This window comes from Actinosynnema sp. NPDC037264 (assembly GCF_055603705.1).
In genome coordinates this window covers 1-56629 of the sequence record NZ_JBVJVK010000022.1, presented here as the reverse complement: position 1 = coordinate 56629, position 56629 = coordinate 1, and the positions used below count along the sequence as shown (strand labels likewise).

The window sequence follows — 56629 nt, the reverse complement described above, 5'->3', positions numbered from 1 at the left end:
TCACTCCACGCCCCCCTCGGCCGGGATGGTGTAGAAGGGGAAGACCAGGTTGCGCCGGTCGTTGGTGGACCGGATGGTGTAGCGCACGTCGATGTAGAGCGTGCCGACCTCGACGGCGTCGAACGCGACCACCACGTCGTCGACCTCGATGCGCGGTTCCCAGCGGTCCAGCGCGGCGCGCACCTCGCGGGCGACGTGGCCCGCCGTGGCGCCGTCGGCCGAGGCGAACACGTGCTCGTGGATGCCGCAGCCGAACTCCGGGCGCATCGGCCGCTCGCCCGGCGCCGTGCCGAGCACGAGCCGGATGGCCTCGGTGATCTCCTGCTCGCGCTCGACCATCCCGATGCCGCCGGTCGGCCCGGTCCGCAGCGGGAAACCCCAGCCGCGCCCGATGAAGCTCTCGCTCATCACCTGCCCCCGATGAGCACGGTCGGCGCGCCGGTGAGGACGTTCGCCTGGCAGGTGGTGCTGTCGCCGACCCGTGCGGCGACGACCCCGCCGATGAGCACCTGGCCGCCGACGCGGGGCTTGACGATGTTCGCGGGCCCCAGGACGGCGTCCTTGGGGATGACGCACACGTGCAGGCTGCCGCCCACGGCGGCGGGCTTGCCCTCGATCAGGACGGTGGCCACCTTGGCGGCCACCGCGGGCGGCGGGGTGCCGACGGCGCCGCCGTGCGACGTCTTGTCACCCAGTCGGGCGGCGGGGAACATGGTGATCTCCTTCGGGTCAGTTGATCCGGACGATCGCGCCCTTGAGCACGGCCTGGGCCCGGCCTTCGACGGAGGCGTCGGCGCCGCTGACGGACACCGAGGTGGTCGCCTCGACGGACACCGTCTTGCCCTTGAGCACCAGGTCGCCGAGCCCGGCGTCGACGGTGATCCCGCGCGCGTCCAGGCTGATCGAGCCGAGCACCCGGCGACCCCGCGGCGTGCTCACCCGGATGTCGATGCTCCCGGTCTTCTCGTCCAGCGTGATGTCCAGCCGCTTGTCACCGGTCTGGAGGCGGACGCCGGCGGCGGTGAGGCCGTCCAGCAGTTCCAGCCGGTTGCCCGTGCGGGACACCAGCGACCGCCGGTTCACCCGGCCGCTCGTGCGGTCCACCAGCGGCACGTCGTGCGGCGAGGGCTGGTCGACGCCGTTGTAGAGCCCGCCGAGCACGTACGGGCGGTCCAGGCTGCCCTGCTCGAAGCCGACCAGCACCTCGTCGTTGACCTCGGGGCTGAACACGCCGCCGCCGCGGACACCGCCCCACTGCACGGTGCGGACCCAGTCGGTGACGTAGTTGTCGTCCAGCCAGGGGAACTTCAGCCGCACCCAGCCCCGCTGGTCGCGGCCGACCTCCTTGATGTCCGTGACGATCCCGGTGGCCAGGCCCGGCATCCGCGGCGAGCGGCCGGGCGCGTTGCCGCCCAGCGCCAACCCGGCCAGCGACCGGTCCGGCGAGCTGCTCACCGTGACGATGCTGCGGTAGCCGTGCTCGGGCTCCAGCACGTGCCGCACCGACGTCGCCGTGTAGTGCCCCCTGAACGCCGGCCCCACGTCGGCCAACGTGATCGGCACGCCCGCGCGCAGGTGCGGATGGCCCTTGGCGACCGCCTCGATCTCCGCGTACCCGGCGCTGATCGACTCGGCGAGCGACCGTGCCGCGGTGTCCGTCTCGGCCTGCGTGCTGTAGGGCGTGTCGGCCACGAGCGTGGTGGTCCTCTTGCCGGCCACGGACTCGCCGAAGCCGGGCAGGACGGTCTTGCTCCGGGTGGCCGGCTCGACCGCCACGAACGCCTTCTTCGTGGCCACGTCCCAGGAGCGCACCTCGACCCTCTCCACCTGGTCGGAGCCGGTCAGCGACGCGCGCAGGGCCAGCAGGTCGCCGTGCCGGAGCACCAACGGGCTGGTGGCGGTGAACGCGGGCGCGGTGGACGCGGGCTTGGGCTTGAGCAGCTCCAACGTGCCCTTGTCGTCCACCTGGACGGTCACGCCGTGCTCGCGGGCGAGCTGCTGGAGGAACTCCCAGTCCGACACGTTCGCCTGGCTGAGCTGCGTGTACCTGACGGGGGAGAGCTCGACGCGGCCGACGGTGAGCCCGGCGTTGCGGGCGACCTGGCGCACCACGGTGGCGGCCGGGACGTTGTGGAACGCCTCCACCCGACGACCCCGGAACAGCCGGTGCGCCTTGCTCATGGCGCGGATGACGGTGAACGAGCCGGTCGAGTCGCCGTCCGTCTCCAGCCCGGTGACCTCGCCGCCGAACAGCTGCACCCGGGCCTTGCTCTCGACCGCCACCACGGACACCGTCAACGGGGTGCCGATCTTGATCTTGCTGGCGGTCAGCAGCTCGTGGTTGCCGTCGCGGTAGGTCAGGACGGCGAGGTCGGGCAGGCCGACGTTCTCGTCGACCACGCAGCTGACCAGCCGCTTGTCCCACGTGCTCGACAGCGAGGCCGCCGTCACGATCGGGTCGGCGGCGAACGAGCGGAACGACTTGCCGGCGGGCGGTGTCATCGGGCCTCCTCCATCGCGGGCACCAGCAGTTCCGCGCCCGGCACGAGCAGCATCGGGTCGTCGATGTCGTTGGCCTCGGCGATGACCCGCCAGGCGGTGGCGTCGCCGTACTCGCGCCAGGCGAGCTGCGGCAGGCTGTCGCCGGCCACGACGCGGTGCGTGCGGCGGGCCTCGCGCGAGCCGGACGTCGGGTTCTGGCCCGGGGTGTCGCTGCCCGCCTCCTCGATCGACAGCGAGCACTTCGCGCGCAGCGGCCGGCCGTCGACGTCGAACAGCGAGTAGTCCACCGACAGGTTCGACAGCACGCCGTCGAACGACGTGGTCTTGGACGTGCCCCACTCGAAGCGGACCCACGGGCTCGCGGGCTTCTTCGTCGCCAGGCTCTTCTTGGTCGGCACGCAGGCGGTGAGCAGCTGCTCCACCCTGGTCTCCACGGAGTTGTCGTGCGTGGCGGTGGCGTCGAGGAGCACGTCGACCGACAGGTTGCGCGGTCCGCTGCCGACGAACTCCGGCATCGACGTCTCGTCCGCCAGGCGGGACGGGTTGCGGCGCCACTCGGTGTTCTTGCTCAGCGCCAACGTGTTCGGGTTGAACTGGAACTTCACCGTGGCCAGCTTGGCGCCCGGCTTCGCGCCGGCCTGCGCGGGCGGCTCCATGATCACGAGCTGGGCGCGGGTGAGGCTCGCTCCCGGTTTGCCTGCCATGTCAGCCTCGTCTCAGGACGCGTCGATGCCTTCGTGGGCGAACTCCAACGTCTCCACCGCGGCCTGGGAGCTCGACGGGTCGAACGACGGGCCCTGCCAGCGGACCGGGACGATGCCCTGCACCTGCCAGCCCGCGATCCGGCTGCCGTCCGGGGTGAGGGCGACGATCTCGCCGTCCTTGCGCTCGACCTTCTTGATGACCTCGTTGAGCCACTTGACGACCTTGGCGGTGTCCGCCGTGACCGGACGGGTCATGGTGATGTTGGACCACGTGATGCGGGTGGGCAGCTGCCAGGCGAAGCCGTTGTTGCCGCCCTCGGCGAACTGCTCCACCTCCATCTGCGCGCCCATGCCGTCGCAGGTGTGGAAGGCGCCGAGGTCGTTGCCCGCTATGGAGAGCCGGAAGAAGACGCTGGTGGCGAAGAGGGTGTCGGACATCGGTACCTCCTGGTTGGTCGGCCCGGGGTGTGGTCAGCGGCGGCGGTCGTGCAGCAGGCCCGCGCGCTCGCGGCCGTGGCGCAGCTCGGCGCGCAGGAGCCTGCCGACCGGTTCGAGCAGGCGGCGGGCCAGGTCGTCGAGGTCGGGGTGGGCCGGTCCCGTCGGTTCGGCGGTGGGCTTCGGGGTCGTGGTGCCTTCGGCGACGCGTTGGACGGGCGCGGGTTTCGTGGTGACGCGGATCGCCGGCGCCGGTTGGACCGGTTTCGGCGGTGTCTGTGGTGCCGGTGGTGTCGGTGGCTTTGGTGCGGTGACGGGTGGGTGGGTGATCCCTTGGTGCGCGGTGTCGGTCGGGTCGGCGGGTGGCGTCGGGCGGACCACGGCCGGCCGGCCGGTTCTGGCGGGTCTCGCACCGGGCAGCACCGGGTCCGGGTGCCTACGCGCGTCCCCCTTGGCCTGCGCGCGTTGGACGTCGGGCCCGGTGCTCCCGCTGCCCGAGGGCCGGCGTGCCGCCGAACCCCCGGAGGTCCACCGGAGTGGGACCGCTCGGGGCAGGTTCGCGGTGCTCGGCGGGAGGTCGGTGGTGGTGGGGGAGATCAGCGGCCGCCGGGCTGGGAGCAGGGGTGTGGTGGTGAGGTGGTGGTGCTGCACGGTCGGGCGGGTCAGCGGCACGACCGGCAGGGGTGCCTGGTCGGGGGATCTCGGTGGCCTGGCCGGGGCGGTGCGGTCGGCTTGGCGGTCCGAGGGCTTGCCGGCAGGTCGGCGGTCCAGGTTGCCGGCGGTCTCGCGGTTCGGGGTGTCGGCGATTGGCCGGTGCGGGGTGGTCGTGGTGGGTGGTGTTGCTCGGCGCTGCACCATCTCGCCGGTTCGCGCTGGTTCGTGGGTCGGCTTGGCGGCGGTGTCGTGCGGTAGGACGGCGTTGGCGGGAATCCGCGCCAGTGGCTCGCCCAGGACCGGTCCGGTTCTTGGTTTGCCTTGGGAGGGCGCCGGTGGTTTGTCGGGCGTCGGTCCGGGTTCCGGCTTGCGCTGGACTACGGCATCGGCGGGGAGGCGGTCGAGCGGTTCGCCCAGGATCGCCGTAGTCCGCGACGCACGCTGTGGCGCGGGCGTGGCGGCGGTCGGTGCGTCCGCCGGTGACGTGGTTGACCTGCGCCACACCGGAGCGGCGGGTTCGCCCGGTTCCGGCGGTGCGATCGGTGGCTCAGCCGTGGGTCGCGGTCCGGGCTGCGGTAGCGATTCGGCGCGTTGCACGGCTTGACCGACCAGCGGCGCCTGTTCGGTCGGCGGGGTGGGTGTCGGCTCGGCGGCCGGGGTTGCGGTGGCGGTGGCGGTGGCGGTCGGCCCGGTCCGGGTCGGTGCCGCATCGGGAACGGCCCGGCGCTGCACCGCCGGTTTGTTCGTCGTTCGGGCGATCGGGATGGGCCGCAGTGGCGTGACGTCCCGACGTGCCACGGTCAGTGGGGTGCCGACCGGGTGCAGGGAGACCGGGCCGGCTGGTGATCGCGGCGCGCTCGTCGGCTCCGGTGCGACTTGGCCGGCTCGGTCTGTCTGGACTGCTTGGCTGACTGGGGCGGCCGGAGTGGCTGGGGCGACTGGTGTGGCCGAGACGACTGGTGTGGCCGGTGATCGCTGCGCGATTGTCGGCTTCTGCGCCACCGGGAGGATGGGCGCGACCGGGATGGCGGAGGCGCGCGGGGTGGCGGAGGCGACCGGGGTGGCCGAGGTGAGCGGGGTGGTTGGCGGCTGCGCGGCTGTTGGATCGAGGGCCGGTTGGGCGGCGGCCGCGGTGGGGGCGACCTGGTCGGCGGGGCGGGAGGTTGGGGCAGGGGTGGCGGGGGAAATCGGGGTGGTGGCTGGTGATCGCTGCGCGATCATCGGCTCCGGGGCGACCGGGGCGACCGGGGCGACCGGGGCGACCGGGGCGACCGGGGTGACCGGGGCGACCCGAGCAACCGGGGCGGGCCGAGCAACCGGGGCGGGCCGAGCAACCGGGTCGACCGGGGCGGGCCGAGCAACCGGAGCGACCGGGGCGGGCCGAGTAGCTGGGGTGACCCGAGCGCCTGGGTTGGTTGGAGTGGCTGGGTTTGGAGTGGCCGTCCGCCGCTGCGTGACGGCCGGCTTCGAGGTGGCCGGCGACCGCTGTGCCACCGTTGGCTTCTGGTCGGGCTGGCCGACCTGTGCGACCTTGCCGACTGGGGCGACCTTGCCGACCTGTCCGACTTTGCCGACCGGGGCGGTAGGGCTGGTGGTCGGGGTGGTGATCGTGCCGGTGGTGCTGGAGCTGTCGGTCGGGGATGGGGATTCTTGCGCAGCAGGGTTGTCGGGCAGGGCGACGGTGAGGTGGTCCGTCCCCGCGTAGCCGCCGGGTGCGCCGGTGGGCCGGGCCAGGCCGTGCATCACACCGACCGGAGCGCCTGGCAGGACCGCGTGGCCGAGGTCGCCGCTGAACGTGTGGTCCTGCCAAGCCGCCAGGCCGCTCCGGAACCGCAGTCCGTCACCCACCGCGATGCCCTTGCGCTGGATCACCCCCTCCATCGGTCGGGTCGCGCGCCAGCCACCGTCCGAATCGGACCCAGGAGCCGGAGCCGCAGCCGCAGCGGGAGCCGCAGCCGGCGTAGGCGCTACGGCCTTGCGGCGGAACCTGTCCCAGAAGCCCATCACGTCACCCCCCTTCGTTCACCCTGGTGTTGATGCGCGCGATCTCGCGGACCCAACGCCTGCGCTCGTGGTGCTCCAGGTCGAGGATCCGGTCTCGTTCCCAGTGGAAGTGGTAGGCCACGTACGCGACCTCCTCGTGCAGCCGGTCGGCCGCGTACGTCACGATTCCCCCAGGCGACCACCGGCCAGGTCGACCTCGAACCCGCTGCCGCACGACGGGCACGTCACCCCGGCGCGGGTGTGCCCCTCGCTGTTGATCCGCCGGTAGAAGTCCTGGAGGAACGCGATGTCCGTGGCGTACATCCGCTCCACCACGCCGACGTTCACCTCGTCCACCGCGCCCAGCTCGGTGATCACCATGCTGAGCAGCAGCACGCTGAGGTAACCCGGGTTCTCCTTGACCCGCAGGTCGATCTGCGGGCGCAGCTCGTCACGGGCCGTCGCCAGCCGCATCCGGCCGTTGCGGTGCACCACGCCGTCGGCGTCCACGTAACCGCGCGGCAGCTCGAACTCGAACTCGGTGCGCAGCGCCGGTTCCCGCGCCACGGCGGGCTGTGCCACCTCAGCGGGCTCCGCCAGCTCGTCCAGCGAGTCGAGCCCGATCACCCGACGCCTCATCAGTCCTCCAGGGTGATGTCCTCGAAGGTGATGGTCACCTTCTCCAACGCGGCGCTGGACTCGCCCGCCTTGAGCGACGGCCCCTCCCAGCGGCTGACCCACCCGTTGACCAGGTTCAGCCGCCGCTCGGTCTCGCCCTTGCTGTTCATGATCTCGATGGTGATGTTCTGGCGCGCCGTCTCGACGTCACCCTTGTTCACCGTCTCCTTGAGCCACTTGGTGAACTCCTTGCTCTTGTCCATCCCCCTGGTGACCGTGATCTCGCCGCCCTTGCGGGCGCCGGGCTGCTTGCGCAGCAACGGCTTGCCCTGCGGGGTCACCTGCGAGATCTCGACCACGTCCTCCTCGATCGTCACCCCGCTGACCTCCTGCAAGGACTCGACCATGTACGCGCCGAGCTGGAGGCCGAAGATGTGGGTGGAGAGTGCGTCGCCGTCTGCCATGACTGGTGCTGCCTTTCGGGGATCCGCGGGCTATTCGCTGACGAGGCTGGTGTTGTCGGAGAACTGGGCGAGGCGGAAGACCACGAACTCGGCGGGCTTGACCGGCGCCACGCCGATCTCGCACACCACCTGGCCGAGGTCGACCGACTCCGGCGGGTTGTTGTCGCGGTCGCACTTGACGTAGAACGCCTCGTCCGGCGTGCGGCCGAACAGCGCGCCCTGACGCCACTGCTCGGTGAGGAACGCGGTGATGTTGCGGCGGATGCCGGCCCACAGCCGGTCGTCGTTGGGCTCGAACACCACCCACTGCGTGCCCAGGAGGATGGACTCCTCCAAGAAGTTGAACAGCCGCCGCACGTTCAGGTAGCGCCACGCCGGGTCGGACGACAGCGTGCGGGCGCCCCAGATGCGGATGCCGCGGCCGGGGAACGTGCGCACGCAGTTCACGCCGACCGGGTTCAGCAGGTCCTGCTCACCCTTGCTGAGCGACACCTCCAGGTCGACCGCGCCGCGGATGACCTCGTTGGCCGGCGCCTTGTGCACGCCGCGCTCGGCGTCGCTGCGCGCCCACACGCCGGCGACGTGGCCGGACGGCGGCACGAACGCGTTGCGGCCGCTCGCCGGGTCGAAGACCTTGATCCACGGGTAGTACACGGTGGCGTAGCGGGAGTCGTGGTTCGCCTCCTCCATCCGCCACTTGTGCACGCGCTGCGGCGACATCCCGGGCGGGGCGTCCAGCACCGCGACCCGGTCGCCCATCTGCTCGCAGTGCGAGACGACCGCCGCCTGCACGGTCTGCACGCCCTCCAGGTCGATCAGGCCGCGCCGGTAGGCGCTCATCAGGTCGGGCACCGCGACCATGGTGACCTCGTCGATGTTCTCCAGGCCGCCGAACCCGGTGCGCGCCGCGGCGTCGCCGACGTACTCCTGCGCGTCGAGCGTCACGGGCCCGGCCGCCTTCGCGGCGGGCAGCGGGACCGACTGCTTGTCCGGCCTGGTCAGCGCCGTGCCGGACTGCTCGGTCACCTCGATCAGCTTCGACCGCTCGGCGACCTGCGTCACCACGTAGTTCTTGAGGTTCCTGCGGGTCGACACGTCGAAGGTCTCCACGACCTTGTCGCCCTGGCGGACCAGCAGCTTGAAGCGGTCCTCCGGCGGGTTCTCGCCGTCGGCGTCGGAGACCTCGACGGAGACGTCCGGGCCGGCGGCGGGCAGGGCGGAGATCCGCAGCCCGCCCAGCGTCACGGGCACCGGCGCGGCGGGCACGTCCTCGCCGTTGCCCGCCGGACCGCCCACCCGCACCACGTACGCCGCGCCACCGCCGTTGGCGAAGTAGCCGTAGACGGCGTGCGGGAGGTAGGCGTCCTCGGTGAAGCCGCCGAAGTCGCGCACGTACTGGTTCCAGTTGGTGACCAGGGTCGGCTGGTGGAAGGGGCCCTGTTCGGCGAAGCCGACGAAGGCGGCCACCGCGGTGCCGACTCCCTCGATCGGGCGGGCACCGGTCTGGACCTCCTCCACGTACACGCCGGGCGAGAGGTACTGCGGCATGGTCGCTCCTTGTCTGCTCTTCCGCTCTGGCACCACAAGCGTCGCCCGCGCACGCGTGCGGCGGCAGGACCGGCGGGCCCCGGTCGAGGGCACTCCCGCTGCACCAACAGGCAATCGGCGGTCCGGCTCCCGCCGCTGCCTCCTGAGGACGCGCTGTTCCGCACGCCGGCCGGACCGTTGCGCCGGTGCGGCCGGCCGGCCGTGGTCCGGGCACGCCGAGGAGCGCCCGCGGCGGGGCGGGCGCTCGTCGGCACACGGGTCGTCAGAGCTGGTCGGTCTCCGCCCACGGGCCGAACTCGCCGGGCAGCACGAGCCTGCCGAGCTTGCGGTACTCCTGCCGCACGGCGGCCAGCACGTCGGTCATCCGCACCGGCCGCTCGGCGGCGGCGGCCAGGTAGGCGGCGGTCACCGCGCACGCCCGGATCGACCCGCCGGCCAGCTCGAACCGCTCGGCGCAGAACGCCAGGTCGAGGTCGTCCGCCCGGGGCAGCCGCGAGCCGAGGCAGCGGTCCCACAGCGCGAGCCGCTGCGTCGAGTCGGGCACCGGGAAGTCGGCGATCACGTCGATCCGCCGGGTGAACGCCTCGTCCAAGTTGGACCGCAGGTTGGTGGTGAGCACCGCGATGCCGTCGAAGGACTCCATCCGCTGCAACAGGTACGCCGACTCCATGTTGGCGTGCTTGTCGTGAGCGTCCTTGACCTCCGAGCGCTTCCCGAACACGGCGTCCGCCTCGTCGAACAGCAGCACGCCGTGCACGCCCGCGGCCTCGGTGAAGATCCGTTCCAGGTTCTTCTCCGTCTCGCCGACGTACTTGTCCACCACCGACGACAGGTCGACCACGTAGAGGTCCATGCCGACCGCGCCGGCCACGACCTCGGCCGACATCGTCTTGCCCGTGCCCGACTCGCCCGCGAACAACGCCACCACCCCGCGGCCACGGCCGCCGCCGGGCCGCATGCGCCACTGGCCGAGGACCCGTTCCCGGTGCCGGGCGCGCAGCACCAGCTCCTCCAGCTGCCGCCGGGTCGGCGCCGGCAGGACCAGGTCGTCCCAGTCGACGCCGGGGGTGATCCGCCTGGCCAACCGCTCCAACCCGGCGCCGTTCTGGGCCCGCACCCCGGCCCGGACGTGCCCCAGGTCGACGGGTCGGTCCTCCAGCAGCGCCAGACGTGCGGCGACGGTGACCGCGCGGTCCACCTCGTCGGCGCCCAGCCGGTACCCGGCCAGGTCGGCGACGAGCGCGGGATCGGCCGCCGTGCCGGTGACGTCGGCCAGCGCCCGCGCCCACCGCCGCGCCCGCCGGTCCGCAGTCGGCGGCGGCACGGGCACCGACACCACCGGGTGCGGCGTCCAGCGCGGGTCCCAGTGCCGCCGGCTGTGCAGGAACAGCGGCACGTCGCCGGCCAGCGCGGTGAGGTCGCGGATCAGCCGGGCGCGTTCGGGCAGCAGCGGTTCCAGCGGGCCGAGCACCAGTCCCGCGCCGCGCAACCGGGCCTCCCGGACGACCTCCGCGAGCGGCGGGTGCGGCCGGTCGACCAACGCCGTGACGTCCAGCACCACGGCGTCACGACCGGCCGCGGCCAGGGCGTCCACCGCGAGCCGGCCCGCGTCGCCGTCGGTGTCGCGCAGGTGGACCGACCGGATGCCGGCGGGCAGCCCGGCGGCGAGCCGTTCGGCCGACGGCTCCGGGTCGACGCCCGCGGGCGCCAGGCGGGCCGTGCCGCCGATCGCCGGGTCGGGCTCGTCGTCGCCGAGCAGGTGGGCGACCACCCGGTCGGGCACGCGCAAGGACCGGGACAACGCGGGCAGCGCGTCGTCGCGCACCTCGACCAGGCCGGCCGCGACCAGCGGCGCGGACGCGGCGAACCGGAACCGCCCCGCGCCGGCCGCGGGCAGCCCGCACAGTTCGAGCGCCAGCCCCACGGTCGCCCGGCGGCGGGTGAGGTCGTCGTTGAGGTAGCCGTAGAGGCGTTCGAACCGGGCGTCCACGTCCGGCGCCAGGGCCACCAGCAGGAACTCGACGTCCACCGGTTCGAGGTCGAACCGCCGCGCGAGGGTCAGCAGCCGGGGGCCCGGCTCGGGCACCAGCGCGGCGAGCACGTCGAGGTCCGGGGCTGCCTCCGGTGGTGGCAGCGGTTCGGGCTGCCCGTCGAGGATGCGCCGGACCGCGTCGGCGGTCAGGTAGAGGCCGCGGTGCGGGTCGTCCGGCGAGGGGTCGTCGGCCAGCCGCAGGGCGACCGCCCGGCGCACCCGCCACTCGACCGCGCCCAGCCTCGCCCACAGGTAGGCCAGGTCCCGCGCCTCGGACGTCGTCGCCGTCGGTGTCGTCACGGTCATCGGTTCGCACCACCCTGTCGATAGCTGCCGGGCGTCACGGCGGTCCGCGCGGGTGAGCGGGCCGTCGTCGTCATCGGATCGGGCCGCCGCGTCGCCGCCGGTCGGCGGGTCGGGCACGAGCGGGCGCGAAACCGCCGTCGCCGGCGACGTCGTCGTAACGCAGCCTGCGGGCGTCCTCCTCGGGGCCGCCGACCAGGACCAGGCCGCCGGCGGCCGGCGGGGCGAGCGGGGTCACGACACCGGCCACCGGCGCGGTCACGACCAGGTTGACGGCCGGTTTGAGCCGCCCGCCGAGCGCCGACCACACGTCCGTCGCCGCCCGGCCCTCCGACACCGGGCCGCCCGACTCCAGCAGCACGCTCAGGTCGAGCTCGGCCAGCGACCCGGTCAGCCACTCCGACGCCAGCCTGCTGTGGCCCGCCAGGCACACCAACGCCCCCGACAGCAGCCGGTGCTCGTCCTGCGGCCGGTTCGTCCACGCCGTCACCAGGTAGGACAGCCGGAACCAGCGGGGCGGCCTGCGGTGCCCGACCAGCTCGCCGCCCTCGAACACCTCCAGGTCGCCCGCGCTGCGCCGGCTCTCGTCCTCGCGGATGTCGTAGAGGAACACGTTGACGGTCGGCGCGTTGCGCCGTGCCGTCCAGTCGGTGGTCGGCGCCTCGAACGCGAGCTCGCCACCGCCGCCGGGCACCCCGCCGGCCTGGAGCAGCCGGCGGATCCCCTCGTCGACCTCGTGGATCACGGCAACCTCCTCGTCGTCACCTGCGCCGCACCTCGTCGGGCGGCCCCACGGAGCCGGGCACGACGAGGAACCCGGTGGTGGCGGGCTCGAAACCGGCTCCGGCGGCGGTGATCGTCCGCCTCCCGGTCTGGTCCTTGGCGAGGATGAGCAACTGCGCGGTGAACCCGCCGTCCGGGCGCGGCACGGTCGGCGTCGCGGCCGCGGTGATGCCGGGCGACCAGGACAGCCGCACCGGCACGCCGGGCGGGAAGTCCACGCCGCGCACCGACGTGACGAAACCGGGTTCACCGATCGGCGGCACGGCCTCGATCCGGGGCCGCAGCACGCGCATCGGCGCGGCGGCCACGTTGTCCGCCGGGTCGGCGTCCGTGCCGGTCGTGCGCAACGTCCCGCGCACGGTGGTCTGGAGCGGCGCGTTCGGCGCGAGCACGACCTGCACCACCTGCGACGCGCCCGGCGGCAGGTCCGGCACCGGGCACCCGGTGTTCGCGCACCCCGGCGGCAGGGCCGCCACCGGCACCTGCGCGGGCAGCGCGAAGTCCAGCCGCAGCCCGGTGGCCAGGGCGCCGCCGCCGTTGCGCACGGTGTAGCTCACCGTCGCCCGTCCGCCCACATAGGACGGATCCGGCTGCACCACCACGGCCAGCGAAGGACCGGCCGGCGGCACGGCGGGCGGCGGCGCGGGCGGCGGCGGTCCGGCCACCGGGTCGCGCACCGGGATCGCCGTCGCCGCGGCGTTGTCGGACGGCAGCACGTCGAGCACGGCGCCCGCCACCGACCAGGTGACGCTCCGCCGTCCGGGCACCACGCCCACCACGTCGGCGACGACGTCCACGGACGCACCGGGCCCCACCACCCCGAGGTCGCACCGCAACCCGGCCACGTCACAGGTGCCGCGCGCGGGGCGCAACGCCGCCAACCGCACGCCGTCCGGGACGGCGACGGTCAACGCGGTGCCGGGGGAGGTGGCCGGACCGCGGTTGACCACGGTCACCGTCACCGGCGTGGTCGTGCCGGTGTCGGCGTCCGGCGTGGTGTCGGGCGCCTGGACGGCCAGGTCGACCGTCTGCTGCCAGGTCGGTTCCTTCTGCCTGCCCGGCAGGTCGGCCGTGATCCGCCGCACCGCGCCCGTGCCGAGGTCGACCACCGCCAGCTCCTCCGGCGACGCCAGGTCACCCACGCGGCGCGCGGTCAGCACCACGCGGTCGCCGTCGGGCGAGAACGACACGTCCCTGGGCTGGAACGGCCCCGAAGGCGGCGCGGTCAACGGCGTGGCGCACGTGTTCGCCCCCGAGGGCAGCACCACGCGGCACCCGTTGTCCGCCAACGACACCAGCAGCACGCCATCGGCCTCGCGGTTGAACGCCAACGCGCGGCCGTCCGGGCTGAACACCGAGCTGTCGTCGGTCACCTCGCAGTCGAACCCGCAGACCGCCGCCGACACGTCCCGCTGCCGGTCCAGCGTCCCGGTCCGGGCGGTCCACACGTGGTTGTCGCGCACCTCGCCGGTGGGGCCGTCGAAGACCCGACCGCGGGTGAACGCCAGCGTCGTGCCGTCGGGTGACCACGCGGGCTGGGTGTCCTCCTGGTCGGCGGCGGACGGCGGTGGCGTCAGCCGCCCCGCCACCGCGCCGGTCGCGGCCTCGACGACCACGATGCGGCTCGCACCGCCCTCGGGCCGCACGCCGCCCGGCGTGCGGCGGGCGAACGCCAGGAACCGGCCGTCCGGCGACCAGACCGCGTCGAACTCCCAGTCCGCCGGCTGCCGGTCCGCGACCGGCAGCCGCCGCGCGTTGCCGCCGTCGGCGTCCACCAGCCACAGCCGCTGCACCCGCCGGCCGTCGACGTCCTCGAACCGGCTCAGCGCGATCGTGCGGCCGTCGGGGGAGTAGGACTGCCGCTGCGTCCACGGGTCGTAGCCCTCGCGCGGGTGGAACAGCAGGTTGGGGTCGTCGGCGATCCCGGGGTCCTCGCGCAGCACCGGCACGCCCAGGTCGCGCGGGTCGGAGCCGTCCGGCCGGACGTCCTGCAGCGTCGCGGTGAAGTAGGTCTCGGCGGTCGTGCGGGCCACGAGCAGGTGCTCGCCGCGCGCGTCCACCAGCCACGTCGGCGAGGTGACCGCGCGGTTCTCCGCCAGCAGCAGGCCGGGCGCGGTCGTGACGGGCAGTCCCGGGCCGGTGTCGACCCGGTACACCTTCTCGACGTTCGGGTCGGCCGGGCACGAGCAGACCTGGTCGGTGCTGAGGAACAGCAGGCCGGCGCCGTCCGGCAGCCAGACGGGCCAGCGGCCACGCCACCCGGCCTGGTCGCCGCCCAGCACCGGCGCGCCGACCCGGCCACCGTCGAGCACGCGCGGCCGCGGGACGCCGCCGACGTCCAGGGTGTAGGCGATGCGGCCGTCCCGCGGGTTCCAGTCCGGCTCGCCCGCGTCGCCGTCCGGCTCGTCGGTGACCCGGGTGACCCGGCCGCCGCCCACCGGGACGCGGTAGATCTCCCGCGCGCCGTCGCGGTCGCCGGAGAACGCGACGCTCGCGCCGTCCGGTGCGAACGTCGGCCACGCCTCGTCGGACGGCGTGTCGGTCAGCCTGCGCAGCCCCGTGCCGTCCACGCCGACCAGCCACAGGTCGCGCGCGCCGTCCTCGCGCGAGTCGAACACCACCGTCCGCAGGTCGGGGGACAGCCGGGGGTGGCCCGCGTCGAGGCCCTCGGTGAGCCTGCGCACCGAACCGTCGGCCGCGCGCAGGTACACCTGCGGCTCCGGCCCGTCGCGCAGGCTGGTGAACACCACCAGCCCGCCGCGCGCCGAGACGTGGTCGTCGTGGTGCGCGGGTCCGGCGCCGAACAGCGGCGCGCTCGGCCGCGGCTGCTCGGGCACGGGACCGGTGACCGCGCCGATGCTGCGGTGCCCGGTGCCCGCGTAGGCGATCCGGCCGGACACGGGGTCGTCCTGGAGCACCGCCGCCGACACCGACGTGGCGACGTCGTGCACCGCGACGACCGCGGCGCTCAGCGCCACCGCCGCGCCGATCGTGGCGAGGGGTCGGGTCGGCAACCAGCTCGACAAGGTTCCACCTCCGTCTGGGGCATGTGCCGGAATCGTCGGCCGGCCCACCGCGCGGCGCGGAGGTCCGGGCGGGCACGGTCGGGGCACGACCCCGGGCCGTTCGGGCAACTCAGATCAGGCCGTGCCGCATGGCGTAGCCGACGGCGTGCGCGCGGTTGCGCAGGTTCAGCCGGGTGGTGACCTCGTGCAGGACGTTCTTCACCGTCCGCTCCGAGAACGACGTCTTGGCGGCGATCTCGGTGGTGTCGAAGCCCTCGGACACCAGCCGCAGCATGTCCGCCTCACGTGCGGTGAGCGTGGACAGCGACGGGCCGTTGGGGTCCAGCACGCTGCGCTGCAACCGGCCCACGTGGTCGAGCAGCGTGCCGAGCAGGTCGCCGGGCAGCACCGCTTCCCCTTTGACCAGCGCGGAAATCGTGCTGACGAGCCGGTCCTGGTGCGCCTCGGCGCGCCGGATCACCGCCGTCACCCCGCAGTCGATGGTGATCTGGAGCGCGTCCTGGTCGAAGTGCCCCACCACCAGGCCTACGCGCGTGGTGGTGGACTGCCTCAACCGGCGAAGCAACCGGGCCGCCTCCTCGTCCACCCGGTCCACGACGACGAGCGACACGGCGGCGCGCGCCTCCTCGTCCGGCCGCACCACCTCGACCTCGGACCGCGGCCGCAGCTGGTGCGTGATGCCGGCCTTCAGCACCGGGTCCTCGGCGTACACGGCCACCGGAATCCTGGTCATGACAACCTCCTGTGGAACGACCGGACCGCGCGGTGTCGGCGACCTCGTCCGGACCATCGTGGGCCGGGCGAGGGCTTCGGGGCACCGGCGCGGGGCCTTCGGTGCACGGGTTTGCCCGCACAGTGCCCTTTTCTCCCTGTCCGGGCCGGTGGCGGCGTCCCTACCGTTCGTCGGGTGACCACAACGACCGAATTCGGTCTCCCCACCGTGGTTGTCACGCCCGGTCAGGAGACCAGCACGACGATGACGGTGCGCAACGACAGCGACATCGTCGAGGCGTACGAGTTCGAGGTGGTGGGCGGGTGCGCCCCCTGGACCACCGTCGAACCGGCACGGCTGTCGCTGTACCCCGGGACCTCGGAGCAGGTCGCCATAGTGCTGCGCCCACCGCGTTCACCCGAGGTGCGCGCGGGAGAGGTGCCGCTCGGCGTGCGGGTGCTGCCCGCCGAACGGCCGGAGTCGGCGGTCGTGACCGAGACGACCGTGATCATCGAACCGTTCGCGGAGCAGCGGGCCCGACTGATCCCCAAGCGCCGTCGCGCGTGGCGCAGCGCGCGCTACCGCGTCGAGGTGCGGAACAACGGCAACACGCCGACCGTCGTGACGCTCTCGTTGCCCGAAGCCGACGACCACCTGAAGGTCGCCGTGTCCACCGCGCCGTCCACTGTGGACCCCGGAGCGAAGGCCGAGCTGGAGCTGCGCGCCCGGGTGGCGAAGCTGCTGTGGTTCGGCAAGCCCGCGGTGTGGCCGGTGCGGCTGGACGCGGTGGCCCTGGCGGCCGACGAGCGGCGCGAGCACGAGCTGGCCGGCGAGCTGGTGCAGCTCCCGATCCTGTCCCGATGGCTGCTGTCGCTGCTGGGCGCCTTGTTGGCGCTGCTGCTGGCGTGGCTGCTGCTGGTGCGCCCGGCGGTGCTCAGCGCCGCCCGGGAAGCGGCCGACGGCCGTGCCCAGGAGATCGCGCAGGCGGGCGAGCCGCAGGCGCCGGCCGAGCAGCCCGGAGGCGCGTCGGAACAACAGCCCGCCGGCGAGCAGGGGCAGGGGCAAGGCCAGGGCCAGGGGCAGGGCCGCGGCACGAGCGGTGGCGGCGAGCAGAGCTCGGGCACCATCGAGATCCGCGCGAACGCGGGTCAGCGCGCGACCGGCACCTACGTCGTGCCCGCGGGCAAGGTCTTCCACATCACCGACATCGTGCTGGCCAACCACCAGGGCGACGAGGGCGTGCTGACGATCGCGTTCGGGGAGCGCACGATCACCGTGATCGCGCTGGAGACGTTCCGCAACCAGGACTACCACTGGGTGACGCCGATCGACATCCCGGAGAACGGCACGGTGACCGCGACGGTCGACTGCGCCCGGCCCGGCACGCCGGCGAGCGGCCGGCAGGCGCCGAACTGCGCCCAGCTGCTCAACGTCAGCGGCGAGCTGGGCGACATCGCCGGCTGACCCCGACCTCGCGTCGTCGCTCCTGTGACCGCCGCGCACCCGTTGTGGTGCGCGGCGAACTCGTGCGTGGCGAGACTCGTGCGCGGTGGGACTTGTGCGTGGTGAGACTTGTGCGGCGCGACTTGTGCGTGGTGATGCTCGTGCGCGGTGGAGCCCGTCCCGCGCGGTTCACCGGGCGCGGCGGTTCCACTCGTCGAGCAGCGCGTCGATCCAGGCGAGCATCAGCTCGACCGTGGTGTGGTCACCGGTCTCCCGGTAGTGGCGGAGGTCCTCCACGGCCGCGCCCAGCTCGAACCGCAGGTCGCACGACGCGATGTCGCTCGGCGTGGGCGTCACGGCTCACGCCGGGGCGCGTTGCGGGCGGCCATCCGGAACGCCTCGATGTACTTCGGCAGCTCGACCAGCGCGCGCTCCCACGAGCCCGCCATGATCTGCTCGGCGAACACCGTGTCGACCACGAGCCGGTCGACCTCCGGGTCGATGTCGTCGCCCGCCGCGCTGCGCAGCCGCCTCGACACCTCGGTCCGGTGCGCCCGCGACCGGACGACCTCCAGGGTCCGCTCCAAGCCGGCGATGACCCGCTCGGCCTCCGCCGGCTCCACCACCAGCCACCCCTTGACCGCCAGGTCGAGGAACAGGTCGCCCGCGAACCTCTCGGGCGTGGAACCGTCCGCCACGCGACCTCCGTCCTCGTGGGACCACATCGCCTCGCACCTCCGCACCGGCACCGGGGCCGGTACCGGTCCTCCGGAACCCCCGTCCGCCCGGCGGCAGGGAGCCGGCTTGAGCCCACCACGTGGCACGGGCGCGCCGGAAGTCCGTCGGGGCAGGTCTGCCCGTCCGTACCCGGGACGTGCCTCGCGATGGTCGACTCGGCGGCCCGCGTGCTGGGCCGAACGGGTGACAGGTGGCGGACTGAACCGACACAGCGCGCGGAGCTCCACCGGGCACGCGTCGACGCGGTCAGCGGGTCGACCCGGCCGTCACTTCCGCAGGATCTCCGCCAACTCCCGGGCCACGGCGTCGGAGATGCGGTCCTGCTCGGTCACCACGCCCCTGACGGCCTCGCGGAACCTCCGGCTGAACTCGGTGTAGCTGCGCGTGACCGGCCGGAGCCCGGCGTTGCGCAACGCGGTCCGCACCTGCACCAAGTGCTCGCCCTCGGCCCGGTCGTACACCGAGTCCCGGGTCGGCGCGAACCCGCCGACCTCGGCGAGGATCTGCTGGCTCTGCGTGCTGGTGAGGAACTGGATCAGGGCCTGCGCGGCCTTCGGCTTGTCGCTGTGCGCCGAGATCGCGAGGTTCTGCCCGCCGAGCACGCTGCTCGCCTCCGACACGCTCGACCGGGGCAGCGGCGCGGTGCGGAAGGTGACGCCCTTGGCGTCCAGCTCGTCCCGCAGGTCGGTCAGCTGCTCGTCGGCGACCGCCCAGTTCCGCATGAACGCCGTGCGCCCGGCGGCGAACTGCTCGACGGCGTGGGACGCGGTGGTGTCCTCGGGTCGCGGGTCGGAGAGGGCGACGCGCGGGGCCGTCGCCATCGCGTTGAGGTTGCGCATGCCCTCGTAGTCGTCCTCGGTGAACTGCACCTGGCTGCCGTCCGGGGTGAGCCTGACGCGGCCGTCCTCGGTCACCACGCGGCCTCCCGCCGCCCAGATGGCCTCCAGCGCCTCGACCATGAGCATCTCGTCCGAGAACTGCGCGGTGGTGGCCGCCTCCAGCCCGCCGAGCGCCTGGGTGGCGAGGACGCCGGAGTGCCCGTCCCAACTGGTCGGCGGGGCGAGGCCCGGGACGCCGGTGCGGTAGTAGAGCAGCCCGACGTCGGTGTTGAGCGGCAGCGCCCACAGCGGTCCGCCCACCTCCTCGCAGGTGCGCCGGACCGGCGCGACGAAGTCGTCCAGGCCGCCGGCGAGCTTCGACCGGTCCAGTTCGCGGAGGTAGCCGTGGTCGATGAACTCCCGCATCCACACCACGTCGAGGAGGTAGACGTCGGCCTTGTGCGCGCCGCCGTCCTCGACGTCGTTGACCATGCGCTCGTGCTGCTCCTCGGTCTCGCCCGCCGCGGTTTCGACGATGACCGGGTTTCGCGGGTGGCTCTCGTTCCACTGCTCGATCACCGTGGTCCGCGGGTCGTGGGGACTCAGGTCCGTCGCCGTCATGAGGACCAGCTCGCCGGCCTCCAGCGGCGGCGGCAGCAGCACGTAGCTGCCCAGGCCGAGGAGGAGGACCGTGACCAGGACGGCCACCGCCTTCCGCGGCCTGCCCAACGCCTTCCGGACGCGGTCCGCCGCGGCGGGGAAGGGCCCCTCCCACTGCCAGAACTCCCGCACCGCGCGCGGCAGGGCGTTGATCAGCACGCTGGACAGCACCAGCATCACCGCGGTCGCGGCGAGGTAGGGGACGCCGTCCGCCCGCCACCACTCGGCGACGTCCGCGACCAGGCGTGCCGACACCGAGGTGACCACGGCGGTCACCAGGACGAACAGGACGATGAGCGGAACTCGGAAACCGGGCCGCCGTTGGTCCGTCGAATCAGTCATTCCGCCCTCCGACCGAGCTCGTGAAAAGGGATAACACCGATTCCAGCACGGTGTCAACGACAGCTGAATCTCGAATGCGACCAAATTTCCGCAATAGTGCGGGAATGATTCCACGGTGGCTGGAAATCGCATTCCCCGCACGACGGCCGGTGAACGCACTTCGGGTCGCCCCTGTCGAGCGGCCGTCCTCCTGCTGCCCTTGCGCCCTCGACCGGTCGGACACCGGTCCGCGGGCGGGCATCGGCGTCCGGCCGGGACACCACTTCGCGGGATCGTCAGCTGATCGGCAGGTCGGCCGGCGACGCCTTGCGGCAAGATCGCGGTACGGTGCCGGGACCGCTCGGCACGCCGGCACCGCGGTGTCGCCGCGCGGTGCGGTGTGCGGCGGTGACGAGCCGCTGTGCACTTAGGACAGCGCGTCCCGGACGAGGGGGTTGCCTTATCCGTCCTGTGTGGACCAAGACCGTCGCGGCCGGCGAACCGGGGGCCACGACGTGAGCTTCGGGGAGTTCCTGGTCGACCGGTGGAACCGACTGCTGGTCGAGGCCCTCCTGCACGTCAGCGCCGTGGTGCAGTGCGCCCTGCTGGCCGCGGTGATCGGCGTCGGCATCGGTGTCGCGGTGTACCGCAGCCCGCTCGGTTCGACCGCCGCGACGGCGTTGACCAGCGCGATCCTCACCATCCCGTCGTTCGCCCTGCTCGGCCTGCTGATCCCGGTGCTGGGGCTGGGCGTGCCGCCGACCGTCGTCGCGCTCGTGCTGTACGGGCTGCTGCCGGTCGTGCGCAACACGATCGTGGGTCTCGGCGGCGTCGACCCGGCCGTGCGCGACGCGGCCCGCGGCGTCGGGATGAGCAGGGTGGGCGTGCTGACCAGGGTCGAGCTGAGGCTGGCCTGGCCCGCGATCCTGACCGGGACGCGGATCGCCACCCAGATGCTGATGGGCATCGCCGCGATCGCCGCCTACGTCCGCGGGCCCGGCCTCGGCGTGGAGATCTTCGCCGGCCTGACCAGGGCGGGCAGCGCGAACGCAACCAACCAGGCGGTGGCGGGCACGCTCGGCATCGTCGTCCTCGCGCTGGTCCTGGACGGGATCTTCGCGCTGATCGGCCGCTACACCGTTTCCAGGGGGATCCGTGGCCAGTGAGATCCGGCTCGTCGACGTGACCAAGCGCTACGCCGGCGTCGAGGCGCCCGCGGTGGAGTCGGTCAGCATGACCATCCCGGCGGGGGAGACCGTGGTGCTCGTCGGCCCGTCCGGGTGCGGCAAGACCACCACGATGCGGATGATCAACAGATTGATCGAGCCGACCTCGGGTCGCATCACCATCGACGGCGCGGACACCCTGTCGTTGAACCCCGACGAGCTGCGCCGCGGCATCGGGTACGCCATCCAGCAGGCGGGGCTGTTCCCGCACCTGACCGTCGGCCAGAACGTCGGCACGGTCCCCGGCCTGCTCGGCTGGCGCCGCCCGCGGGTGGCCGACCGGGTGGACGAGATGCTGGACCTGGTCGGGCTCGACCCGGCCGAGTTCCGCGACCGCTACCCGCGGCAGCTCTCCGGCGGCCAGCAGCAGCGCGTCGGCGTCGCCCGCGCGCTCGCCGCGGACCCGCCCGTGCTGCTGATGGACGAGCCGTTCGGCGCGGTCGACCCGATCACGCGCGGCAACCTCCAGGACGAGCTGATGCGGCTGCAGTCCGAGCTGCGCAAGACGATCGTGTTCGTCACGCACGACTTCGACGAGGCGGTCAAGATCGGCGACCGGATCGCGGTGCTCGGCCCCCGGTCGCGCCTGCTCCAGTACGACACCCCCGAGGCGATCCTGGCCAACCCCGCCGACGACACGGTCGCCGGTTTCGTCGGCGCCGGCGCGTCGCTCAAGCAGCTCAGGCTGCGCCGGGTGCGCGAGGTCGAGCTGAGCCAGGCGGTGACCGCGCCGGCGACCGACCGGCCCGCCGACGTCCTCGGCAGGCTCGCCGGGTCCGGGCGCCGCCACGCGCTGCTGCTGGACGCCCGCAACCGCCCGGTGAGCTGGGTGCGCGGTCCGGGGCAACCGCGGCCCGTCGGCGACTCGGTGACGCTCCAGTCGACCCTCCAGGACGCCCTGGAGGCCATCCTCACCGAAGGCGGCGCGGCGGTCGTCACCGGCTCGCGCGGCGAGTACGTCGGGCTGGTCGAGATGGACGCCGTGATCGGCACGGTGCGGAAGCTGCGCGACGAGCACGCGGAGGCGGACGCGTGACGGCCGCGGCCGACCTCCGGACCGCCGCCGCCACGACCACCTCGCCGCCGCGGGCCGAACGGCTCCGCCTGCTGGTCCAGCCGGTCGTCGTGGTGGCGCTGGTCGGCGGCGTGCTGCTCTGGGCGTTCACCCGCGACCTCGACTCGATCGAGCGGCAGAGCCTCAACGCCTCCTCCCTGGTGTCCGCGACCTGGGACCACCTGGTGATCAGCCTGGTGGTGACCGGGCTCGTCCTGGTCGTGGCGGTGCCGCTCGGCATCGTGCTCACCCGCCGGTGGGCACGCCGGGCCGCGCCGCTGTTCCTCGGCCTCGCCACGATCGGCCAGGCCTCGCCCGCGATCGGCATCCTGGTGCTGTTCTTCCTGGTCTCCGGCCTGGAAGGGCTGTGGGCGGCGGTGCTGCCGATCGCGTTCTACACGCTGCTGCCCGTGCTGCGGAACACCATGGTCGGGCTCCAGGGCGTCGACCCGGCGCTCGTCGACGCCGGCCGCGGCATCGGCATGTCCGCCGCGACCGTGCTGCGGCGGATCGAGCTGCCGCTGGCCGTGCCGCTGATCCTGGCCGGGCTGCGCACGGCGCTGGTGCACGCGGTCGGCGTGGCCACGCTGGCGGTGTTCGTCAACGGCGGCGGCCTCGGGTTGCTGATCGACACCGGCTACAAGCTGGCCAGGGTGCCCGTGCTGATCACCGGCGCGGTGCTGGCGGTCGGTCTCGCGCTGCTCGTGGACTGGCTGGGCGCGCTCGTCGAGACCTACCTGGGACCGAAGGGGCTGCGATGAGGCGGATCACGCGACTGGCGGTCGTGGCGGTGGCGCTGCTGACGTCCGGCTGCGGCCTGGAGTCGTCGTTCGCGCTGCCGTTCGACGTGGGGCCGGGCTCGATCCGGCCCGTGCCCGAACTGGCCGGCGTGGAGATCGCGGTCGGCTCCAAGGACTTCACCGAGAACCAGGTCCTCGGCTACCTCGCCGAGGTCGCCCTCGTCGCGGCGGGCGCCGAGGTGCGGGACATGACCAACATCCAGGGCTCCAACAGCTCCCGCCAGGCGTTGATCACCGGCGACATCGACCTGTCCTGGGACTACACCGGCACCGGGTGGATCAGCTACCTGGGCAACACCGACCCGATCCCGGACGAGCGGGCGCAGTACGAGGCGGTCCGCGACGCCGACCTGGCCCGCAACGGCCTGGTCTGGCTCGACTACTCCGCGATCGACAACACCTACGCCTTCGCCGTCACCGAGGAGTTCGCGCGCGCCAACGGCCTGCGGACCACCTCGGACATGGCCGCCCTGATCGGCCGCTCGCCGGACGAGGCCGTGTTCTGCCTGGAGACCGAGTTCGTCAGCCGCAACGACGGGTTCCCGGGCGTGGCGAAGGCCTACGGCTTCGACGCCGCCGCGGCGGAGGTCAAGACCTTCGGCACCGGCACGATCTACACCGCGACGTCCACGGGGCTGTGCAACTTCGGCGAGGTGTTCACCACCGACGGCCGCATCGTCGCGCTGGACCTGGTCGTGCTGGAGGACGACAAGAAGTTCTTCCCCCGCTACAACGCCGCGGTCGTGCTGCGCCAGGACTTCCACGCCGCGCACCCGCAGGTCGCCGAGGTGCTGGCGCCGATCGTGGCGAAGCTGGACAACGACACCGTGCGCGCGCTCAACGCGGAGGTGGACGTCGACGGCCGGGACCCGGCCGCCGTCGCCCGCGACTGGCTCGTGCGCGAGGGGTTCGTCTCGCTGCCCGCGTCCTGACGTCCTCTCAGGACCGCGCGCGCAGGAGTTCCAGGACCTCGTCCGCGGTCAGGCAGCCCGCCGTGGTGAGGTCGAGGTTCGCCAGGGAAGCGGTGTGGGCGGCGTCGTCGGCCGCGGTCACGCAGTCGCTGACCACGTGCACGGTGAAGCCGAGGTCGGTGCCGTGGCGCGCGGTCTGCTCGACGGTCAGGTTGGTGGCCACACCGGTCAGCAGCAGCGTGTCGACGCCCCGCTCGGTCAACCGGGCGGCCAGGTCGTTGCCGGCGAGGCCGGACAGCTTCTGGTTGTCGACGACGGTCGGTGTGCCGCCCGCCAGCTCCGGGATCAGCCGCGCGCCGGGCGCGTCGGGCCGGAACGCCTCCTGCGCGTCGCCGACGGCCCGCATGAAGCCGGTGTTGCGCACCAGCCCGCCCTCGCCCTCGGGAATGGTGAACCTGGTGAAGAACACGGGGACACCGACCGCTTCGTGAAAACGCGCCGCTCGTCCGACGACGCCGCTGCGGGCCACGGGCTCGGCCAGCATCGGCCCGAAGAACCCCTCCGGCTTGATGACGTTGACCTGCCAGTGCAGCGCCAGCACCGCTGCCCGCTGTGGATCGAGGCTCATGCCACGATCCTGCCTCGCCCGCCGGACCCGGCGTTGCGAGGGGGCGGCTTCCGGGTCGGGCGGCCGTGCGCCGTGTCGGTGCTCAGAGCACGGCGAGGCGGGAGAAGCCGGCCGAGCCGTGCCCGGCGTCGATCGCCCGCCGCACGGCGGCACGTCCGGCGTCGAGGACGCCGTCGTCCAGGCCGTTGGCCCGGACGGTGTCGATCACGTCGTCCAGGATCGCCGCCGCCGAGACGAGGGTGGAGGCGTCGCCGGGGAAGTGGTCGGCGGCGAGGTGCTCGGCGACCACGTCGATGAGCCCGGGGACCAGGCCGGCCATCACCTTCGCGTGCCCGGCGAGCTCGGCCGGGGTGATCTGCTCGGCGGCGGCCAACCGGAACGCGTGCACGACTCCGAACATCGACGTCCAGAACAGGTCCAGCAGCGAGGCGTTGAACGCGGCCGCCCGGCCGGGATCCGCGCCGAGGTACGTCCCCTGCTCGCCGAGCGCGGACAACGTGGCCCGGTGCGCCTGGTAGACGTCCTCCGGTCCGCTGTAGAGCAAAGCCGCCCCCGGCCCGCCGACGACCCCGTTCAGCAGCACGCCGTCGAGGTAGTCGACGCCGTGCCCCGCCGCCCACGCGGCCATCTCGCGGGCCTGCGTCGGCGAGCCGTTGGTGAGGTTGAGCAGGGTGCGGCCCGTCAGCGCGTCGGGTTCGAGCACCGAGCGCACGGCCTGGTGGTTCAGCACGCACACGACGACGAGGGGACTGGCGGCGATCGCCTCGGCGGCGGTGGCCGCCGTGGTGGCGTCGAGGTCGTCTCCCTTGCCCGGCGTGCGGTTCCACACGGTGGTGGGATGGCCGGCGGCGGCGAACGCGGTCGCCAGCGCCCGGCCCATCGGTCCGAGTCCGAGGACGGTCACGGGTGTCATGGCGGCTAAGCTAAACCTTGACATCGGCGTCAGAGTCAAGTCGGGAGCCGGGGTGCGGATCGGGGAGCTGTCGCGACGGACCGCCGTCAGCGAGCGCGCGTTGCGGTACTACGAGGAGCACGGCCTGCTGCACCCGGAACGGCGGCCGAGCGGCTACCGCGTCTACCGCGACGCGGACGTGGCGGCCGTGCGCCGGATCAGGGTCCTGCTCGCGGCCGGGTTGAGCATCGCGCAGATCGTGCAAGCGCTGCCGTGCATGGTCGACGACGACGATCTCTTGGCGCCCGGCTGCCCCGAGCTGGTCGACGAGCTGGTCAAGCACCGGGACCGGATCGGCGAGGCCATCGGCGAACTCGAAGCGACCCGCGGCAACCTGGACCTGATCATCGCCGCCGAACGGCGAGCGGGCTGACGCCGGCAGCTCCCACCGCCGTCGGCCCGGCCGCCCGGGTAATCGGCTCGCCACACCAGCGGGAACGCCGGTTCAATGCCGGCATGCGAATCACCTCGGACACCGTCGCCGACGGCATCCGCGAGCAGCTCTTCACCATCGGGGAGATCCCCGGGGTGCTCTGGACGCCCGCCGAGGGCTCCGGTCCCCGTCCGCTGGTCTTGATCGGGCACGGCGGCGGCGGGCACAAGAAGGGGTGGGAGGTCGTCTCCCGAGCTTTCCCCTACGTCACCTCGTGCGGCTTCGCGGTGGCCGCGATCGACGCGCCTGGTACCGGGGACAGGCCGGCGCACCCGGAGATCCGGCGGCTCGTCGCGGTCATCCAGGAACGGGAGGCAGCGGGCGAGCCCTTCGGCCCGGCGTGGCCCGAGCTCAACGACACCGTGGCGGCAGAACTCGTACCCGACTGGCAGACCACCCTGGACGCGCTCCAGGGACTCGACTCCGTCGGCAAAGGCTTGCCCGTCGGGTACTACGGCCTGTCCCAGGCCGGCGAGATGGGCCTCCGCCTCGTCGCGGCCGAACCTCGGATCACGGCCGCGGTCCTCGGTCTGGTCGGGAGCGACTGGCTCATCGACACCGCGGCGCGGATCACGATCCCGGTCGAGTTCGTGCTGCAGTGGGACGATGAAGGGAATCCGCGGGACTCCGTCATGAAGCTGTTCGACGCGCTCGGCTCCGCCGAGAAGACCTTGCACGCCAACCCCGGCAGCCACTTCCGAGTCCCGTCCTTCGAGATCGACAGTTCGATCCGGTTCTTCGCCCGGCACCTGGGCAGCCCTGGCCACTGATTGCGGCGCGGGCCGTCCGAATCACAACCGCGGGACCGACGGGGCGCGGCGCCGGACCCCGTGGTGCGGTTGTCGTTCTGGAGCGGACGCGGCGGACGGCCTGAACGCCGCCGGGCGTCGCATCGACGAGATCCTCACGGGGCGACGGTCCGGCCCACCCGGGTGGCCCCGCTGCGCCGCCAGAGCACGCCGACGCCCAACGCCGCCAGCACTCCCAGCACCCCGCCGGCCGCGACGACCTGGTGCGGCGGCACGTGCTCGGCGGCGAGCCCGGCGGCGGCGACACCGAGCCCCTGGGCGATCTTGAGCGCGGTCACGGCCAAGCCGTAGACCTGACCCCGGGCCTCGTCCGGCGTCCACAGGGCGAACGTCGGCGAGGCGATGGCGTGGTAGCTCGACGCGGCGCCGGACGCCAGGAACAGCAGCACCAGGGCCGGCAGGCCGGGGTGCAGGAAGCAGACGACCAGCGGCGCGCTGGTGGCCACCGCCAGCACGGGTAAGGCGCGCAGCTGGGCGGCTTCCGGGCGGGTGGCCACGACCAGGCTCGCCAGCGCGCACCCGGCCGGGTAGGCGGCGAACAGCAGCCCGGCCGCGACCGGCCCGCCGCCGAACTGGTCGGCCAGCGGCACGGCCAGCGCCTCGCCGCTGATGTAGAACGCGGACAGCGACGCGAAGCAGATCAACGCGAGGAGCCTGCGGTCGCGCCACACCAGGGTCGCGCCGGCCGTCATCGCGCGCCACCACCCCGGCCGTCGCGCGCCGTTGCCACCGGGCGCGGGCCGGCCCTTCACCCACCAGGCCACGGCGGCGGCCGACACCGCGAACGACACCGCGTCCAGCAGCAGCACACCGCCCGTGCCCACGGCGATGACCAGGACACCGCCGGCGGCGAACCCGGCGACCTGGGCGGCCTGGCTCACGGTGGACAGCGCGGCGGCGCCCGCGCGGAACGCGGGACCGGGCAGGACGTGCGGTAACAGCGCGGTCCGGGCCGGCACCGCGGGCGCGCCGGCCAACTGCAGCAGCACCAGCAGCCCGCACACCACCGGCCACGGCAGGACCGGCACGGCCATCAACGCGACCAGCACGGCCCGCACCAGGTCGGAGCACACCATCACGGCGCGCCGCGGGTACCGGTCGGCCAAGCCGGCCAGCAGCGGACCGCCGATCAGGTCCGGCAGGAACGTCAACGCGTAGGTGATCGCCGCCCACGCGGGCGAGCCGGTGTCGCGGAACACCAGCACCGTGAGCGCGACCCGGGCGAACTGGTCGCCGATGGTGGAGACGGTGTGGGCGGCGAACAGCGCCCGGAACTCGGTGGAGGCGAACACCTCGCGGTACCGGGCCCGCCCGGCGTCCTGGTCGACCATCCGGGTCAGCCGGCGGTGCCGGAGGGCGCGGTTTCCACCCGGTCCCGACCGTTGTGCTTCGCGCGGTACAGCGCGGTGTCGGCGGCCAGCAGCAACTCGTCCACGGTGCGGCCGTGCACGGGGAACACCGCCACGCCCAGCGACGCGGTGATCCGCAGCGCGCCGTCCACGCCGAAGGCCGCGCCCGGCACGTCCGTCAACGGCTCGCGCACCGCGGCGCGGATCCGCTCGGCCACCTGCCGGGCGTCGGCCGGGTCGGTCCCGGGCAGCAGCACCACGAACTCCTCGCCGCCCCACCGGCCGACCAGGTCGCCGTCGCGGACCTGGCGGCGCAGCTCGGTGGCCACGGCGCGCAGCGCGTGGTCGCCGGCCAGGTGCCCGCGGGTGTTGTTGATCGCGCTGAAGTGGTCCAGGTCGAGCAGCAGCACGGCCATCGGCGCGTCGGTCGCCGCGGAGCGGGACAGCTCGGCGGCGGCCCGCTCGGTCCAGGCCACGGAGGTCAACGTGCCGGTCTTGCCGTCCACCCGGGCGGCGGTGCGGTAGACCGGCAGCAGCAGCCCCAGGTGCATCCCGAGCATGGTGACCACCAGCACCGGCACCACCCACGGCGCCGTCACCAGCACCACGGCCAGGCCCGTGCCCAACCCGATCGACGCGGCGATGACCAGCTGCTGGCTCAACGGCCCCAGCACGTCGCGCCCCGGCCGGACCGGGGTGGACAGCAGGATCGCGCCGACCACCAGCGCGAGGTTGACCAACCAGTACGCGACACCGGCCGCCACGAGGGCCCCCAGGTCGACCGGGCCGGTCAGCTGCGCGGCGTGCGGCAGCGCGGGATCGGGGTGCGCCGCCAGCAGGATCGCGCCCGCCGAGAAGCAAGCGAGCAGCACCGTGGCGGCGGAGAAGACCTTGCGGTGCAGCGGGCTGCGCCGGTAGATCCGCACCCACCCGTAGCCGTAGCTCACCGCGACCAGGCAGGCCAGCAGCGGCGGCGGCAGCACCAGCACGCCCGCGAACAGCCAGATCGACTGCGGGTGCGCGTACGGGCTGCCCTCGGCCGCCACCTCGCGCACCCGTTCCAGCCCCCGCGCCGCCTCGAAGTGCACCACGGCCGCGCCGGCCAGCACCGCGAACCACACCCAGTGGCGACCCGTCACCGGCGTCAACGTCGCCACGGACGCCACCGCGACCACCGCCACGGCCTCGACGCCCAGCACGTACGCCAACACGGCGCGCGGCAGCCGCCACAGCGACCAACCGCGCCACCACCCCAGAGGGGATGCGCGCTGTCGTCGACTCCCAGCGACCATATGGGTGTCACCGCCTCAAAACCAGGTGATGACACCGTAACCAAGCCCTCACACAGAGTCGAGCACCCCGGGAGAGCACATGAGCACCGTCACGATCACCACCGGCAACGGTCGCCCCAACGACTGGCGCACCAGCCGTCCGAACGACTGGCGCCGCTGAACACCGCCGGCCCGGCCGCCACCCCCGCACGTGCGGCCGGGCCGCCCCACTCCAGGGTCAGCCCCGCTCGTCCACGATCGCCGGCCCGACCTGCGGCGTCTCGGTTGGCACGGGGTCGACGCGGACCTCGGCGCCCGGCCACCGCGAGCGCAGCCTCCGGTCGTGACTGGCGAGCACGATCGCGCCCGGCCCCGGCCCGAGGGCGTCCTCCAGCTCGTCACAGAGCGTAGGGGAAAGGTGGTTCGTGGGTTCGTCGAGCAGCAGCAGTTCGGGCGGGTCGGCCACGACCAGCGCCAGCCCGAGCCGCCGCCGCTGACCCACCGACAGCTCGCCGACGGGCTTGTCCACGTCCCACTCGTGCAGCAGCCCCAGCGAGACCAGCGGAACGGACTCGGCCCGCGCCGTGCCGAGCACCGCTTCGTACGTCTCCCGCGCGGTGCGACCGGGCCGGTCGAACCGGGTGTCCTGGCCGAGCAGGCCGACCCGGAGCCCGGGGCGTCGGCGCACACCGCCCGGTTCGAGCACGCCCGCCAGCACCAGCAGCAGGGTGGACTTGCCCGCGCCGTTCGGACCGGTGACCAGCAGCCGCCCGGTGGCGGGCACGTCGAGTCGGGCGAGCGCGAGCCGTCCGGGCACGACCACGTCGCGCAGGGACACCAGCACATCGTCGGGCGACCGCTCCGCGGGCGCGTCCGCGAGGACGTCCGGGTGGAAGCGCAGCGGCCTCGGCGGCGCGGGGACCTGCCGCCGCTCCAGCTCTTCGAGCCGGCGCGCCGTGTTGCGCACGCGGCGCGCGATCTGGTTCTGCACCCGGCCGGCCCGGTGCCCGTAGCCCATCTTCTCGCTGTCGCGCGGGGCGCGGTTCGGCGCGACCCGGTGCGCCGTCACGCCGAGCGCGTCGCGCAGGGCGGCGAGCGCTTCCTGCTCCGCGGTGTAGCGCTCCTGCCACCGCACCCGTTGGGTGCGCTTCTCGGCCAGGTAGGCGGTGTAGTTGCCGCCGTGGCGCACCGGACCACCCGGCGCGGGATCGAGGTCGACCACGTCCGTGCACACCGCGTCGAGGAACGCCCGGTCGTGGCTCGCGACCACCACGGCGCCCGGCAGGCCCCGCAACTGCTCCTCCAGGAAGCCGGCGGCGTCGTCGTCCAGGTGGTTGGTCGGCTCGTCCAGCAGCAGGGCCGACGGCCGGCGGACCACCAGCGCCGCCAACGCGAGCCGCGCGCGTTGGCCACCGGAGAGCGAGGCCAGGGCGCGGTCGTGCGCGACGTCGTCCAGGCCGAGGCCCGTGAGCACGATCTTCGCCCGCCGGTCGGCGTCCCACGCCTCGTGCCGCTGCGCGTGGTCGAGGCGCTCGGCGTAGGCGGCGAGGAGGTCCGCGTCGTCCGGGGAGTCGGCGAGCAGGCCGGCGAGCCGGTCGAGCTCGGCGAGGTCCTCCCGCGCGCCGGCCAGCGCGTCGTCGAGCACGTCGGCCACGGTGGCCGCCGGGTCGAACGACATCTCCTGGTGCAGGTAGCCGAGGTCGGCCGGCCGCTCGACGCGGCCCCGGTCCGGGTGGTCCACGCCCGCGAGCAACCGCAGCAGCGTGGACTTGCCGGCGCCGTTCTCGCCGATCAGGCCGATCCGACGGCCCGGCGCGGCGGTGAGCGAGACGCCGTCGAGGACGCGCCGGCCACCGAGGACGCGCACCAGGTCGTGCGCGAGCAGTGCTGCTTCGACCACGGTTCAGCCCGCCACCGGCTCGTCCAGCAGCCGGCCGTCGGCCAGCCGGAGCCGGCGGCCGACCCCGATCTCGGCGAGGAACCGCTCGTCGTGGCTGACCACGACGAACGCGCCCTGGTAGGCGTTGAGCGCGCGCTCCAGTTGCCCGGCGCTGATCAGGTCGAGGTTGTTCGTCGGCTCGTCCAGCAGCAGCAGTTGCGGCGCGGGTTCGGCGAACAGCACGCAGGCCAGCGTGGCCCGCAGCCGCTCGCCGCCGGACAGGACGCCGACCGGGAGGTGCGCCCGGGCGCCGCGGAACAGGAAGCGGGCGAGCAGGTTCATCCGCTGCGCCGGCGGCATCGCCGGTGCGAACGCGGCCAGGTTCTCGGCCACCGTGAGCTCGCCGTCCAGCAGGTCGAGCCGTTGCGACAGGTAGGCGATCCGACCGTCGGCCCGCTTCACCTCGCCGCCGTCGGGCTCCAGGTCGCCGTGGACGATCCGCAGCAGGGTGGACTTGCCGACGCCGTTGGCGCCGGTGAGCGCGATCCGCTCGGGCCCGCGGATGGCCAGGTCGGCTCCCGCGAGCACCTCCCGCTCGCCGTAGCCCGCGCGCAGGCGTTCGCCCAGGAACAGCGTCCGCCCGGCGGGCACGGCGGTCTGCGGCAGCTCCAGGGAGATCTTCTGCTCGTCCCGCAACGCCCGCTCGGCCTCGTCCAACCTGGCCTTGGCCGCGTCGACCCGCGCCGCGTGCGTCCCGCTCGCCTTGCCCGCCGACTCCTGCGCGTTGCGCTTCATGGTCCCGGCGAAGATCCGGGGCAGCCCCGCGCTGCCGAGGTTGCGCGCGGCGTTGCTCGCCCGCCGCGCGGCGCGTTCACGCGCCTGCTGCATCTCCCGCTTCTCGCGCTTGAGCTCCTGCTCCACGTTGCGGATGTTCTTCTCGGCGACGTCCCGCGCGGCCTCGACCGCCCGCTCGTACTCGGTGAAGTTGCCGCCGTAGTAGCGGAGTTCGCCGCCGTCGATCTCGGCGATCCGGTCCACGCGGTCGAGCAGGGCGCGGTCGTGGCTGACCACGAGCAGGCAGCCGTGCCAGTCGTCCAGCACGTCGTAGAGCCGGTGGCGCGCGTCGAGGTCGAGGTTGTTGGTCGGCTCGTCCAGCAGCAGCACGTCCGGCCGCTTGAGCAGCTGGGCGGCCAGGCCGAGGGACACGACCTGGCCGCCGCTGAGCGTGTGCAGGCGGCGGTCCAGGGCGAGGTCGCCGAGACCGAGCCGGTCGAGCTGGGCGCGGGTGCGCTCTTCGACGTCCCAGTCGTTCCCGATGGTGGTGAAGTGCTCTTCGGCGACGTCGCCGGACTCGACGGCCGCCAAGGCGCGCAGGACCGGTGCGACGCCGAGGACCTCGGCGACGGTCGGCTCGCCGGTCAGCGGCAGGTCCTGCGGCAGGTAGCCGAGCACGCCGTCGACCACGACGCTGCCCGCCGAGGGCCGCAGCTCGCCCGCGATCAGCTTGAGCAGGGTCGTCTTGCCCGCGCCGTTGGGCGCGACGAGACCGGTGCGGCCGGTCGGGACGGTGCAGGACAGCCCGTCGAAGACGGGGGTGTCGTCGGGCCAGGAGAAGGACAGGCCGGACACGACGACGCAGGTTTCGGACATGGGTGAGAGACCTCTGAGGTGATGCGGGCGACGAATGCCCAAGAGGAAAGGTGGACGACTGAAGACGGCCACGGCACTGGCGCCGGTGGCCGATCACATCCGGGGCTCACCCGGAGATGTCGTCTTCACCAATCACGTCGAGTCTCCTTCACACGGCTCTCCGACTGCACGATAGCAAACCCCGGCGGCCGCCGCCGAGAGCGGACCCGGGCGGTGTGGCCGCCCCCACTGATCAGGACCGGCGGCCGGATGGCGGAACCCGGCGGTCGTCGGCGGCGTCGGACGGGGCATGGCAATCGGCCGAATGGCGACCCGGATCCCGGTGGTGCTCGCGCTCGCCGCCACGCTCGTGGCGGTCGACCCCGCGATGTCCGGTGCGTGCGCGTGCGGGGCGTTCGTCGCGAACGACAAGCTGCGCGCGCAGCAGGAGACCGCGCTGGTGGAGCTGACCGGCCGCACCGAGTCGATCACGCTCTCCGTGCAGGCGCGTTCCGAGGCGACCCAGGCCGCGTTCCTGATGCCGGTGCCCGCGCGCGCCCGGTTCGACGTGGCCGAGGGCGAGCTGTTCACCGAGCTCGACCGGATCAGCCGCCCGGACGTCGAGGTGCGGCGCGTGGTGGTGGACGGTGACGGCGCGGGCGCTCCACCGGGGTCCGATCGCGGGGCCACCGTCGTCGACCACGTCGAGATCGGGCCCTACGAGGTCGCCCAACTCGCCGGCACGGACGCCACCGCCGTGACGGAGTGGTTGGGGCAGCACGACTTCACGCTGCCCACGGCCCTGGGAGGCGCGCTCGGGCCGTACCTGGCGGAGGGCTGGCTCGTCGTCGCGGTGCGCCTGGCGCCGACGTCCGGCAGCCTCGCCGACGGCCTGCCGCCGATGCGGCTGGCGTTCGAGACCGACACGCCGGTCTACCCGATGCGGCTGTCGGCCACGGCCGAGGGCAGGCAGCCGCTGCGCCTGTACGTGCTGGCCGACCACCGGATGGACGTCACCAACCCGGCGCCCGCGGGCAGCGCGCCCGACCTCACGTTCGCGGGCGAGGTGCGGCCGGACCCGCGGTACCCGACGTTGTCCGCGGCGCTGACCGGGCCGCGCTTCCTGACCCGCTACGACGCGGAGTTCCGGCCGGCGCACATCACCGACGACATCCGCTTCACCCGCTCGGCGACCGACGAGCCCCACCGCGCGGTGGTGGTCGTCAACGAGTACGTCCGCTCGTCGTGGCCGCTGCCCGCGTTGCCGTTGACCCTCCTCGGCCTGGCGCTGGTCGTCGGCGCGGTGGTGCTCGTGCGGCGTCGCCGGCCGGTCGGGGAGTGAGGGCGGGTCGGCGTTCTCGGTCACGGGGTGCCGTCGCTCAGGGCACCCGCTGTGCCGTCCGGCGGTCACTCGAACGGGCAGCCAGGGTTCGGTGCGTCGACCGCCAGCGGGTTGCCCACCGGGTTCACGTACAACACCTCCAGCACCAGTGGTTCCGCCTCCAGGTTCCGTCCGAAGTGGACGTAGCCGGGCCCGCTGTCCTCGGCGATCGCCTCACCGCGGCGGTACACGCCGTCCACCGCGCAGTCGGCGCGGTGGTGGGTCAGGGTCCCCGCTCTGACGAGACCGAACACCGGACCGGGGTGGTAGTGCCAGCCCGTCGCGCCACCCGGCGCGATGGTGACCTCCCGGACGACGTACTCCGTGTCACCGACCACGTGCTGGAACAGCGTGACGCCGCTGACCCCGGTCCCCGGGGTGGCCGACGCCGCGGGCGCCAGACCCAGGCCCAACACCACCGCCGAGCAGATCCCCACCACGTTGCGCATGACTCCAGCATCCTCCTCACCGCCGGCGCCTCCACGATGATCACCCGGACGGACGATGAGCGGCCCTCGCGCCGTCGTGTGAACCTCGTCGTTCCACAGGGTGGGCCGGCGAACTTCGTCCTCCAGCGGGAACCCGTAGGTTCGCGGCGCCGCCGACCGGAGGCCGCGAACCGCGTTCGTCGAGCCCGAACGTGGAGTGCCGGGGGCACTGGGCACACCGAGGGGCGACGGTTCGGACGTCCGCACGCACCGTGATCGCGCTCTGGCCGCGGTCGCGGGGGAGGAGCAGGCTTCGGACGCCGCAACGTCCTGGGGGGACATCGCACGCGTCGTTCGCGCCCTTCCACGTCCGCGGTACGCCAATCCCCTTTGTCGGAAGGAAACGGCAGTGCCGTCTTCATCGCTCCCCCCACGCCGATCGCCACTCCGCCGGATCGCCGTCGCGGTGGTGGCCGCAGGCGCGCTCCTGGTGCCCGCAGTGCCCGTGTCGGCGGCGGCGGACGAGCCGGCCGCGGTCGCCCAGCCCACGCCCGACTCGCCGGTCAGCGGGAGAACCGTGCCCGCGCTGCGCGGCGACGCGGCCAGAGCCGCGGCCGGCGCGAAGCTCAGCGAGCAGGTCCTCGAGCGGGGCGCGGCGTTCCAGGCGGGCCACGACCGGCGGCGGGCGGGTGCCGACGCGGTGCCGCTCCCGCCGTGGAGCGGTGCCCTGCACTCCGTCTGGGGCGCGTTCCCGACCGTGGTCTCCGACGGCGCGCAGGCGACCCACACCATCAACCCCGGCATCAGCATCCCGTCGGGCAACCCCGACGTGGTGTACGCGCCGACGCTCGTGCCGAGCGGGAAGACCTGCATCGAGGTCACCACGTTCTACTGGCAGGGCGGCAACGGCGTCGGCGCGTGGGACTGGTGCGCGGCCTCGCCCGGCTTCGCCGCCGTGGCCTGGATCGACTCGACCTTCCTGAGCACCTACACCACGACGTTCCAGGGCCTGCCGGCCTACACCGTGCTGGACGTGCAGACCGACGCCGTGACCAACTCCTGGACGGCCTACCTGTACAACTACACCACCTCGACCTGGGACGCGTTGTTCACCAGCGCCGACCCGATCAAGCTCGTCGACCCGCACGGCGGCTGGAGCATGTTCGAGGTCTACACCGAGTACGACGCGACCACCGGAGAGGGCTACTACTGCTCGGAGACCTACGGCACCCAGTTCCACGCGGCCAACCTCCAGATCAAGGTCAACGGCACGTGGACGGCGCTGACGACGGGCAACTCGTCGGTGACGCCGCCGGGCAGCGTGTCCAGCACCGACTTCGGCTGCTACGGGCTGTCGTTCACGTTGCAGACGGCGAACAGCCACTGGCAGGTGTCGCACTGACCCGCCTCGGGCCGCACCGGCGGTGACCGCACCGGCCCGACCTCGGTGCGGGCGGTCCTGCGCCGCCCGCACCGAGGGCGATCGCCACCCACACGGGCGACCTCCCCGGGCGTTTGCCTCCCCGGGGCGCGCTCGGGTTCACACCGGTCGACGAGCGCGACACCGAGCAGCCGTTGCGGGAGCGGCTGATGCGCAGGCTGCGCGAGACGTACCGCCCCGAGTTCCTCCGGCACTGCGGATCGCGCGTCCGCTGTTCCCCCAGCCGGGCCTAGGAAGGCTTGCGCGCGCCCTTGCACGCCTCGATGCGGCCTTGGAGGAAACCGAGGCGGGGGTTGGAGAAGTAGTTCTGCCACGGCTCGCCGTCGGCGTGCGGGCCGAGGACGCGGAACTGGTCGAGCGCCTCGTCGTAGCGCTTGGTCACCAGCAGGGCGGCGATGGCGAGGCCCCGGTCGGAGCGCAGCGCCTTCGTGGCGGCCCCCTCACCGGCCAGGCGCGGCAGCAGGACGTCCAGCGCGTCGCGCACCATCGGCGACCGCCACACCTTCGGGTCGTCCCCGACGCCTTCGAGGGCGGCCATGAGCGGCAACGCCGCCAGCGCGGGCGACGTGTCCATCGCACGCACGGCGAAGTCGCACATCAGCTCGTGCGACCCGCTCCACTTGCGGCACCAGTACTGCAGGGCCTGCACGTGCCCGGACCGGTGGTGCGGCGCGCGTGCGACGAGCTCGTCCCACACCCGGCCGAACCGGTCGTGGTCGTAGGACAGGCCGCGGGCCGTCATCGCCAGCGAAGTCCACGGCGTGGGGTCCTCCGGCAGGGCGTCGGCCGCCTGGTGCGCCGCGACCTGCGCCCGGGACAGCACGCGGTGGAACCCCTCGAACTGGGCCCGGCTGGTCTGCGCGGCGCGCGCCGTGCCACGCGCCTCCCACGCCAGGTACACCAACGACTGCGCGTACAGCACGGCGAGGTCGCCGTTGCCGGGGTCGACCTCGTGCCACTCCTGGAGGAAGCCGCCGTTGCGGCCAGCGCACTCGGCCAGCGCCCGCACCACTTCCTCGCGGCGGTCCCAGTTGCCCCAGGTGGACGACAGCAGCCGGGCGGCGGGCTCCCACCGGCCCTCGTCCGCGGCGGCGGTCGCGGTGTCCAGCTCCGCGTCGACCGGTCCCCGCGCGACCACCTCGGCGTCGGGCACCAGACCCCAGCGGGTGACGTCGACGCGCCCCGTGAGCCGGGCCGCGACGACCTCGTCGGGCAGGTCCTCGAACTCGACGCCGCGCCGCTTGGCCTCCCGCATGAGCGAGATGACGGCGAGGAGCTTCCCGGGCTGCTTCAGCAGGGACAGGACCACGTGGTGCTCTCCTGGGTCGAACCGGCCTCGGGCGGGCACGCCTTCGGCGGTGGGCGGTGCGCTCCGCGCGGCCGGGGCCGTTGGCGGCAGCTCTGGTCCGACGCGGTCCGTGACGCCCGTCGGTCTCTCCCGGACGGTGCCCACCGGAGGTGTCGAAGCGCGCCGAAAGGCGGCCCGCCGGACGCTACCGCCATGATCTACTCGCACAAAGACGGTGAGCTGAGAGGAAAGCCACACCCCTTGGTGTAACGCGGTGACGGCCTCCCGGCGGACCGGCTGAGCCGCCATCAGCCCCGCCCTCCGGCAGGCCGGACGGCTCAGAGGTCGAACGCGTTGGGCAGGCCGAGCCGGTAGTTCACCTCGTCCTGGGCCTTGAGGAGCTCGAACTCCGGCGCCCGGTACAGCTCGTGCACCACCGCCCGCGGAGCGCTCGACCCGGCTTCGTCCAACAGCGCGTTGACCGCCAGGCGGGCGGTGCTGTTCGCCGCTTCCATGCTCGCGCCGTTGATCGGCGCCCGGACGTAGTCGCCGGCCAGGAAGAGGTTGGGCACGGCGGTGCGCGCGGTGGGGCGCCGGCGCCAGGAACCGACCGGCTGCACGACGAGCTCGTCGGCGTTGACGGGGTTCGGCCCGCCCAGCCCGGTCAGACCCGGGTCCAGGAACCAGGTCACCAGGGACGACCGGTCGAGCACCGTCCGACCGGAGTCGTTGAGGTGCTGCTCGAGCTGGGCCAGCACCTCCTGGACGATCTGCTCCTCGGTGAGCTGCTTCGCGGGCCGGCCGAAGAGCACGCCCGGTTCGTCCCAGTCCGAGATGATGACGGACACGCAGTCCGCCGCGCGGCCGTCGCCGTAGTCGGCCGGGAAGTCGCGCGCCGGCCAGAACGCGGCCTGGCTGATCGAGCTCAACGACCACGGCGCGTGGATGTAGTACACGTGACCGCGCACGAGGGGAGTGGGCCGGTCGAAGTAGAGCATCAGGCCGGCCATCCACTGCGTCTCCAACGTCGCCGCGTCGCGCAGCCGGGGATCGGCCGCCAGGAGGTCGGCGTTCCACACGCGTCGGGCGTGGTCGACGGGCAGCGCGCAGACGTAGTAGTCGGCCTCGACCGCTTGCGACCGCCCCTCCGGGTCGCGGGTGCGCACCGCCGAGATCCGCCCGTTGTCCACGACCAGGTCCTCGATCGCCCACCCCAGGCGGAACTCGACCCCGAGGTCGCGCAGGTGCCGTTCCCAGGGATCGACCCACGCCTCGTTCGTCGGCAGGTTCAGCACCCGGTCCAGCGGACCTTCGCCACCGCGGCCCAGGAGGTTGAACAGCACCTGCTCGGTGACGAGGCCGGCGGTGTGCGCGCTGGCGTTGTCCGTCCTGGTGGAGCTGAGCACGCGGGTCGGCCCGTAGACGAAGATCCGCTGGTAGTCCTCGGACTTGCCCCGCGCCCGCAGGAAGTCCGGCCAGGTCGTGTGCTCCCACTGGCCGAGCCGGCGTTGCTCGCAGCTGGTGAGGTAGACCAGCACGCGCTGGGCGAACACCGCGGCCTCGTGCGGCGGCAGGTGGAAGGCCGTCTCGACCGCGGCACGCACCTGGCGCAGCAGGATGTCCGGCGTCAACCACGCCAACGGGTCGTCGGGGAGCGTGAGCGGGATGCGCAGGTCCTCCCGGCCGCCGGCGAACGAGGCCAGGAACCCGGAGGCGGGGACCAGGTTGTCGTGCACGCCGTTGGCGTTGCCCGGGAACGGGATCCGCCGCAGCGTGTCCGGGAGGTCCTGGTAGAAGCCGAAGAAGATGCGGAAGCCGTGCTCACCCGGCAGGTCGCGCCGACCGCCGTGCCCCGTGCCCGGCACCGGCATGCTGCGGACCTTGCCGCCGAGGGCGCGCCGCTCGTAGAGCGTGACCGAGAACCCGCGCTCGGCCAGTTCGTGCGCCGCCGTGAGGCCGGCGACCCCACCGCCGAGGACGGCGACGGTGGCCGCCGGGGAACCGCTGCCCGCCGCGGCGAGCCCCGGCAAGCCTAACCCCGCCAGACCGGCGCCCGCGCCCGCCAGGAAAGCACGACGACTCAGCCCGAACCCGTCCACGAATCCGCACCCCCTCGACCGAGGTCACCGGGCAGCACTCTAGTCCCGTCGACCAGCTCGCCCCATGATCGTTCGATCGGTGGTCCGTCCCTGGAAACCCTTTCACCGCAACGGTTCCGTGCCCTCGAATCAGTCGGAACGTCACCTTGGTCGCCGGGGCCTAGACCGTACGAGGCCGCAGAGAATCACCTGTTCGGGTGTCCCGCTGCGGACGCACGGTCACCGCGGGCCCAGCTTCAGCACCGCCTGGTCGCCGCGCACCTCCCCGACCGTGAACGCCTGGTCGTTGAAGATGCCCACCCAGCCCGGAGGACCCGCCAACAGGCCGGTCATCCCGCTCGACGGATCGGGCCGCACCCCGGCCCGACCGCCGCCGACCACCACCGTCAGCGGGCCGGTCGGGACGTGCAGCACGTCACCGGTCTTGACCACCACCTCGCAGCTGCCGTCCGCGCACGCGGCGAGGTCCGTGCCGTCGGCGGCGGTGGGCGGCGGGCCCGGAGCCTCGGTCGTGGTCGTGGTGGTGGTGGTGGTTGGACGGGCAGTGGTGGACGAGATCGTCGTGGACGCGACCGACGACGGCGCAGCCGCGGTGGTGGTCGTTCCGGTCCCGCAGGCGGCTAGCAGGACCACCGGCAGCGCGACGAGTACCGGGCGGGCGGGGTGAGTGACCATGCGCCGAACGTAGCCGGCCGGCCGCTCCGGAGGTCGCCGGCCGGCAGCTACCGGCCAGGACGCCCGCCGGCTCGTAGGCTGACCCGAGGACGAGCGGACCGGAGGGTGGGATGGTCGGGACGACGGTGGCCGAGGTGATGGCCGAGCTGTCCGCGCTCGAGGACCCGCGGGCACGCGCGGTGAACGAGAAGCACGGCGACGACCACGGCGTGAACCTGGGCGAGCTGCGCGCGATCGCCAAGCGGCTGAAGACGCAGCAGGAACTCGCGCGCGAGCTGTGGGAGACGGGCGACACGGCGGCGCGGCTGCTGGCGCTGCTGATCTGCCGCCCGAAGGCGTTCGAGCGCGACGAGCTGGACGCCATGTTGCGCGACGCGCGCACCCCCAAGGTGCACGACTGGCTCGTGAACTACGTGGTGAAGAAGCACCCGTCCGCCGAGGAGCTGCGCCTGGCCTGGTCCGCCGACCCGGACCCGGTGGTCGCGAGCGCGGGCTGGGCCCTGACCACCGAGCGCGTGGCCAAGAAGCCCGAGGGCCTCGACCTCGACGGGCTGCTCGACGTCATCGAGGCCGGGATGGCCGACGCGCCCGAACGGCTGCAGTGGGCGATGAACCACTGCCTGGCCCGGATCGGGATCGACCACCCCGACCACCGCGCCCGCGCGATCGCCATCGGCGAGCGGCTGGAGGTGCTCAAGGACTACCCGACCCCGCCGAACTGCACCTCGCCGTACGCGCCCGCCTGGATCGCCGAGATGGTGCGCCGACAGCACGACCGGTAGCCGACCACCCCCGGTCGGCGGTGCGAACCGCGGCCGGCGGGACTTCGTGCGCGGTGTTGACCGGCGCTCGCGCGGCTCGGCAGACTTGCGCGGTGATCGGCGGGGACTCGCCCAGGAGAGCGGATCTCCCTCATGGGCCCGCCGGATCCCCTGCCCTCGTCGTACGGGGCGGGACCTCGACAAGGAGAGCCTCTCGTGGGTAGCTCGTTACGCTGCACGGTCATCGTCCCGACCTACAACCGGCGGCGGTTGCTGGAACTGACGCTCGACTCGCTCGCCAAGCAGGACCTGTCCCGTGACCGGTTCGAGGTGTTCGTCGTCGACGACGGTTCCACCGACGACACGGCGGCCGCGGTGCGCGGGTTCGAGGACCGGTTGGACCTCCGGTACTTCTACCAGCCCGACGAGGGGTACCGGGTCGCCGAGGCCCGGAACCTCGGCATCCGGCACGCCACCGGCGAGGTCTGCGTCTTCGTCGACTCCGGGGTGCTGCTGCACTCCGGGAGCCTGAGCGCGCACGCGGCCCGTCACGAGGCGTCCGGGGAACCGTTGGCGCTGAACGGTTACGTGTACTGCTTCAACCTCGACAACGAGGACGCCGACCTGATCCGCAAGGTCGTGGACGTCGAGGACGTCGACGGCTCCATCGCGTCCATGGCGGGCACGGGGGCGTGGCCGGACGTGCGCGAGCCGTTCTACGCCCGGCACTCCGACGACTTCGGCCACCTGCCCGCGCCGTGGCTGATGTACTGGACCTGCCACGCGTCGGCGCGCACGGAGCAGGTGCGCTCGATCGGCATGTACGACGAGGAGCTCCGGCAGTGGGGCGGCGAGGACCTCGACCTCGCCTACCGGCTGCACCGCGACGGCGCCCGGTTCGCCGTGGACCGGGCGGCGAGCGCCATCCACTACCCGCACGAGAAGGACCAGGGCGCGAACACCAAGGCAGCCCTGGAGAACTACCGCTACATCGCGGAGAAGTACCGGACGCCGATCACCCGCCTGCTGGTCGAGGAACCCCGGATCCGCTTCTCGGACTTCAACGACGTCATCGCGGAACGCGGCCTGCCCCGTTGCGCCGACTACCCGACCGCCGGGTAGGTGGCCGGCATGTGGGACGTCGCGCGGGAGCAGTTCGCCGCACGACGGGACATCGCCCGCCTGCTCCCCCGCGCGGGCGGCCCGCTGGTCGCCGCGCAGGTCGGGGTGAACCTGCTGCTGGGCTGCCTCCCGGTGGTGTTCACCGTGGCGACGGCCGTGGTGCTCGGACGCGTGCCGGCGGCCGTGGCCGGCGGGCCGGACTCCGCCGCGTGGGACTCGCTGGTCGCGGTGTTCGGCGTCGCGGCGGGCGCGTTCGTCGCCCGGCAGCTGCTCTCGCCGGTGGAGCGCGCCCTGGGCGAGCTGGTGACGCGCCGGATCGACGGCGGGGTGTTCGACGAGCTGATGGCCGCGTCGCTGCGCAGCCCCGGCCTCGGCCCGCTCGAGGACCAAGAGGCGCTGGACGCGCTGCGCACCGCCGCGCGGGAGGTGGAGTTCGGCGTGCAGAGCCCCGGTCGGGCGGCCACCGGACTGCTCGCGCTGATCGCGCGCTACACCGAGCTCGTCGGCTGCACGGTCGCGGTGGGGGCGGTGTTCTCGTGGCCGGCCGCGGCGGCGCTGGTCGTCACCGTGCTGCTGTTCCGCCACGGCCAGCGCGGCGGGCTGCGCCGGTACGCCAGGACCCGGTCCCTGCTCGCCGCCGACCAGCGGGAGATCGACTACCTGCGGGAGCTGGCCGGCGGCGCCGCCGCGGCCAAGGAGATCAGGGTCTTCGGCCTGGCCGGCTGGTTGCGGCAACGCCTGCGCGACACCCACTACCGCTTCCTCGAACCCCTCTGGGCCGAACGCCGCCGCATCTACCTGTGGCCGTTCGTCCGGTTCTCGGTCGCCGCCCTCGCGGTCACCGGCGTGGTCTTCGCGGTGGTCGGCGCGACGGCGCACGAGCTGACGCTCACCGGGTTCGTCCTCGTCGCGACCGCGACCCTCGGCCTGCTGCGGCTGGCCGAGCACTACCCGGAGGCGGACCTGCCGACCGCGATCGGCATGAGGGCCTACGACGCGGTGCGGCGGTTCGCCGAGCACGTCGACGCGCACGAGGAGGAGCCCGCGGCCGTGCGGCGGCCCGCGGTGCCCGAGCCGGTCGGCGCCATCCGGTTCGAGCGGGTCTGCTTCCGCTACCCCGGGCAGCGGCGCGCGATCTTCGACGGGCTGGACCTGACGATCCCGGTCGGCCGCTGCACGGCCATCGTCGGCGTGAACGGCGCCGGCAAGACCACCCTGGTCAAGCTGCTCGCCAGGCTCTACGAGCCGACCTCGGGCACGATCACGCTCGACGGCGTCGACCTCCGCGCCTTCCCGGTCGACGAGTGGCGCGCCCGGCTCAGCGTGATCTTCCAGGACTTCGTGCGGTACGAGTCGTCCGTCGCCGACAACGTCGGGCTGGGCGCCGTCGGTTCCCTGCACGACCGCGACGCGATCCGCGAAGTGCTCGACGCGGTCGGCCTCGGCAAAGCCGTGGACCGCCTGCCCCTCGGGCTGGACACGCCGCTGGCGCGGCACCTCACCGGCGGAACGGAGCTCTCCGGCGGCCAGTGGCAGCGCGTCGCGCTGGCTCGGGCGTTGTTCGCGCTGCGCCACGGCGCGCGGGTCGTCGTGCTCGACGAACCGACGGCGAGCCTGGACGTGCGCGCGGAGGCCGGCTTCTTCGAGGAGTTCGCCGGCCTGGCCGCCGGCGCGACCACCCTGCTGATCTCCCACCGGTTCTCCACCGTGCGGCACGCCGACCACATCGTCGTCCTGGAGGACGGCCGGGTCGCCGAGCAGGGCGGCCACGCGGAGCTGCTGGCCCTCGACGGGCGCTACGCGGAGCTGTTCCGGTTGCAGGCCGACCGGTTCGTCGGCGCGGCGGGCGCCGTGGTCGAGGGAGTGGCCGGGTGAAGGTCCTCCTGACCGGCGCGTGGACCATGATCGCCACGGCGTGGCGGCTGAACCCGCGCAAGACGGCGCTGGCGGTGGTCCTGATGACGGCCGGCGCCGTCGCCGCTCCGCTGCTGGCCGCCGCGCTCGGGTGGATGACCCGCGAGGTCGTCGCGGGCGAGGTCGGGTCCGCGGTGCTCGCGGGCGTGGCGGTGGCGGTGCTGGCGGTGACGGCGCTGGCCTTCGCGCACTTCGCCCACCTGGCCTACTACGAGCTGTCCGAGCTGGCGGAGCTGGACTTCGACGAGCGCGTGATCGAGGTGGCGAACGCCTCCGCCGGCATCGAGCACCACGAGCGGGCCGAGCACGCCGACACGTGGACCGTGCTGCGGCAGGAGGGCAGGCAGTTCCGGACCGGTCTCGAAGCGCTGCTCAACGGTGTCGGCCTCGTCCTCGCCGTGGTGCTCACCGCCGTCCTGCTCGCCGTGCAGAACCCGCTGCTGTTGCTGCTGCCCGCGGCCGCCGTGCCGCCCCTGCTCGCCGGTCGCCTGGCCGAGCGGGTGCTCGACCGCGCCCGGACGGCGACCGCGGAGCCGACCCGGACCGCGCTCAACCTGTTCCACCTGGCCACGTCCGCCCGCCTGGCCGGCGAGCTGAGGGTGTCCGGGGTGCGGGACGAGCTGCGTGCCCGGCACGGCCGGTTGTGGGAGCAGGCGACGCGAGGGCTGTGGCGCGCGCACCTGACCGCGACGTGGGCCCGCGCGGCGGGGCAGGTCGTCTTCGCGCTCGCCTACGTCGCGGGCGTGCTGCTCGTGGTGCGCGACGCGATAGCCGGCCGGCGCGGCGTCGGCGACGTCGTGCTGGTGATCGTGCTCGCCGCCCAGGTCAACCAGCAGGTCGCCACGGCGGTCACCCTCCTGCAGGACTTGCAGCGGATGGCGGGGGCGTACCGCCGGCTCACGGAGGTCGCCGCGTCGGTGACCGCCGCCGACCCCGCTCCGCCCCGCCACTCCCCGCCGCCGCGGCGGCTGCACGAGGGCATCGACCTCGCCGGGGTGGGCTTCGCCTATCCGGGCGCCGACGTCCCCGTGCTGCGCGACGTCGACCTCCACCTGCCCGCCGGCGCCACCGTCGCGATCGTCGGCGAGAACGGCGCGGGCAAGTCGACCCTGGTCAAGTTGCTCTGCGGGTTCTACCGGCCGACCGAGGGGCGGATCCTGGTCGACGGCGTCGACCTGCGCGCCGTGCCGGTCGACGAGTGGCGCACGCGGATCGCGGCCGGCTTCCAGGACTTCGTCCGCTACGAGTTCGCGGCCCAGCAGGTGGTCGGCCTCGGCGACCTGCCCCGGGTGTCGTCGGAACCGGCCGTCCGCGCGGCCCTGGAGCGCGCCGACGCCACCGGCGTGCTGGACGACCTGCCCGACGGCCTGCGCACCCGGCTGGGCAAGAGCTACGCCGACGGCGCCGAGCTGTCCGGCGGCCAGTGGCAGAAGCTGGCGCTGGGCCGGGCCATGATGCGGGAGGCCCCGCTGCTCCTCGTGCTGGACGAGCCGACGTCCGCGTTGGACCCGGAGGCCGAGCACGTCCTGTTCCAGCGGTACGCCGACCACGCGAGACGGGTCGCCGCCCGCACCGGCGGGATCACCGTCTTCGTGTCCCACCGCTTCTCCACGGTGCGCATGGCCGACCTGATCGTCGTCGTCGGCGGCGGCCGGGTGGTGGAGACCGGCGACCACGCCGCGCTCACCGCCCGCGGTGGCCTCTACGCGGAGCTGTTCGCGCTCCAAGCGAAGGCGTACAGCTGACGCGCCGGCTCAGTCCGGGGGTGGGCAGCAGGTCGCCAGGTACGCCTGGAGCTCGGCGAGCGCGGTGGCGATGCCGGCCGGGTGCGCGCGGTAGTGGACGGTCTTGCCGTCGCGGCGGGCGGTGAGCAGACCGCCTTGGCGCAGCAGGGAGAGCTGCTCGGAGGCGGTGGAGTGGGCGATGCCCGCCCGTGCGGCGACCTCGCCGACGGTGAGCTCGGTGTTGCCCGTGAACGCCAGCATGAGCTGCTGCCTGGTCTCGCTGGCCAGGGCTTTGAGGAAGAGGCGTGAGGTCTCGCCCAGATCGGCCACGGCTCCAGGATCGCAGACGTATCGTCATTTCGCGAATCTCCGATACTATCGGTGTATGTCGATGGATCAGTGGGTCGTGATCGGCGGTGGCCAGTCCGGGTTGGCGGCCGCGTGGGCGGTGAAGGCGGCGGGCGGGCGGCCGGTAATCCTGGAGGCGGGGGAGCGGCCGGTGGGGTCGTGGGCCGGCTACTACGACAGCCTGACGCTGTTCTCGCCGGCGCGGTTCAGCTCGTTGCCGGGGTTGGCGTTCGGCGGTGACCCGGAGCGGTACCCGCACCGGGACGAGGTGGTCGACTACCTCGCCCGGTACGCGGAGTGGCTCCAGGTCGACGTCCGCACGGGGTGCCGGGTGGCGAAGGTCGTGGCGGGTGACGGCGGGTTCGAGGTGCTGCTCGCGGACGGTCGGCGGCTCGGCGCGGCCCGGGTGCTCGCGGCGACCGGCGGCTTCGGCACGCCCCACCGGCCGGCGCTGCCGGGGTTGGACCGGTTCACCGGGCCGGTCGTGCACGCGGCGGAGTACCGCGATCCGGCGCCGTTCGAGGGCAAGCGGGTCGTGGTGGTCGGCGCGGGGAACTCCGCGGTGCAGATCGCGGTCGAGCTGGCGTCCCGCGCACGGGTCACGGTGGCGAGCCGGCAGCCGGTGAAGTTCGTGCCGCAGCGCCCACTCGGGCGCGACGTGCACTGGTGGTGGCGGGTGACGGGGGTGGACCGCGCGCCGATCGGGCGGTGGCTGCCTCCGCAGTTCTCCACGCCGGTGCTGGACGCCGGCGCCTACCGGGCCGCGATCGAGGCCGGGCGCCCGGACCGCAGGCCGGTGTTCACCGGTCTGGACGGCGGCACGGTCACGTGGGCCGACGGCCGCCGCGAGCCGGTGGACGCGATCGTGCCGGCCACCGGCTACCGGCCCGGCCTGGGATACCTGGAGGCGATGGGGGCGCTGGACCCCGACGGTCGGCCACTGCACCGTGATGGACTGTCCACAAAGCACCAAGGACTGGGCTACGTGGGCCTGGAATGGCAGCGCACCTTGGCTTCGGCCACCTTGCGCGGCGTCGGCCCTGATGCCCGGCACGTCGTGCGGCGCCTGCGGGGCGGTCGACGTCACCGATCGTGATCACTCGAAAGTGCAAGCCCGTCACGCTCACGAGGGATCGACGCCCGCGGGCCCAGGGTGAAGGCTGTGCCCTTCACCGGCCACCAAAGGGAGCTGATCAAGGGCATGCTGATGACGACGCTCTCTGAGTACCGCGTGCGTCCTGGTCGGCTCAGGGAGTGGTCGCTGGATGATGCGCCCTTTCGGGAAGCGGCACGGTCGGTCGAGCGCGGCACACCCCTGTCCTACAACCAGGAATGGCACCTGAGGTTCGTCTCCTCGCTCGCCGAGCGCGGCGCCTGGGTCCCGCACTGGATGGGGTTCAGGTTCGAGCTGGCCGGGCCGCTGGACGTCGAGGCGTTCCGCGAGACGGTGCGCACGTGGGTGGAGCGGCACGAGACGTTGCGCAGCGGGTTCCACGTGGTGGGGGCCAAGGCGGAGCGCGTCACCGTCGACCCCGCCGCGGTGTCCGTCCAGGACGTGGTCGTCGGCGACTTCGCGAGCGACGACGACCTCCGCGCCTGCCTCCAGCAGCGCATCGACGACGCGACGGGCGCGTTCAGCTGGCCCAGCTACGTGGTGGAGACCGTGGAGCGCGCGGATTCCACCACGGTCGTCGTGGGGATGGACCACGCGCACACCGACGGGCTCTCCATCATGACCGCCGTCGGGGAGTGGCAGGACCTGTACGCCGCCGTGGCCGCCGGGCGCCCGGTCGAGCACCACGGGGTCGGCAGCTACGTGGACTACGGCGTGGCGGAGCGGGCCGCCGCCCGCGAGGTCGACGCCGACCACCCGGCCGTCCGGGAGTGGGCCCGGTTCATCGAGGCCGGTGGTGACCGGCTGCTGCGGTTCCCGCTCGACCTCGGTGTCGCGGACGGCGACGTGCTGCCGCACACGAAGCAGGACGTGCTGCTGCTGGACGCGCTGGAGGCCGACGCGGTCGAGGAGGCGTGCCGCGACGCGGGCGGCGGGTTCCTCGCCGGGCTGCTCTGCGCCCTCGCGGTCGTCGCCCACCAGGTCACGGGCGAGCCGGTCTACCGGACGGTGATGCCGGCGACCACCCGCACCAGGCGGGAGTGGCTGCGGTCGATGGGGTGGTACATCGGCGTGGGCCCGGTCGAGGTCGACCTCGGCGCGGCGGACGGCTTCCTCGACGTGGTGCCCGCCGCGCACGAGTCCGCGAGGAACGCGCTGCGCCTCAGCCGCGTGCCGATCGCGAGGATCGCGGAACTCCTCGGCCTCGAACGGGAATTCGAGCGCCGGATGCCCGAGGTGTTCCCGTTCGTCTCCTTCGCCGACATGCGGGTGGTGCCGGGCATCCGGCACTGGCCGGAGTGGGACGCCCGGCCCCTGATCCGGATGAGCACCAGCGGCAGCAAGGTGAACCTCTGGGCCCACCGCACCGACGAGGGGTTGTGGCTGACCGCCCGCTACCCGGCCACGGCGACGGCGGACGCGAGCGTCGCCGGCTACCTCGACCGGGTCCGCGAGGTGCTCCAGAGCGTGGCGAAGACCGGTGACTACCCGTTGAGGACAGAGGGAGAGACGGCATGAGTTCCGCCCAGGCGATCGTGGGGACCATCCTGGTGGGGCAGTTCAAGATCCGCCCGGAGGACATGACCCCCGAGGCGACCCTGGCCGACCTGGACATCGACTCGCTGACCGTGGTCGAGCTGATCGAGGCCGTCGGCGAGGAGGTGGGTGTCCGGATCAGCGAGCACGAGGTGAGCCAGTGGCACACGATCCCGGACCTGGTGGCCACGGTGGAGGCGAAGCTCGCGCAGCGGTCGGCGGAGGCAGGCCGGTAGCGATGCGGCAGGCCCGTCCGAAGTGGACGGACGGGTGGCCGGCCCAGTCGGCGTGCGGTCCCAGTACGTGACCCCGTCCCACGACGTGCGGCCCCGGGTGCTCGTCAGCCCCCGGACCGCCGTCACGGATGACCCACCGGCGTCGGGCGGGGTCGGTCAGGCTCCCGCCGAGGGCGCCTCGACGGCGCGGTGGCCGTGCGCCTCGGCCGACAGGTCCTGCCAGTCCTCCCACATCTTCAGCCGGGCCGCGTAGGCCTGCTGGATCAGCGGGTAGAAGCCCTGGCCGAAGAGCACCCGCAGGGGTGGCTGGTCGAGGTCGACGATCTTGAGCAACGCCTGGGCGGCGGCGGCCGGGTCGCCGGCGGGTTGCTTCGCCACGAGCCCGGCGAGCCGCCGGCGCAGGCCGTCGTAGACCGGGCTGGTCTCGGCCATGTGCCCGTTGTCCAAGGGGTCGGGGTTCTTGCCGTTCCTGGTGGCGAAGCCGCCGGGCTCGATCACGGTCACCTTGATGCCGAACTCGGCGACCTCCTGGGCGAGGGCCTCGTTGAAGCCCTCGACCGCCCACTTGGACATGTGGTACGCGCCGCCGAGCGGCATCGCGACGAGCCCGGCCGCCGAGGACAACTGGACGATGTGCCCCGAGCCCTGCTCCCGCAGGTAGGGCAGCGCGGCCTGGACGACCCACACCGCGCCGAACAGGTTGGTCTCCAACTGGTCGCGCAGTTCCCGCTCGGTCAGCTCCTCGATCGCGCCGACCTGGGCGTAGCCCGCGTTGTTCACGATGACGTCGAGGCGGCCGAAGTGCTCGTTCGCCCGCTTCACGCCCTCGAAGACGGCGGCCTTGTCGGTCACGTCCATCTCCAGGGGGAGGACCGCGTCGCCGTAGGTGGCGACGAGGTCGTCGAGGGTCGCGGCGTTGCGGGCGGTCGCGACCACCTTGTCGCCGCGCGACAGGGCGGCCTCCGCGAAGTTGCGGCCCAGGCCGCGCGACGAACCGGTGACGAACCAGATCTTGCTCACGATGTCGTTCCGTTCTGTTGCCTTGTGCTGACGCGCATAAGGCACCGGTGACCCCGGTCCTGTGACAGCACGGCGGCGTGACGTGCGCCACAGGGCGCCGGCGGGCGGAGTGGCGCGAACGGAAACCGGCCGGCCCTGCGGGATCCGCGAGCGACGGGCCGGTTGGGGCAGCCTCCGGCCGTGCTGGGGGAGAGCAGCGGCCGGAGGCTGGTTCGAGGGTCGGCGCGGCGGTCGCCTCTCGGCGAGTGGCTCGACGCGGCTCCAGCCGAACGGTGTTCCGCGAAGGCGATGAGTGAGGCCCGGGGGACACGGACCGCACCGACCAGTCCGTACAACGCGCGGGGCGCGATCGGCTGTTCCCGATCCGGAGTGTCCTCCGCCTCACCCGTTCGAGTGGCCAGGCCGCGGTCGGTCCCGGGCGTCGCGGTCGGCGGTCCTGGCGTGGCGGGCGGTGGTCGGTCCCGGGCGCGGCGGGCGGTGGTCCCGGGCGTGGCGGACGGTGGTTCCGCGTCGGTTCGGCTGGCCTTGCGGGGGTGGGCGGGCGATGCTGGACGCGATGGCGGTGCAGCGGGATCCGACCGGTTCTGCGCTGGCCGACCTCGTCGCCCGGCAGCGTGACGAGATCGACCGGCTGAGGTCCGCTGCGCGCAGGCAGGCCGTGGTCGAGCAGGCCAAGGGCGTCCTGGCCGAACGGCTGTCGTGCCGTCCCGACGAGGCGTTCGAGGACATGGTGCGGCTGGCGCAGGCGACGGGCAGCGAAGTGGCCGCCATCGCGGCCGGCGTGCTCGGCGTGCCGCCGCCACCGCCCGCGCCCGGTCTGCCGCCGCCGGCCGGGGACGGCCTGTACGACGCCGCGCGCTACCCGCGGCAGATCGAGATCCCGGAACCCTCGCCGGCGCCGTTGGGCGAACGCACGCCGCAGCCGGTCGCGCTCGCCGCGATCGGCACCGCGGCCGACCCGGAGGAGCTGGCCGAGCTCGTCCGCGAGCACGTCGGCTGCGACGGCGTGCTGGTCTACCTGCTCGAACCCGACGGCGGGCCGCGGCTGGAGGCCGCCGCGAACGTGCCGGCCACCGTGCGGCTGGAGTGGGAACGGGTGCCGTTGCGCCTGAGCACGGGCGTCCTCGCGTCGGTGCGCAGCGGCCTGCCGCAGTGGCTGCCCGACCTGGAGGACGCCCGCCGGCGGCACACCCTGATCGGCGACCCGGAGACGGTGTGGCGGTCGCGGGCGTGGCTGCCGTTCCGGGACCAGACCCGCATCGTCGGCGTGTTCGGGCTGCTGTGGACCGACGAGCACGACTTCACGTCCGAGGAGCAGTGGGAGCTGGAAGTCATGATCGGCGCCGCCGGTTCCACGCTCCTGGCGCTCCAGGGTCCCGACGGCGCGGCGCGGGGCCGCCGCTGGACGCTGTGGGTCCAGCACCTGCTCGACGTGCTGCCGGGCTCGGTGGCGCTGCTCGGCGCGGTGCACGACGCGAACGGCGAGGTGGTCGACTTCCGGTTCGAGGCCGCCAGCCCGGACGCGGTCGACTTCTCCGGCCGCCGGTACCGGCAGCTCGTCGGGCGCAGCATCCTCACCAGCTACCCGACGGTCGCGGGCACCGAGCTGTGGGCGGCGTACTTCCGGGTGCTGCGCACCGGGGTCAGGGAGGTGGTCAGCATCTTCGACTACGAGGAGAACACGCCCGGCCTGCCGCAGCACGGCCGGTACACGTTGACCATCGGCAAGTTCGGCGACGGCCTGATCCTGGCCTGGCACGAGCACGAGGACCCGTTGCAGCTGGAGCGGCTGCGCAGCGTGCAGCGCCTGGGCAACATCGGCTGGGGCGAGTGGAACCTGGTGACCAACGAGATCGACTGGTCCGACCAGCTCTACGTCATCTTCGACCGCGACCCGGCGCTCGGCCCGATGTCGCTGGACGAGATCCGGGCGTCCGTGGTCGCCGAGGACCTGCCGATCCTGCAGAACGCCGTGCGGCGGATGCTGGAGCGCGGCGAGGGCGCCGACTCGGAGCTGCGCCTGCGCGCCGGCGACCAGATCCGGTGCGGGCGGTTCATCGGCGAGCCGGTGCTGGACGTCCAGGGCAGGCCGGTCCGGTTGGACGTGGTGCTGCAGGACGTGACCGCGATGCGGCGGGCGGAGAAGCGGGTGTTCGACCTCAGCGAGCAGTTCGCGCAGGAGCACCAGGTGGCGAACCACCTGCGCTCGGCCGTGCTGCCGTTGCCGAGCCGGCCGCTGGAGCTGCCGGGGATGCGGGTGGTCGTGCGCTACCTGGCGGCCGAGCAGTGGGCCGAGGTCGGCGGCGACTGGTACCACGCGTTCCCGATCGACGACGGCAGCACGCTGCTCGCGATCGGCGACGTGGCCGGCCACGGCCTGGCGACCGCGGCGGCGATGGCGAAGCTGCGGTACGCGTTGACCGGGGCCGCGCTCACCAACCCGGACCCGGCCGGCGTCCTGGACGTGCTCAACCGGATGCTGACCGGCGGCGGTGGCGTGACGCTGGCGTCGGCGGTCGTGGGCCGGTTCGAGCCGACCACGCGCCGGCTGTCGTGGGCGCAGGCGGGCCACCCCGCGCCGCTGTTGCTGCGGGAGGACGACGTGCAGCGGCTCGACCGGCCCATGGGCCCGATCCTGGGCGCGGTGCGGGGAGCGGTGTACGCGACGGCGCGGACGCTCCTGGCGCCCGGCGACACGGTGCTGATGTTCACCGACGGCCTGATCGAGCGTCGGCCGTCCGCCGGCGCCCGCGGTGACGACCTGGAGCGCCTGATGGAGGAGATCCGGGGGTTCGTGGCGGAGCTGGACCCGGCGGAGATGCCCGAGGCGCTGACCTCGCGCCTGGTGCCCGCCACCCCGCTGGACGACACGTGCATCGTGGCGGCCACGATCACCGCCTGACCCGGGCCGCGGCCGGTTGCCGGCGGCCCGACCGGGTACACGTCCTGGTGAGCACGGGGACCGACGACGAGGAGTGGTCCGAGTGAGCACCACGACGATGCTGGAGACCTACCCGGCGGAGATCAACCTCGACCGGCGCAGGCTGGCGAGGACGATCGACGCGCTGATCGAGTGCGCGGAGGCGTGCACGGCGTGCGCCGACGCCTGCCTGAGCGAGAGCTCGGTGGCGGAGCTGACGAAGTGCGTGCGCACGAACCTGGACTGCGCGGACATCTGCGGCACGACCGCGCGCGTGCTGTCCCGGCACACCGGCTACGACGCGAACATCAGCCGGTCGCTGCTGGAGGCGTGCGTGATGGCCTGCAAGTCGTGCGGCGACGAGTGCGGCGCGCACGCGAACGTGCACGAGCACTGCCGCCTGTGCGCCGAGGCGTGCCGGGCGTGCGAACGGGCGTGCCGCGAGCTGCTCGCCACCATGGGCTGAGCCGACCACGACCGCACCGGGGAGTGGGCACGTCCGGCCCGACGTTTCCGGGGGTCGAGCGGGGGTACCGCCCGAGGACGAGGAACGCACGGAGGTGGCGATGACCGCGTACACCACTCGCGAACGGCTGCGGGACTGCCTGAAGGAGATCGACTTCCCGGCGACCAAGGACGAGCTGGTCCTGGCGGCGCGGGAGCGGGGCGACGAGATCACGGCGCGCGCGCTGCGCGCGATCCCGCCGGCGGACTACGCCAACCTGACCGAGGTGGTGGGCTCCGTCCGGTTCGAGGACGACGCCACGCCGGCGGACCCGAGCGTGGCGCGACGGCCGAAGGGGTGATCCCGCCGTGGTCGAGCACGGCGGGCCGGTCGAGGCCTCGCCGAGGCCCGCTGTGCCCTCGACCCGCGCGGTTCAGGGGGCCGGTGGCATCGCCGGTGCGGTGCCGACGTGCCGGTGGAACCACCGCGCGGTCAGCCTGGTCACTCGGTCCAGCGCACCGGGCTCCTCGGCCGGGTGATCCGCGCCCGGCACGACCTCCAGCCGCCCGGTGGAGCGCAACCGCCGCACGGCCTCCCGGTTGAGCGCCGCACCGTCCTCGTCCTGCTCGCCGACGATCAGCAGGGTCGGCGCCAGGACCCGGGTCAGCGCGTCCCCGGCCAGGTCCACCCGCCCGTCCCGGCAGACCACGGCGCGCACGGCGACCGGTCGTTCCGCCGCGGCGAGGAGCGCGACCGCCGCCCCGCCGCCCGCACCGAACAACCCGATCGGGTGGCCGCTGGTCGCCGGCTGGTCGGCGAGCCAGTCCACGACCGCGGCCAGGCGGCCGGCGAGCACGGGCACGTCCGCGGGCCGGTCACCGGCCGGGCGCAGGTCGACCAGCACGGTGGCCAGGTGCTCCCGCTGGAGCGTGCGGGCCACGTGCAGGTCGCCTCGGGGGTGCGGACCGCCGTCGTGCGCGAACACCACCACGCCGCTGCGGCGGGTCGGCATCGAGAGCCGGGCGTCCAGGCGGACCCCGTCCAGCGGGATCGGCACGTCCTCGTCGATGAACACGACTTCCTCCACCCCTTGGCGGCCGGTGCGCGGTCGATCCCTGGTTTGCCACCGGCGACCGGTCGAAACCGGTCGCGGCCGACGTGGTCGGTCGGGCGATGACGTCCCGAGGACGTGCGGCACTCCACCGCGTTCGCGCCCCGACCGGGCCGGTTCGAGCGGTGCCGGGACTGGTCGAGCACCGACCTGGGGCCGTGGGCCGGCGGCTGCGCGATGTGCCGGCGCAGGTTCCGAGCCGACCAAGGCGTTTGGGCTGAACGGCGGCTGGGCGGGGGTCGGCGGGCCTGCCTATAGTCCGGGCGAGATGTTCTGGGAGCGCTCCCAGAACGCGTCCGACGGAAGAGGGATTCTCGATGAGGAGAGTTCTCGCCGGTGTGCTCGCGACCTCGGTCCTGGCCGGCCTGGTCACGTTGGCGGCGCACGCGAGCCCCCGAGCAGCCGCCGACGAACCCGTGGTCGTCGTCTCCAGCACGTTCGACGACGGCACGGCGCAAGGTTGGACGGGCCGGGCGAGCGAGGTGGTCGCGCCGAGCACCGCGGTGGCCCACGGCGGCACGCACAGCCTCGCGGTCACCGGACGTGCCCAGAGCTGGCAGGGTCCGACGCTGAACCTGCTGGAGAAGGTGCAGAAGGGCATCCGCTACGACCTCTCGGTCTGGGTGCGCCTGGCCGCGGGTGAGGCGGCGACGCAGGCCCGCCTGTCCGTCGAACGGCGCACCGCCGGCACCCCGAGCTACGACCAGGTCGTGGGCGACACCGCGGTCACCGCGGACGGCTGGGTCAACCTGCGCGGCAGCTACACCTTGGCCGCCGACGTCGACTTCCTCGGCACGTACGTCGAGCTGGGCAGCGCCACGGCGTCCCTGCACATCGACGACTTCTCCCTCTCCTACACGCCGCTGCCGCCGATCCAGACCGACATCCCGTCGGTGAAGGACGTGCTGGCCGACCACTTCGCCGTGGGCGCCGCCGTGGGGAACGCGGAGCTGCTCAACAACCACGGGCAGCTGCTCGCCAAGCACTTCGACTCGATCACGCCCGGCAACACGTTGAAGTGGGACGCCACCGAGCCCACCGAGGGCACCTTCCGCTTCGCCGACGCGGAGGCCCTCGTCGCCTGGGCGAAGGCCAACGGCGCGGCCGTGCGCGGCCACACGCTGGTGTGGCACCAGCAGACCCCGGCGTGGGTGTTCAAGGACGCGGCGGGCAACGACATGACCGCCACCCCGGAGAACAAGGCGCTGCTGCTGTCCCGGCTGGAGGCCCACATCCGCGGCGTCGTCGGCCACTTCGGCGCGGACATCCCGGTGTGGGACGTGGTCAACGAGGTCATCGACGAGAACCAGGCCGACGGCCTGCGCCGCAGCAAGTGGTTCGAGATCACCGGGTTGGACTACCTGCGCACGGCGTTCCGGGTGGCCCGCGAGGTCGCGCCGAACGCCCGGCTGGTGATCAACGACTACAACACCAACGTCCCGTCGAAGCGCGACAAGCTGCACGACCTGATCGTGAAGCTGCGCGCGGAGGGCGTGCCGATCGACGCGGTGGGCCACCAGATGCACGTCAACGTGCAGTGGCCGTCGTTGGCGGAGACCGAGGCGATGCTGGCCAAGTTCGTGCCGCTCGGCATCGACCAGCAGATCACCGAGATGGACGTCTCGATCTACACCGACAACAGCCAGTCCTACCCCACGCCGCCCGCCGAGGTGCTGCTCGCGCAGGCCTACCGGTACCGGGACTTCTTCGAGCTCTACAAGAAGTACTCGCAGCACATCAGCTCGGTGACGGTGTGGGGCCTGGCGGACGACAACACGTGGCTGGACAGCTTCCCGGTGACCCGCAAGGACCACCCGTTGCTGTTCGACACGCGGTTGCAGGCCAAGGACGCGTACTGGGGCGTGGTGGACCCGAGCAAGATCGGCGGACCCACCAGCACGACCACGACCACGACCACCACCACCACAACAACAACGACCACTACCACCACTACGGTGCCGCCGGCGACGTGCGCGGTCGCTTACACGATCGGTAGCCAGTGGCAGGGCGGTTTCCAGGGCGAGGTCCGGATCACCAACCGGGGCGCCACCGCGATCACCGCGTGGACGCTGGAGTGGTCCTTCCCCGACGGTCAGCGGATCACGCAGCTGTGGGGCGGCGCCCACACCCAGACCGGCGCGGCGGTGAGCGTGCGCCACGCCGGGTGGAACAGCATGATCGCGCCGGGCGGCTCGGTGTCGTTCGGGTTCCTCGGCAGCTGGACCGGCGCCAACGGGAAGCCGACCGCGTTCACGCTGAACGGGGCGCCCTGCCAGAGCTGAGGCGTCAGTCCTCCATAAGCTCTTGATCGTCCGGGACACGATGTTCCGGACGCCCGGGTTGGTGGGGTGTGGCAATCAGTCCTCTGCCGTTGGATGGCT

At 73.4% G+C, this 56629-nt stretch carries 51 protein-coding genes (1 of these 51 cut by a window edge); 20 read left to right on the top strand and 31 right to left on the bottom strand.

Annotated features, from left to right (window positions below):
* Nucleotide 1, bottom strand: a 1-nt sliver of a protein-coding gene (locus ACZ7GX_RS23910) for a putative baseplate assembly protein (protein WP_498779639.1). The gene continues 1934 nt to the left of window position 1, outside the view; only 1 of the gene's 1935 nt is visible here; only part of the start codon is in view: it crosses the left edge, with 1 base visible at nucleotide 1; the stop codon falls past the left edge of the window.
* Nucleotides 1–408: a GPW/gp25 family protein gene (locus ACZ7GX_RS23905; protein ID WP_498779637.1), complete on the bottom strand. Its 408-nt coding sequence runs from the start codon at nucleotides 406–408 to the stop codon at nucleotides 1–3. Before ACZ7GX_RS23905 ends, ACZ7GX_RS23910 begins: the two co-directional genes overlap by 1 nt.
* Complete coding sequence (locus ACZ7GX_RS23900; RefSeq protein ID WP_498779636.1) at nucleotides 408–713, bottom strand: PAAR domain-containing protein; 306 nt, start codon at nucleotides 711–713, stop codon at nucleotides 408–410. The genes ACZ7GX_RS23905 and ACZ7GX_RS23900 overlap by 1 nt, the downstream gene beginning before the upstream one ends.
* Before the next feature lie 16 nt (nucleotides 714–729).
* The gene (locus tag ACZ7GX_RS23895) at nucleotides 730–2502 is read right to left on the bottom strand and encodes a VgrG-related protein (protein WP_498779634.1); all 1773 of its coding nucleotides are present in this window, start codon (nucleotides 2500–2502) and stop codon (nucleotides 730–732) included.
* Nucleotides 2499–3206, bottom strand: coding sequence for a CIS tube protein (locus ACZ7GX_RS23890; protein WP_498779633.1), 708 nt, complete (start codon nucleotides 3204–3206; stop codon nucleotides 2499–2501). The genes ACZ7GX_RS23895 and ACZ7GX_RS23890 overlap by 4 nt, the downstream gene beginning before the upstream one ends.
* 12 nt (nucleotides 3207–3218) lie before the next feature.
* Nucleotides 3219–3644, bottom strand: coding sequence for a phage tail protein (locus ACZ7GX_RS23885; protein ID WP_498779631.1), 426 nt, complete (start codon nucleotides 3642–3644; stop codon nucleotides 3219–3221).
* Nucleotides 3645–3677: 33 nt separating this feature from the next.
* Nucleotides 3678–4313, bottom strand: a complete 636-nt coding sequence (locus ACZ7GX_RS23880; RefSeq protein ID WP_498779630.1) for a hypothetical protein — start codon at nucleotides 4311–4313, stop codon at nucleotides 3678–3680.
* A gap of 1990 nt (nucleotides 4314–6303) precedes the next feature.
* Nucleotides 6304–6462: a DUF6760 family protein gene (locus tag ACZ7GX_RS23875; protein WP_230568861.1), complete on the bottom strand. Its 159-nt coding sequence runs from the start codon at nucleotides 6460–6462 to the stop codon at nucleotides 6304–6306.
* Nucleotides 6459–6917 carry a hypothetical protein gene (locus tag ACZ7GX_RS23870; protein WP_498779628.1) on the bottom strand — a complete coding sequence of 153 codons (459 nt, stop codon included), beginning with the start codon at nucleotides 6915–6917 and terminating at the stop codon, nucleotides 6459–6461. The genes ACZ7GX_RS23875 and ACZ7GX_RS23870 overlap by 4 nt, the downstream gene beginning before the upstream one ends.
* The gene (locus ACZ7GX_RS23865) at nucleotides 6917–7360 is read right to left on the bottom strand and encodes a phage tail protein (protein ID WP_053717825.1); all 444 of its coding nucleotides are present in this window, start codon (nucleotides 7358–7360) and stop codon (nucleotides 6917–6919) included. The genes ACZ7GX_RS23870 and ACZ7GX_RS23865 overlap by 1 nt, the downstream gene beginning before the upstream one ends.
* 30 nt (nucleotides 7361–7390) lie before the next feature.
* A complete protein-coding gene (locus ACZ7GX_RS23860; RefSeq protein WP_498779626.1) occupies nucleotides 7391–8908 on the bottom strand; it encodes a phage tail sheath family protein in 1518 nt (505 codons plus the stop codon).
* 262 nt (nucleotides 8909–9170) lie between these two features.
* On the bottom strand, nucleotides 9171–11246 hold the full coding sequence (locus tag ACZ7GX_RS23855; protein WP_498779624.1) for an AAA family ATPase: 2076 nt from the start codon (nucleotides 11244–11246) through the stop codon (nucleotides 9171–9173).
* A 70-nt stretch (nucleotides 11247–11316) separates the two neighbouring features.
* A complete protein-coding gene (locus ACZ7GX_RS23850; protein WP_498779622.1) occupies nucleotides 11317–11988 on the bottom strand; it encodes a Pvc16 family protein in 672 nt (223 codons plus the stop codon).
* 16 nt (nucleotides 11989–12004) lie between these two features.
* The gene (locus ACZ7GX_RS23845) at nucleotides 12005–15052 is read right to left on the bottom strand and encodes a hypothetical protein (protein ID WP_498779620.1); all 3048 of its coding nucleotides are present in this window, start codon (nucleotides 15050–15052) and stop codon (nucleotides 12005–12007) included.
* Nucleotides 15053–15161: 109 nt separating this feature from the next.
* A complete protein-coding gene (locus ACZ7GX_RS23840; protein WP_498779619.1) occupies nucleotides 15162–15785 on the bottom strand; it encodes a helix-turn-helix transcriptional regulator in 624 nt (207 codons plus the stop codon).
* 174 nt (nucleotides 15786–15959) lie between these two features.
* On the opposite strand from ACZ7GX_RS23840, the gene ACZ7GX_RS23835 reads away from it, so the two are divergent.
* The gene (locus tag ACZ7GX_RS23835; protein ID WP_498779618.1) at nucleotides 15960–17228 is read left to right on the top strand and encodes a COG1470 family protein; all 1269 of its coding nucleotides are present in this window, start codon (nucleotides 15960–15962) and stop codon (nucleotides 17226–17228) included.
* A 168-nt stretch (nucleotides 17229–17396) separates the two neighbouring features.
* On the opposite strand, the gene ACZ7GX_RS23830 is transcribed toward ACZ7GX_RS23835, so the two are convergent.
* From ACZ7GX_RS23830 to ACZ7GX_RS23820, 3 genes are all read right to left on the bottom strand, one after another.
* Entirely contained in the window at nucleotides 17397–17564 is a 168-nt protein-coding gene (locus tag ACZ7GX_RS23830) for a hypothetical protein (protein WP_498779616.1), read from the bottom strand.
* The gene (locus ACZ7GX_RS23825; protein WP_498779614.1) at nucleotides 17561–17905 is read right to left on the bottom strand and encodes a hypothetical protein; all 345 of its coding nucleotides are present in this window, start codon (nucleotides 17903–17905) and stop codon (nucleotides 17561–17563) included. Before ACZ7GX_RS23825 ends, ACZ7GX_RS23830 begins: the two co-directional genes overlap by 4 nt.
* Nucleotides 17906–18211: 306 nt before the next feature.
* Complete coding sequence (locus ACZ7GX_RS23820) at nucleotides 18212–19765, bottom strand: extracellular solute-binding protein (RefSeq protein WP_498779612.1); 1554 nt, start codon at nucleotides 19763–19765, stop codon at nucleotides 18212–18214.
* Between the two features lie 494 nt (nucleotides 19766–20259).
* Here ACZ7GX_RS23820 and ACZ7GX_RS23815 point away from each other — a divergent pair, with 494 nt between their 5' ends.
* The 4 genes from ACZ7GX_RS23815 to ACZ7GX_RS23800 are packed head-to-tail and all read left to right on the top strand — an operon-like array spanning nucleotide 20260 to nucleotide 23756.
* Nucleotides 20260–20910 carry an ABC transporter permease gene (locus tag ACZ7GX_RS23815; protein WP_498779611.1) on the top strand — a complete coding sequence of 217 codons (651 nt, stop codon included), beginning with the start codon at nucleotides 20260–20262 and terminating at the stop codon, nucleotides 20908–20910.
* Nucleotides 20900–22006: an ABC transporter ATP-binding protein gene (locus ACZ7GX_RS23810; protein ID WP_498779609.1), complete on the top strand. Its 1107-nt coding sequence runs from the start codon at nucleotides 20900–20902 to the stop codon at nucleotides 22004–22006. Before ACZ7GX_RS23815 ends, ACZ7GX_RS23810 begins: the two co-directional genes overlap by 11 nt.
* On the top strand, nucleotides 22003–22785 hold the full coding sequence (locus tag ACZ7GX_RS23805; RefSeq protein WP_498779608.1) for an ABC transporter permease: 783 nt from the start codon (nucleotides 22003–22005) through the stop codon (nucleotides 22783–22785). The genes ACZ7GX_RS23810 and ACZ7GX_RS23805 overlap by 4 nt, the downstream gene beginning before the upstream one ends.
* The gene (locus ACZ7GX_RS23800; RefSeq protein ID WP_498779606.1) at nucleotides 22782–23756 is read left to right on the top strand and encodes a glycine betaine ABC transporter substrate-binding protein; all 975 of its coding nucleotides are present in this window, start codon (nucleotides 22782–22784) and stop codon (nucleotides 23754–23756) included. Before ACZ7GX_RS23805 ends, ACZ7GX_RS23800 begins: the two co-directional genes overlap by 4 nt.
* Nucleotides 23757–23763: 7 nt before the next feature.
* Here ACZ7GX_RS23800 and ACZ7GX_RS23795 read toward each other — a convergent pair whose 3' ends face one another.
* Entirely contained in the window at nucleotides 23764–24363 is a 600-nt protein-coding gene (locus tag ACZ7GX_RS23795) for a cysteine hydrolase family protein (protein WP_498779605.1), read from the bottom strand.
* A gap of 82 nt (nucleotides 24364–24445) precedes the next feature.
* The gene (locus ACZ7GX_RS23790; protein ID WP_498779604.1) at nucleotides 24446–25276 is read right to left on the bottom strand and encodes an NAD(P)-dependent oxidoreductase; all 831 of its coding nucleotides are present in this window, start codon (nucleotides 25274–25276) and stop codon (nucleotides 24446–24448) included.
* A 52-nt stretch (nucleotides 25277–25328) separates the two neighbouring features.
* On the opposite strand from ACZ7GX_RS23790, the gene ACZ7GX_RS23785 reads away from it, so the two are divergent.
* Together ACZ7GX_RS23785 and ACZ7GX_RS23780 are read left to right on the top strand one after the other, a co-directional pair.
* The gene (locus ACZ7GX_RS23785) at nucleotides 25329–25688 is read left to right on the top strand and encodes a MerR family transcriptional regulator (protein ID WP_498779602.1); all 360 of its coding nucleotides are present in this window, start codon (nucleotides 25329–25331) and stop codon (nucleotides 25686–25688) included.
* A gap of 83 nt (nucleotides 25689–25771) precedes the next feature.
* Complete coding sequence (locus ACZ7GX_RS23780; RefSeq protein ID WP_498779601.1) at nucleotides 25772–26518, top strand: dienelactone hydrolase family protein; 747 nt, start codon at nucleotides 25772–25774, stop codon at nucleotides 26516–26518.
* A gap of 134 nt (nucleotides 26519–26652) precedes the next feature.
* On the opposite strand, the gene ACZ7GX_RS23775 is transcribed toward ACZ7GX_RS23780, so the two are convergent.
* From ACZ7GX_RS23775 to abc-f, 4 genes are all read right to left on the bottom strand, one after another.
* A complete protein-coding gene (locus ACZ7GX_RS23775; protein WP_498779600.1) occupies nucleotides 26653–27888 on the bottom strand; it encodes an MFS transporter in 1236 nt (411 codons plus the stop codon).
* A 5-nt stretch (nucleotides 27889–27893) separates the two neighbouring features.
* Nucleotides 27894–29117 carry a GGDEF domain-containing protein gene (locus ACZ7GX_RS23770; protein ID WP_498779599.1) on the bottom strand — a complete coding sequence of 408 codons (1224 nt, stop codon included), beginning with the start codon at nucleotides 29115–29117 and terminating at the stop codon, nucleotides 27894–27896.
* 298 nt (nucleotides 29118–29415) lie between these two features.
* Nucleotides 29416–31077 carry an ABC-F family ATP-binding cassette domain-containing protein gene (locus ACZ7GX_RS23765; RefSeq protein WP_498779597.1) on the bottom strand — a complete coding sequence of 554 codons (1662 nt, stop codon included), beginning with the start codon at nucleotides 31075–31077 and terminating at the stop codon, nucleotides 29416–29418.
* A gap of 3 nt (nucleotides 31078–31080) precedes the next feature.
* On the bottom strand, nucleotides 31081–32706 hold the full coding sequence (gene abc-f / locus ACZ7GX_RS23760) for a ribosomal protection-like ABC-F family protein (protein ID WP_498779596.1): 1626 nt from the start codon (nucleotides 32704–32706) through the stop codon (nucleotides 31081–31083).
* A 289-nt stretch (nucleotides 32707–32995) separates the two neighbouring features.
* On the opposite strand from abc-f, the gene ACZ7GX_RS23755 reads away from it, so the two are divergent.
* A complete protein-coding gene (locus ACZ7GX_RS23755) occupies nucleotides 32996–34027 on the top strand; it encodes a DUF2330 domain-containing protein (protein ID WP_498779595.1) in 1032 nt (343 codons plus the stop codon).
* Between the two features lie 65 nt (nucleotides 34028–34092).
* On the opposite strand, the gene ACZ7GX_RS23750 is transcribed toward ACZ7GX_RS23755, so the two are convergent.
* Nucleotides 34093–34515 (bottom strand): cupin domain-containing protein, encoded by a 423-nt coding sequence (locus tag ACZ7GX_RS23750; protein ID WP_498779594.1) that lies wholly within the window; start codon nucleotides 34513–34515, stop codon nucleotides 34093–34095.
* A 469-nt stretch (nucleotides 34516–34984) separates the two neighbouring features.
* Between ACZ7GX_RS23750 and ACZ7GX_RS23745 the strand changes: the two genes are divergently transcribed.
* Nucleotides 34985–35896, top strand: coding sequence for a carbohydrate-binding protein (locus ACZ7GX_RS23745; protein ID WP_498779593.1), 912 nt, complete (start codon nucleotides 34985–34987; stop codon nucleotides 35894–35896).
* Between the two features lie 268 nt (nucleotides 35897–36164).
* Here ACZ7GX_RS23745 and ACZ7GX_RS23740 read toward each other — a convergent pair whose 3' ends face one another.
* The 3 genes from ACZ7GX_RS23740 to ACZ7GX_RS23730 form a co-directional block, all read right to left on the bottom strand.
* A complete protein-coding gene (locus ACZ7GX_RS23740; RefSeq protein WP_498779592.1) occupies nucleotides 36165–37244 on the bottom strand; it encodes a DUF4034 domain-containing protein in 1080 nt (359 codons plus the stop codon).
* Between the two features lie 317 nt (nucleotides 37245–37561).
* Nucleotides 37562–39253 (bottom strand): hydroxysqualene dehydroxylase, encoded by a 1692-nt coding sequence (locus tag ACZ7GX_RS23735; RefSeq protein WP_498779590.1) that lies wholly within the window; start codon nucleotides 39251–39253, stop codon nucleotides 37562–37564.
* Between the two features lie 288 nt (nucleotides 39254–39541).
* Nucleotides 39542–39997: a hypothetical protein gene (locus tag ACZ7GX_RS23730; RefSeq protein WP_498779589.1), complete on the bottom strand. Its 456-nt coding sequence runs from the start codon at nucleotides 39995–39997 to the stop codon at nucleotides 39542–39544.
* Nucleotides 39998–40107: 110 nt separating this feature from the next.
* On the opposite strand from ACZ7GX_RS23730, the gene ACZ7GX_RS23725 reads away from it, so the two are divergent.
* The 4 genes from ACZ7GX_RS23725 (at nucleotide 40108) to ACZ7GX_RS23710 (ending at nucleotide 45539) form a co-directional block, all read left to right on the top strand.
* Complete coding sequence (locus ACZ7GX_RS23725) at nucleotides 40108–40779, top strand: DNA alkylation repair protein (RefSeq protein WP_498779588.1); 672 nt, start codon at nucleotides 40108–40110, stop codon at nucleotides 40777–40779.
* A 195-nt stretch (nucleotides 40780–40974) separates the two neighbouring features.
* A complete protein-coding gene (locus tag ACZ7GX_RS23720) occupies nucleotides 40975–41880 on the top strand; it encodes a glycosyltransferase (protein ID WP_498779586.1) in 906 nt (301 codons plus the stop codon).
* Nucleotides 41881–41889: 9 nt separating this feature from the next.
* Nucleotides 41890–43755: an ABC transporter ATP-binding protein gene (locus tag ACZ7GX_RS23715; protein ID WP_498779585.1), complete on the top strand. Its 1866-nt coding sequence runs from the start codon at nucleotides 41890–41892 to the stop codon at nucleotides 43753–43755.
* Complete coding sequence (locus ACZ7GX_RS23710; RefSeq protein WP_498779583.1) at nucleotides 43752–45539, top strand: ATP-binding cassette domain-containing protein; 1788 nt, start codon at nucleotides 43752–43754, stop codon at nucleotides 45537–45539. The genes ACZ7GX_RS23715 and ACZ7GX_RS23710 overlap by 4 nt, the downstream gene beginning before the upstream one ends.
* A 9-nt stretch (nucleotides 45540–45548) precedes the next feature.
* Here the strand turns inward: ACZ7GX_RS23710 and ACZ7GX_RS23705 are convergent, their stop codons facing one another.
* Entirely contained in the window at nucleotides 45549–45848 is a 300-nt protein-coding gene (locus ACZ7GX_RS23705) for an ArsR/SmtB family transcription factor (RefSeq protein ID WP_498779581.1), read from the bottom strand.
* 61 nt (nucleotides 45849–45909) lie between these two features.
* Between ACZ7GX_RS23705 and ACZ7GX_RS23700 the strand changes: the two genes are divergently transcribed.
* From ACZ7GX_RS23700 to ACZ7GX_RS23690, 3 genes are all read left to right on the top strand, one after another.
* Nucleotides 45910–46962: a flavin-containing monooxygenase gene (locus tag ACZ7GX_RS23700; RefSeq protein ID WP_498779721.1), complete on the top strand. Its 1053-nt coding sequence runs from the start codon at nucleotides 45910–45912 to the stop codon at nucleotides 46960–46962.
* A gap of 111 nt (nucleotides 46963–47073) precedes the next feature.
* Nucleotides 47074–48498 (top strand): condensation domain-containing protein, encoded by a 1425-nt coding sequence (locus ACZ7GX_RS23695; RefSeq protein WP_498779580.1) that lies wholly within the window; start codon nucleotides 47074–47076, stop codon nucleotides 48496–48498.
* Nucleotides 48495–48752 carry an acyl carrier protein gene (locus ACZ7GX_RS23690; RefSeq protein WP_498779579.1) on the top strand — a complete coding sequence of 86 codons (258 nt, stop codon included), beginning with the start codon at nucleotides 48495–48497 and terminating at the stop codon, nucleotides 48750–48752. Before ACZ7GX_RS23695 ends, ACZ7GX_RS23690 begins: the two co-directional genes overlap by 4 nt.
* A gap of 156 nt (nucleotides 48753–48908) precedes the next feature.
* Here the strand turns inward: ACZ7GX_RS23690 and ACZ7GX_RS23685 are convergent, their stop codons facing one another.
* Entirely contained in the window at nucleotides 48909–49772 is an 864-nt protein-coding gene (locus ACZ7GX_RS23685; protein WP_498779578.1) for an SDR family NAD(P)-dependent oxidoreductase, read from the bottom strand.
* A gap of 544 nt (nucleotides 49773–50316) precedes the next feature.
* On the opposite strand from ACZ7GX_RS23685, the gene ACZ7GX_RS23680 reads away from it, so the two are divergent.
* The 3 genes from ACZ7GX_RS23680 (at nucleotide 50317) to ACZ7GX_RS23670 (ending at nucleotide 53498) form a co-directional block, all read left to right on the top strand.
* Nucleotides 50317–52674 carry a SpoIIE family protein phosphatase gene (locus tag ACZ7GX_RS23680; protein ID WP_498779576.1) on the top strand — a complete coding sequence of 786 codons (2358 nt, stop codon included), beginning with the start codon at nucleotides 50317–50319 and terminating at the stop codon, nucleotides 52672–52674.
* 82 nt (nucleotides 52675–52756) lie between these two features.
* Nucleotides 52757–53158 (top strand): four-helix bundle copper-binding protein, encoded by a 402-nt coding sequence (locus ACZ7GX_RS23675; protein ID WP_498779575.1) that lies wholly within the window; start codon nucleotides 52757–52759, stop codon nucleotides 53156–53158.
* Nucleotides 53159–53258: 100 nt separating this feature from the next.
* Complete coding sequence (locus ACZ7GX_RS23670; RefSeq protein WP_498779574.1) at nucleotides 53259–53498, top strand: DUF2795 domain-containing protein; 240 nt, start codon at nucleotides 53259–53261, stop codon at nucleotides 53496–53498.
* Nucleotides 53499–53570: 72 nt separating this feature from the next.
* On the opposite strand, the gene ACZ7GX_RS23665 is transcribed toward ACZ7GX_RS23670, so the two are convergent.
* On the bottom strand, nucleotides 53571–54212 hold the full coding sequence (locus ACZ7GX_RS23665) for a dienelactone hydrolase family protein (RefSeq protein WP_498779572.1): 642 nt from the start codon (nucleotides 54210–54212) through the stop codon (nucleotides 53571–53573).
* Nucleotides 54213–54565: 353 nt separating this feature from the next.
* On the opposite strand from ACZ7GX_RS23665, the gene ACZ7GX_RS23660 reads away from it, so the two are divergent.
* On the top strand, nucleotides 54566–56530 hold the full coding sequence (locus ACZ7GX_RS23660; protein WP_498779571.1) for an endo-1,4-beta-xylanase: 1965 nt from the start codon (nucleotides 54566–54568) through the stop codon (nucleotides 56528–56530).
* The last annotated feature ends 99 nt before the right edge of the window (nucleotides 56531–56629 follow it).

Excerpts from the sequence above, each read along its gene's own strand:
- ACZ7GX_RS23870 (WP_498779628.1), bottom strand. The coding sequence starts at position 6,917 with ATGAGGCGTCGGGTGATCGGGCTCGACTCGCTGGACGAGCTGGCGGAG.
- ACZ7GX_RS23775 (WP_498779600.1), bottom strand. The coding sequence starts at position 27,888 with ATGGTCGACCAGGACGCCGGGCGGGCCCGGTACCGCGAGGTGTTCGCC.
- ACZ7GX_RS23670 (WP_498779574.1), top strand. The coding sequence starts at position 53,259 with ATGACCGCGTACACCACTCGCGAACGGCTGCGGGACTGCCTGAAGGAG.
- ACZ7GX_RS23730 (WP_498779589.1), bottom strand. The coding sequence starts at position 39,997 with ATGGTCACTCACCCCGCCCGCCCGGTACTCGTCGCGCTGCCGGTGGTC.
- ACZ7GX_RS23905 (WP_498779637.1), bottom strand. The coding sequence starts at position 408 with ATGAGCGAGAGCTTCATCGGGCGCGGCTGGGGTTTCCCGCTGCGGACC.
- ACZ7GX_RS23840 (WP_498779619.1), bottom strand. The coding sequence starts at position 15,785 with ATGACCAGGATTCCGGTGGCCGTGTACGCCGAGGACCCGGTGCTGAAG.
- ACZ7GX_RS23800 (WP_498779606.1), top strand. The coding sequence starts at position 22,782 with ATGAGGCGGATCACGCGACTGGCGGTCGTGGCGGTGGCGCTGCTGACG.
- ACZ7GX_RS23790 (WP_498779604.1), bottom strand. The coding sequence starts at position 25,276 with ATGACACCCGTGACCGTCCTCGGACTCGGACCGATGGGCCGGGCGCTG.
- abc-f (WP_498779596.1), bottom strand. The coding sequence starts at position 32,706 with ATGTCCGAAACCTGCGTCGTCGTGTCCGGCCTGTCCTTCTCCTGGCCC.
- ACZ7GX_RS23855 (WP_498779624.1), bottom strand. The coding sequence starts at position 11,246 with ATGACCGTGACGACACCGACGGCGACGACGTCCGAGGCGCGGGACCTG.
- ACZ7GX_RS23895 (WP_498779634.1), bottom strand. The coding sequence starts at position 2,502 with ATGACACCGCCCGCCGGCAAGTCGTTCCGCTCGTTCGCCGCCGACCCG.
- ACZ7GX_RS23700 (WP_498779721.1), top strand. The coding sequence starts at position 45,910 with ATGGATCAGTGGGTCGTGATCGGCGGTGGCCAGTCCGGGTTGGCGGCC.
- ACZ7GX_RS23780 (WP_498779601.1), top strand. The coding sequence starts at position 25,772 with ATGCGAATCACCTCGGACACCGTCGCCGACGGCATCCGCGAGCAGCTC.
- ACZ7GX_RS23755 (WP_498779595.1), top strand. The coding sequence starts at position 32,996 with ATGGCAATCGGCCGAATGGCGACCCGGATCCCGGTGGTGCTCGCGCTC.
- ACZ7GX_RS23695 (WP_498779580.1), top strand. The coding sequence starts at position 47,074 with ATGACGACGCTCTCTGAGTACCGCGTGCGTCCTGGTCGGCTCAGGGAG.
- ACZ7GX_RS23680 (WP_498779576.1), top strand. The coding sequence starts at position 50,317 with ATGCTGGACGCGATGGCGGTGCAGCGGGATCCGACCGGTTCTGCGCTG.
- ACZ7GX_RS23860 (WP_498779626.1), bottom strand. The coding sequence starts at position 8,908 with ATGCCGCAGTACCTCTCGCCCGGCGTGTACGTGGAGGAGGTCCAGACC.
- ACZ7GX_RS23820 (WP_498779612.1), bottom strand. The coding sequence starts at position 19,765 with ATGACTGATTCGACGGACCAACGGCGGCCCGGTTTCCGAGTTCCGCTC.
- ACZ7GX_RS23690 (WP_498779579.1), top strand. The coding sequence starts at position 48,495 with ATGAGTTCCGCCCAGGCGATCGTGGGGACCATCCTGGTGGGGCAGTTC.
- ACZ7GX_RS23900 (WP_498779636.1), bottom strand. The coding sequence starts at position 713 with ATGTTCCCCGCCGCCCGACTGGGTGACAAGACGTCGCACGGCGGCGCC.
- ACZ7GX_RS23890 (WP_498779633.1), bottom strand. The coding sequence starts at position 3,206 with ATGGCAGGCAAACCGGGAGCGAGCCTCACCCGCGCCCAGCTCGTGATC.
- ACZ7GX_RS23725 (WP_498779588.1), top strand. The coding sequence starts at position 40,108 with ATGGTCGGGACGACGGTGGCCGAGGTGATGGCCGAGCTGTCCGCGCTC.
- ACZ7GX_RS23660 (WP_498779571.1), top strand. The coding sequence starts at position 54,566 with ATGAGGAGAGTTCTCGCCGGTGTGCTCGCGACCTCGGTCCTGGCCGGC.
- ACZ7GX_RS23750 (WP_498779594.1), bottom strand. The coding sequence starts at position 34,515 with ATGCGCAACGTGGTGGGGATCTGCTCGGCGGTGGTGTTGGGCCTGGGT.
- ACZ7GX_RS23715 (WP_498779585.1), top strand. The coding sequence starts at position 41,890 with ATGTGGGACGTCGCGCGGGAGCAGTTCGCCGCACGACGGGACATCGCC.
- ACZ7GX_RS23865 (WP_053717825.1), bottom strand. The coding sequence starts at position 7,360 with ATGGCAGACGGCGACGCACTCTCCACCCACATCTTCGGCCTCCAGCTC.
- ACZ7GX_RS23795 (WP_498779605.1), bottom strand. The coding sequence starts at position 24,363 with ATGAGCCTCGATCCACAGCGGGCAGCGGTGCTGGCGCTGCACTGGCAG.
- ACZ7GX_RS23885 (WP_498779631.1), bottom strand. The coding sequence starts at position 3,644 with ATGTCCGACACCCTCTTCGCCACCAGCGTCTTCTTCCGGCTCTCCATA.